This is a genomic window from Aquabacterium sp. A08 (assembly GCF_011742065.1).
The window spans coordinates 1-54,540 of sequence record NZ_JAAQQT010000707.1 but is presented as its reverse complement, the minus strand read 5'-3'; the positions used below and the strand labels follow the sequence as shown (position 1 = coordinate 54,540).

54 protein-coding genes are annotated in these 54,540 nt (G+C 68.4%); 27 read left to right on the top strand and 27 right to left on the bottom strand.

Features of this window, described 5'->3' with window-relative positions:
• Nucleotides 1-279 precede the first annotated feature (279 nt).
• The 3 genes from HA630_RS22225 to HA630_RS22215 all read left to right on the top strand — a co-directional run bounded on the left by HA630_RS22225 (nucleotide 280) and on the right by HA630_RS22215 (nucleotide 2,245).
• Nucleotides 280-669: a hypothetical protein gene (locus tag HA630_RS22225; protein WP_166837799.1), complete on the top strand. Its 390-nt coding sequence runs from the start codon at nucleotides 280-282 to the stop codon at nucleotides 667-669.
• 50 nt (nucleotides 670-719) lie between these two features.
• Nucleotides 720-1,670 (top strand): hypothetical protein, encoded by a 951-nt coding sequence (locus HA630_RS22220; protein WP_166837797.1) that lies wholly within the window; start codon nucleotides 720-722, stop codon nucleotides 1,668-1,670.
• A gap of 251 nt (nucleotides 1,671-1,921) precedes the next feature.
• Entirely contained in the window at nucleotides 1,922-2,245 is a 324-nt protein-coding gene (locus tag HA630_RS22215; protein ID WP_208300219.1) for a hypothetical protein, read from the top strand.
• A 16-nt stretch (nucleotides 2,246-2,261) separates the two neighbouring features.
• Here HA630_RS22215 and HA630_RS22210 read toward each other — a convergent pair whose 3' ends face one another.
• Nucleotides 2,262-2,891 carry an FMN-binding negative transcriptional regulator gene (locus tag HA630_RS22210; RefSeq protein ID WP_166837793.1) on the bottom strand — a complete coding sequence of 210 codons (630 nt, stop codon included), beginning with the start codon at nucleotides 2,889-2,891 and terminating at the stop codon, nucleotides 2,262-2,264.
• 19 nt (nucleotides 2,892-2,910) lie between these two features.
• Nucleotides 2,911-3,474 carry a cob(I)yrinic acid a,c-diamide adenosyltransferase gene (locus HA630_RS22205; RefSeq protein ID WP_166837791.1) on the bottom strand — a complete coding sequence of 188 codons (564 nt, stop codon included), beginning with the start codon at nucleotides 3,472-3,474 and terminating at the stop codon, nucleotides 2,911-2,913.
• A 97-nt stretch (nucleotides 3,475-3,571) separates the two neighbouring features.
• Here HA630_RS22205 and HA630_RS22200 point away from each other — a divergent pair, with 97 nt between their 5' ends.
• Both HA630_RS22200 and HA630_RS22195 read left to right on the top strand, forming a co-directional pair.
• Nucleotides 3,572-4,996, top strand: coding sequence for an FAD-binding oxidoreductase (locus HA630_RS22200; protein ID WP_166837789.1), 1,425 nt, complete (start codon nucleotides 3,572-3,574; stop codon nucleotides 4,994-4,996).
• Entirely contained in the window at nucleotides 4,993-8,355 is a 3,363-nt protein-coding gene (locus tag HA630_RS22195; protein ID WP_166837787.1) for an EAL domain-containing protein, read from the top strand. Before HA630_RS22200 ends, HA630_RS22195 begins: the two co-directional genes overlap by 4 nt.
• A 38-nt stretch (nucleotides 8,356-8,393) precedes the next feature.
• Here HA630_RS22195 and HA630_RS22190 read toward each other — a convergent pair whose 3' ends face one another.
• From HA630_RS22190 to mnmG, 8 genes are all read right to left on the bottom strand, one after another.
• On the bottom strand, nucleotides 8,394-9,149 hold the full coding sequence (locus tag HA630_RS22190) for a class I SAM-dependent methyltransferase (RefSeq protein ID WP_166837785.1): 756 nt from the start codon (nucleotides 9,147-9,149) through the stop codon (nucleotides 8,394-8,396).
• A gap of 28 nt (nucleotides 9,150-9,177) precedes the next feature.
• Nucleotides 9,178-10,161, bottom strand: coding sequence for a ParB/RepB/Spo0J family partition protein (locus HA630_RS22185; RefSeq protein WP_166837783.1), 984 nt, complete (start codon nucleotides 10,159-10,161; stop codon nucleotides 9,178-9,180).
• 26 nt (nucleotides 10,162-10,187) lie between these two features.
• Nucleotides 10,188-11,054: a hypothetical protein gene (locus tag HA630_RS22180; protein WP_166837781.1), complete on the bottom strand. Its 867-nt coding sequence runs from the start codon at nucleotides 11,052-11,054 to the stop codon at nucleotides 10,188-10,190.
• A complete protein-coding gene (locus HA630_RS22175) occupies nucleotides 11,047-11,646 on the bottom strand; it encodes an alpha/beta hydrolase (RefSeq protein WP_166837779.1) in 600 nt (199 codons plus the stop codon). The genes HA630_RS22180 and HA630_RS22175 overlap by 8 nt, the downstream gene beginning before the upstream one ends.
• The gene (locus HA630_RS22170; RefSeq protein WP_166837777.1) at nucleotides 11,646-12,416 is read right to left on the bottom strand and encodes a ParA family protein; all 771 of its coding nucleotides are present in this window, start codon (nucleotides 12,414-12,416) and stop codon (nucleotides 11,646-11,648) included. The genes HA630_RS22175 and HA630_RS22170 overlap by 1 nt, the downstream gene beginning before the upstream one ends.
• A gap of 33 nt (nucleotides 12,417-12,449) precedes the next feature.
• Nucleotides 12,450-13,064, bottom strand: coding sequence for a LysE family translocator (locus HA630_RS22165; RefSeq protein ID WP_166837776.1), 615 nt, complete (start codon nucleotides 13,062-13,064; stop codon nucleotides 12,450-12,452).
• A gap of 167 nt (nucleotides 13,065-13,231) precedes the next feature.
• The gene (gene rsmG, locus HA630_RS22160) at nucleotides 13,232-13,894 is read right to left on the bottom strand and encodes a 16S rRNA (guanine(527)-N(7))-methyltransferase RsmG (protein ID WP_166837774.1); all 663 of its coding nucleotides are present in this window, start codon (nucleotides 13,892-13,894) and stop codon (nucleotides 13,232-13,234) included.
• Nucleotides 13,891-15,897 carry a tRNA uridine-5-carboxymethylaminomethyl(34) synthesis enzyme MnmG gene (gene mnmG / locus HA630_RS22155; protein WP_166837772.1) on the bottom strand — a complete coding sequence of 669 codons (2,007 nt, stop codon included), beginning with the start codon at nucleotides 15,895-15,897 and terminating at the stop codon, nucleotides 13,891-13,893. Before mnmG ends, rsmG begins: the two co-directional genes overlap by 4 nt.
• A gap of 147 nt (nucleotides 15,898-16,044) precedes the next feature.
• Here mnmG and HA630_RS22150 point away from each other — a divergent pair, with 147 nt between their 5' ends.
• From HA630_RS22150 to HA630_RS22125, 6 genes are all read left to right on the top strand, one after another.
• Nucleotides 16,045-16,635 carry an NADPH-dependent FMN reductase gene (locus HA630_RS22150; RefSeq protein ID WP_208300218.1) on the top strand — a complete coding sequence of 197 codons (591 nt, stop codon included), beginning with the start codon at nucleotides 16,045-16,047 and terminating at the stop codon, nucleotides 16,633-16,635.
• A complete protein-coding gene (locus tag HA630_RS22145) occupies nucleotides 16,636-16,899 on the top strand; it encodes a YkgJ family cysteine cluster protein (RefSeq protein WP_166837770.1) in 264 nt (87 codons plus the stop codon). It abuts the gene before it with no gap.
• A gap of 16 nt (nucleotides 16,900-16,915) precedes the next feature.
• Entirely contained in the window at nucleotides 16,916-17,749 is an 834-nt protein-coding gene (locus tag HA630_RS22140) for a Rossmann-like domain-containing protein (protein WP_166837768.1), read from the top strand.
• 66 nt (nucleotides 17,750-17,815) lie between these two features.
• Complete coding sequence (locus tag HA630_RS22135; protein WP_166837766.1) at nucleotides 17,816-18,049, top strand: DUF2789 domain-containing protein; 234 nt, start codon at nucleotides 17,816-17,818, stop codon at nucleotides 18,047-18,049.
• A 238-nt stretch (nucleotides 18,050-18,287) separates the two neighbouring features.
• Nucleotides 18,288-18,587, top strand: a complete 300-nt coding sequence (locus HA630_RS22130; RefSeq protein ID WP_243855620.1) for a DUF485 domain-containing protein — start codon at nucleotides 18,288-18,290, stop codon at nucleotides 18,585-18,587.
• Nucleotides 18,584-20,263, top strand: a complete 1,680-nt coding sequence (locus tag HA630_RS22125) for a cation acetate symporter (protein WP_166837762.1) — start codon at nucleotides 18,584-18,586, stop codon at nucleotides 20,261-20,263. Before HA630_RS22130 ends, HA630_RS22125 begins: the two co-directional genes overlap by 4 nt.
• Nucleotides 20,264-20,349: 86 nt before the next feature.
• On the opposite strand, the gene HA630_RS22120 is transcribed toward HA630_RS22125, so the two are convergent.
• From HA630_RS22120 to HA630_RS22110, 3 genes are read right to left on the bottom strand one after another with little or no spacing between them, the layout of a single operon-like run.
• Nucleotides 20,350-20,919: a YceI family protein gene (locus HA630_RS22120; RefSeq protein WP_166837760.1), complete on the bottom strand. Its 570-nt coding sequence runs from the start codon at nucleotides 20,917-20,919 to the stop codon at nucleotides 20,350-20,352.
• A gap of 43 nt (nucleotides 20,920-20,962) precedes the next feature.
• Nucleotides 20,963-21,532: a YceI family protein gene (locus HA630_RS22115; protein WP_166837758.1), complete on the bottom strand. Its 570-nt coding sequence runs from the start codon at nucleotides 21,530-21,532 to the stop codon at nucleotides 20,963-20,965.
• A gap of 44 nt (nucleotides 21,533-21,576) precedes the next feature.
• On the bottom strand, nucleotides 21,577-22,140 hold the full coding sequence (locus HA630_RS22110; RefSeq protein WP_166837756.1) for a cytochrome b: 564 nt from the start codon (nucleotides 22,138-22,140) through the stop codon (nucleotides 21,577-21,579).
• A gap of 135 nt (nucleotides 22,141-22,275) precedes the next feature.
• Between HA630_RS22110 and HA630_RS22105 the strand changes: the two genes are divergently transcribed.
• Nucleotides 22,276-22,956, top strand: a complete 681-nt coding sequence (locus tag HA630_RS22105) for a Crp/Fnr family transcriptional regulator (RefSeq protein ID WP_166837754.1) — start codon at nucleotides 22,276-22,278, stop codon at nucleotides 22,954-22,956.
• 115 nt (nucleotides 22,957-23,071) lie between these two features.
• Nucleotides 23,072-23,263, top strand: a complete 192-nt coding sequence (locus HA630_RS22100; protein WP_166837752.1) for a DUF2892 domain-containing protein — start codon at nucleotides 23,072-23,074, stop codon at nucleotides 23,261-23,263.
• Nucleotides 23,264-23,275: 12 nt separating this feature from the next.
• On the opposite strand, the gene HA630_RS22095 is transcribed toward HA630_RS22100, so the two are convergent.
• Nucleotides 23,276-24,166, bottom strand: a complete 891-nt coding sequence (locus HA630_RS22095; RefSeq protein WP_166837750.1) for a lysophospholipid acyltransferase family protein — start codon at nucleotides 24,164-24,166, stop codon at nucleotides 23,276-23,278.
• 88 nt (nucleotides 24,167-24,254) lie between these two features.
• Between HA630_RS22095 and HA630_RS22090 the strand changes: the two genes are divergently transcribed.
• The gene (locus HA630_RS22090) at nucleotides 24,255-25,394 is read left to right on the top strand and encodes an alkene reductase (protein WP_166837748.1); all 1,140 of its coding nucleotides are present in this window, start codon (nucleotides 24,255-24,257) and stop codon (nucleotides 25,392-25,394) included.
• Here the strand turns inward: HA630_RS22090 and HA630_RS22085 are convergent.
• From HA630_RS22085 to HA630_RS22045, 9 genes are all read right to left on the bottom strand, one after another.
• Nucleotides 25,376-26,779 (bottom strand): bifunctional diguanylate cyclase/phosphodiesterase, encoded by a 1,404-nt coding sequence (locus HA630_RS22085; RefSeq protein WP_166837746.1) that lies wholly within the window; start codon nucleotides 26,777-26,779, stop codon nucleotides 25,376-25,378. The genes HA630_RS22090 and HA630_RS22085 overlap by 19 nt on opposite strands.
• Nucleotides 26,780-26,786: 7 nt before the next feature.
• Nucleotides 26,787-28,265, bottom strand: coding sequence for an aldehyde dehydrogenase (locus HA630_RS22080; protein WP_166837744.1), 1,479 nt, complete (start codon nucleotides 28,263-28,265; stop codon nucleotides 26,787-26,789).
• Nucleotides 28,266-28,367: 102 nt separating this feature from the next.
• Nucleotides 28,368-29,225, bottom strand: a complete 858-nt coding sequence (locus HA630_RS22075; protein ID WP_166837742.1) for an ABC transporter permease — start codon at nucleotides 29,223-29,225, stop codon at nucleotides 28,368-28,370.
• A 13-nt stretch (nucleotides 29,226-29,238) separates the two neighbouring features.
• Entirely contained in the window at nucleotides 29,239-30,150 is a 912-nt protein-coding gene (locus tag HA630_RS22070) for an ABC transporter permease (protein ID WP_166837740.1), read from the bottom strand.
• Between the two features lie 18 nt (nucleotides 30,151-30,168).
• Nucleotides 30,169-31,272, bottom strand: coding sequence for an ABC transporter ATP-binding protein (locus HA630_RS22065; protein ID WP_166837738.1), 1,104 nt, complete (start codon nucleotides 31,270-31,272; stop codon nucleotides 30,169-30,171).
• 95 nt (nucleotides 31,273-31,367) lie between these two features.
• A complete protein-coding gene (locus HA630_RS22060) occupies nucleotides 31,368-32,507 on the bottom strand; it encodes an extracellular solute-binding protein (protein ID WP_166837736.1) in 1,140 nt (379 codons plus the stop codon).
• A 93-nt stretch (nucleotides 32,508-32,600) separates the two neighbouring features.
• Nucleotides 32,601-34,010, bottom strand: coding sequence for an aspartate aminotransferase family protein (locus HA630_RS22055; protein ID WP_166837734.1), 1,410 nt, complete (start codon nucleotides 34,008-34,010; stop codon nucleotides 32,601-32,603).
• A 32-nt stretch (nucleotides 34,011-34,042) separates the two neighbouring features.
• Nucleotides 34,043-35,407 (bottom strand): glutamine synthetase family protein, encoded by a 1,365-nt coding sequence (locus tag HA630_RS22050; protein WP_166837732.1) that lies wholly within the window; start codon nucleotides 35,405-35,407, stop codon nucleotides 34,043-34,045.
• Nucleotides 35,408-35,473: 66 nt separating this feature from the next.
• A complete protein-coding gene (locus tag HA630_RS22045; protein ID WP_166837730.1) occupies nucleotides 35,474-36,277 on the bottom strand; it encodes a gamma-glutamyl-gamma-aminobutyrate hydrolase family protein in 804 nt (267 codons plus the stop codon).
• Between the two features lie 124 nt (nucleotides 36,278-36,401).
• Here HA630_RS22045 and HA630_RS22040 point away from each other — a divergent pair, with 124 nt between their 5' ends.
• From HA630_RS22040 to HA630_RS22015, 6 genes are all read left to right on the top strand, one after another.
• Nucleotides 36,402-37,871 carry a PLP-dependent aminotransferase family protein gene (locus HA630_RS22040; protein ID WP_166837728.1) on the top strand — a complete coding sequence of 490 codons (1,470 nt, stop codon included), beginning with the start codon at nucleotides 36,402-36,404 and terminating at the stop codon, nucleotides 37,869-37,871.
• A gap of 108 nt (nucleotides 37,872-37,979) precedes the next feature.
• Entirely contained in the window at nucleotides 37,980-38,234 is a 255-nt protein-coding gene (locus HA630_RS22035) for a hypothetical protein (RefSeq protein WP_166837726.1), read from the top strand.
• A 299-nt stretch (nucleotides 38,235-38,533) separates the two neighbouring features.
• Nucleotides 38,534-39,151 carry a hypothetical protein gene (locus HA630_RS22030; RefSeq protein ID WP_166837724.1) on the top strand — a complete coding sequence of 206 codons (618 nt, stop codon included), beginning with the start codon at nucleotides 38,534-38,536 and terminating at the stop codon, nucleotides 39,149-39,151.
• Nucleotides 39,152-39,188: 37 nt separating this feature from the next.
• Entirely contained in the window at nucleotides 39,189-40,877 is a 1,689-nt protein-coding gene (locus HA630_RS22025) for a hypothetical protein (protein WP_166837721.1), read from the top strand.
• Between the two features lie 15 nt (nucleotides 40,878-40,892).
• Nucleotides 40,893-43,076, top strand: a complete 2,184-nt coding sequence (locus tag HA630_RS22020) for a hypothetical protein (protein ID WP_166837719.1) — start codon at nucleotides 40,893-40,895, stop codon at nucleotides 43,074-43,076.
• 9 nt (nucleotides 43,077-43,085) lie between these two features.
• A complete protein-coding gene (locus tag HA630_RS22015; protein WP_166837717.1) occupies nucleotides 43,086-43,760 on the top strand; it encodes a hypothetical protein in 675 nt (224 codons plus the stop codon).
• Nucleotides 43,761-43,836: 76 nt separating this feature from the next.
• Here the strand turns inward: HA630_RS22015 and HA630_RS22010 are convergent, their stop codons facing one another.
• A complete protein-coding gene (locus HA630_RS22010; protein WP_166837715.1) occupies nucleotides 43,837-45,171 on the bottom strand; it encodes an FAD-binding oxidoreductase in 1,335 nt (444 codons plus the stop codon).
• A 103-nt stretch (nucleotides 45,172-45,274) separates the two neighbouring features.
• Entirely contained in the window at nucleotides 45,275-46,519 is a 1,245-nt protein-coding gene (locus HA630_RS22005) for a YbfB/YjiJ family MFS transporter (RefSeq protein ID WP_166834259.1), read from the bottom strand.
• Nucleotides 46,520-46,561: 42 nt separating this feature from the next.
• Here HA630_RS22005 and HA630_RS22000 point away from each other — a divergent pair, with 42 nt between their 5' ends.
• Nucleotides 46,562-47,923, top strand: a complete 1,362-nt coding sequence (locus tag HA630_RS22000) for an aspartate aminotransferase family protein (RefSeq protein WP_166834260.1) — start codon at nucleotides 46,562-46,564, stop codon at nucleotides 47,921-47,923.
• A gap of 12 nt (nucleotides 47,924-47,935) precedes the next feature.
• Here the strand turns inward: HA630_RS22000 and HA630_RS21995 are convergent, their stop codons facing one another.
• Both HA630_RS21995 and HA630_RS21990 read right to left on the bottom strand, forming a co-directional pair.
• Nucleotides 47,936-48,520 (bottom strand): hemerythrin domain-containing protein, encoded by a 585-nt coding sequence (locus HA630_RS21995; protein ID WP_166834262.1) that lies wholly within the window; start codon nucleotides 48,518-48,520, stop codon nucleotides 47,936-47,938.
• A gap of 84 nt (nucleotides 48,521-48,604) precedes the next feature.
• Nucleotides 48,605-50,917: a cation-translocating P-type ATPase gene (locus tag HA630_RS21990; protein ID WP_166834264.1), complete on the bottom strand. Its 2,313-nt coding sequence runs from the start codon at nucleotides 50,915-50,917 to the stop codon at nucleotides 48,605-48,607.
• Between the two features lie 116 nt (nucleotides 50,918-51,033).
• Here HA630_RS21990 and HA630_RS21985 point away from each other — a divergent pair, with 116 nt between their 5' ends.
• The 6 genes from HA630_RS21985 to minE all read left to right on the top strand — a co-directional run bounded on the left by HA630_RS21985 (nucleotide 51,034) and on the right by minE (nucleotide 54,540).
• A complete protein-coding gene (locus HA630_RS21985) occupies nucleotides 51,034-51,231 on the top strand; it encodes a heavy-metal-associated domain-containing protein (protein ID WP_166834266.1) in 198 nt (65 codons plus the stop codon).
• A gap of 18 nt (nucleotides 51,232-51,249) precedes the next feature.
• On the top strand, nucleotides 51,250-51,687 hold the full coding sequence (gene cueR, locus HA630_RS21980; protein WP_166834268.1) for a Cu(I)-responsive transcriptional regulator: 438 nt from the start codon (nucleotides 51,250-51,252) through the stop codon (nucleotides 51,685-51,687).
• A 104-nt stretch (nucleotides 51,688-51,791) separates the two neighbouring features.
• Complete coding sequence (locus HA630_RS21975; protein ID WP_166834271.1) at nucleotides 51,792-52,301, top strand: Spy/CpxP family protein refolding chaperone; 510 nt, start codon at nucleotides 51,792-51,794, stop codon at nucleotides 52,299-52,301.
• A gap of 401 nt (nucleotides 52,302-52,702) precedes the next feature.
• Entirely contained in the window at nucleotides 52,703-53,440 is a 738-nt protein-coding gene (gene minC / locus HA630_RS21970; RefSeq protein ID WP_166834273.1) for a septum site-determining protein MinC, read from the top strand.
• Between the two features lie 21 nt (nucleotides 53,441-53,461).
• Nucleotides 53,462-54,274: a septum site-determining protein MinD gene (minD, locus tag HA630_RS21965; protein WP_166834275.1), complete on the top strand. Its 813-nt coding sequence runs from the start codon at nucleotides 53,462-53,464 to the stop codon at nucleotides 54,272-54,274.
• 5 nt (nucleotides 54,275-54,279) lie between these two features.
• The gene (gene minE, locus HA630_RS21960) at nucleotides 54,280-54,540 is read left to right on the top strand and encodes a cell division topological specificity factor MinE (RefSeq protein ID WP_166834277.1); all 261 of its coding nucleotides are present in this window, start codon (nucleotides 54,280-54,282) and stop codon (nucleotides 54,538-54,540) included.

The window sequence follows — 54,540 nt, the reverse complement described above, 5'->3', positions numbered from 1 at the left end:
ATTTGACGGCAGACTTCCCGGTTGCTGACTTGGGCGCCGGATTGACCTCGGCCGCATTCTGGACGTTGGGCCCCCGAAACGCGGCATCCACCGGCGAAGGTTTGCGCGGTGGCCAATTCGCTGGCCGTCAAGCCCTGCCAGCGGGCGAGCGGCGTGGACTGCCGAGGCTCTGCCACCTCCCCCAAACGGGGGATGGTCAACGCCACGGAACGGGCTAAGCTGTGAGCAGCGCCCGCCCCCGCGTGGCGCGTGGTCCACCATGCTTCAAGGAGCCTGCGCATGAACACCCTGTCTGCCTGCACCCTGGCCGCCCAACGCGCGCTGGCCGTCCTGGCCCTGACCGGCGCGGCCCTGAGCGCCGCCCAAACCCCGCCCGCCGAGCCGGTGCCGGTGGAAAACGCGGCCCTGCTGGCGCTGGTCAGCGGCCAACGCCTCCACACCGACAACGTGCAGTGGGGCCCGGTGCAACTGCAGTTCCGCGAAAACGGCACGCTCTACGGCAACAACAAAGGCGGAACGGATTCGGGCAAGTGGCGGGTGGAAGGCTCCACGCTGTGCCTGGAATGGCGCCGCTGGGACTACGCCGGCTGCGGCCTGGTGCAACGGGTGGGCGACCGCTACCAGCACCTCTGGCCCAACGGCACGCTGCACTTCACCTTCCAGCCCTGAACGGTGGCTTTCAAACCCAATGCGCTGAGTTGTTTTTGCCGACGCCACCCATGACCACCTCGAGCGTCCACGCGGAACCCGCCGTGGTCCGCGCCGTGCGCGTCAGCACCTACGTGCTGCTGACGCTGGCCGCCTTGCCGGTGCTGTTCCTCCTGCCCTTCATGTTCGACGACCCGAAGATGGGGCACCCGATACCGGCACTCTTGCTGTTTGCAGCGGTACTTTCTCCGGTCGGCGCTATTGCTTTCACACGCGGGGCATATCGGCGCGCCGTTGCGTCCGAGCAATGGGGCCGTTGCCTCGCATGGTCGCTGCTCCCCCTGGTGATTCCCTTGCCCTTGTTCATGAGCATAGGCGGGTACTTCAAACTGAAGGATCACTTTGCCTATCAGCAACGGCATGTGATGCGGGACGCCGATGGCGTGGTGGCGCATCTGGCCCTGCCCCCGGGCTGTGATACCCCGAATGGTTTTTGGAATTTCGACCAAGGCCAAGAGACCGGTCTGCGTGGCGAGTGGGAACAGCTCGACGGCCAAGGGATGTTCCGCTGTTTCAACGACGCAACAACACCAAAGGCCTACTTCACGCTTCGCGTGGCCAATGCGAAGAACAAAATACCCAATCGAGGTAACCCAATCGGCTGGACAAAACAGATGTTGAGGCCTCCCATCACTCTTCCCCTGAATGGCGTGCAGGTTCACATTGATAACTACCGTTTCGTGAGCGCCAGCGAAAAGGAAAAAGGCAAACAGGGCCCCCACATCCAAGCATGGGAGTTCCTGCCCGTTGGGGGCACGACGAGCCGCGCAAAAACCTACTTCAAAGGCAACGGCGACATCCACGAAATTCACATGGAGTTGTCCCTTCACCCGCGACTGACAGGCCAACTGCGGCTGATCAACCCCAATGCCACCGTGAACACGCCAGAGGCCATGTGGCGGCACATCCAGGCGGCTACCGCGTTTGGGCAAGGCCTTCTGCAAACACGCCCGGCCCCATGAGCATCTGGCTTTCAGGCCCCGGCGAACTGGCCGACGAGAACCGGCGCTTGGCTCGCAAACTGCTGCATCTATGGGTAACTGCCCTGGCACTGGCATAGCTGGCCGAGGCACCGATCACATGGCTCAACGATTGGGCCGACTGGGACGGTCGCCATGTACCCGTCGTTCATCATCTGTACAACCGCCCCGGCGACATTGCCGCTGTGGTGGCCCGCTTTTATGCGCTCGTGTGCGGCTTGGCGCCTGTAGGGGTGGCCTACCTGTTGAGGGGAGACGACCCACTGCACCGTCTGCAAATTGGCCTGCAGCAGCGAGGGGGCTGGGCGATTGCATGGCTTTATGCGTTGGGATTGCCACTGCTGGTAGGAAGCTTGGCCTTCGTCGTCTTCGCGGCCGGTACGGAAGGGCTGACACCAACCGGTCGCTACGCGCTGCTTTACTGGGGGCTCCACTCTCACTGGGGCTTGTTCATCGTGGGGCCCCTGCTGGCGGTTTTTGGGTGCTTCTGGACCACCGTCACGACATGGCTTCTGGCCGCACCGTTCCTCGCGCTGGTCCGCTGGGGCAAGAACTGAAAGGTACCATCCCAGTTCAGCCGAGATCTGACTCCGACATCGCTGCAGCCAACCCCTCCCGCCCACGCGCCTGCAGCGCCTCCACCGCCCCCTGCCGGTCAAGCGGTGCCTTGTTCTGGCTCAGCTTGGCCTTGCCCTCCCACCGGGTCACGGCAATCTCCAGGCCCACAATGGCCTGCAGCATCGCGTCCAGGTAGTCGGGCGGGGCGTCGCCCATCTTCCAGGGTTGGGGTTCGGTGGCTTCGTGGCTGCGCGTCAGGCGTGCCACCACGCCGCGCACAAACTTTTCATCGTCGCGCACGGTGAGCCGGCCGTGGGCGTGCACCACGGCGTAGTTCCAGGTGGGCACCTGGCGGTGGGTGTCGTGCTTGCTGGGGTACCAGCTGGGCGAGATGTAACCCTCCACCCCGCGAAACACCACCAGCACGTCGGCGCCGCCCGCGCACTGCTGCCACACCGGGTTGGCCCGCGCCACGTGCGCCGTCAGCGTGCCGTGTTCGCCGCGCGTCGGGTCATATTCAAAAGGGATGTGGTTGGCGTCCAGCCCCTCGGGCCCGTGCGTCACCAGCATGCCCAGCGGGTGCTGGCGGAGGATGCGCTGCAAGGCGTCGGGCTCGGTCAGCGCAAAGTGGGCGGGGGTGTACATGCCGGTGCTCGCGGGCGGGTCAGGCGTCGCCGCGCTGCATGCGCTCGCTCTTCCAGTACACGTCGTCGCCCCCGTGCATGCGGTTCAGCACCCGCGCCAGCACGAACATCAGGTCGCTCAGGCGGTTGAGGTACTGGCGCGGCGCGTCGTTCAGCGCCTCCTCGTTGCCCAGCGCCACCACCTGGCGTTCGGCGCGGCGCGCCACGGTGCGGCAGATGTGCGCCTGCGACGCGGCGCGGGTACCCGCCGGCAGGATGAATTCCTGCAGCCGCGGCAGCTGGGCGTTGTAGTGTTCCAGCGCCTCGTCCAGCGCCAGCACCGCCTCGCCCTTGAGCAGCTCGAAACCGGGCACGCTCAGTTCGCCGCCCAGGTTGAACAGCTGGTGCTGGATCTCCACCAGCAGCGTGCGCACGTCGGCCGGCAGGTCCTCGCACAGCAGCAGCCCCAGGTGGGAGTTGAGTTCGTCCACGTCGCCCATGGCGTGCACCCGCAGGCTGTTTTTGCTGACGCGCTGGTTGTTGCCCAGGCCGGTGGTGCCGGCGTCGCCGGTGCGGGTGGCGATCTGTGTGAGTCGGTTGCCCATGTGCTTTGCGGTCTCCGGGTGAATGGGGATAATCCGGCCATTATCCCCACCCGGCCCTGGCCCCGCCACACCGGGTGTTTGCCTTTTGGAGCCCCGCATGAACGCCCCCCTGCCCGCCCACCTCCTGCCCACCGTCGCGCTGCGCGCGGTGCCGGCCGAACTGCTGCAACAGCTGCAGGCGCGCTTCGGCGGGCAGTGCTCCACCGCGCTGGCGGTGCGCGAACAGCACGGCCGCGACGAGTCCGCCTTCACCCACGTGCCGCCGCCGGCGGCCGTGGTGTTCGCCGAATCCACCCAGGACGTGGCCGACGCCGTGCAACTCTGCGCCCAACACAGGGTGCCGGTCATCCCCTTTGGCGTGGGTTCGTCGCTGGAAGGGCACCTGCTGGCGGTGCAAGGCGGCATCAGCCTGGACGTGAGCCGCATGAACCGGGTGCTGTCGGTCAACGCCGAGGACCTGACCGTGACGGTGCAACCCGGGGTGACCCGGCAGGCGGTGAACCAGGCGGTGAAAAGCGAAGGGCTGTTCTTCCCCATCGACCCCGGGGCCGACGCCTCCATCGGCGGCATGGCCGCCACCCGCGCCAGCGGCACCAACGCCGTGCGCTACGGCACCATGCGCGAAAACGTGCTGGCGCTGGAGGTGGTGACCGCCCGCGGCGAGGTGGTGCGCACCGGCAGCCGTGCCAAGAAGTCCAGCGCCGGCTACGACCTGACGCGCCTGTTCGTCGGCGCCGAAGGCACGCTGGGGGTCATCACCGAGGTCACGCTCAAGCTCTACCCCCTGCCCGAAGCCATTTCCGCGGCCACCTGCTCCTTCCCCAGCATCGAGGCCGCGGTGCGCACCACCATCGCGGTGATCCAGATGGGCGTGCCGATTGCCCGCTGCGAGCTGATCGACGCGGCCTCGGTGCGCGCGGTCAACGCGCACAGCAAGCTGAACCTGCGCGAGGAACCGATGCTGCTGATGGAGTTCCACGGCTCGCCGGCCGGGGTGCAGGAACAGGCCGAAACGGTGCAGGAGATTGCCCGCGACCACGGCGCCCAAGCGTTTGAGTGGGCCACCACCCCCGAAGAGCGCACCCGCTTGTGGACGGCGCGGCACAACGCCTTCTTCGCGGCGCTGCAGACGCGCCCGGGCTGCAAGGCCATCACCACCGACACCTGTGTGCCCATCAGCCGGCTGGCGGACTGCCTGCTGGCCTCGGTGGCCGAGGCCGAAGCGGCCGGCCTGCCCTACTTCCTGGTGGGCCACGTGGGCGACGGCAACTTCCATTTCGGCTACCTGATCGACCCCGACAGCGCCGACGAACGTGCCCTGGCCGAGCGCCTGAACCACCAGGTGGTGGCGCGCGCCCTGGCCATGCAGGGCACCTGCACCGGCGAACACGGCATTGGCCTGCACAAAATGGAATTCCTGCGCACCGAAGCCGGCGACGGCGCCATCGCGCTGATGCGCGCCGTCAAGCAGGCGCTGGACCCCGACAACATCCTGAACCCCGGCAAGATCTTTTCGCTGTGACCGCCGCCACCGGCCCGGCCCGCCCCTGGCGGCGCTGGGCACTGCACCCCCTGTCCATCGCGCTGTACTACGCCGTGTTTTCGGCGTTGTGGATCCTGCTGTCGGACCGGGCCGTGGGTTGGCTGGTGCCGGACCCGGGCCAGGCGCTGCTGCTCAACACCGTCAAGGGCTGGTTCTTCGTGGCCGTGACCTCGATGCTGCTCTATGGCCTGCTGCTGCGCTGGCAGGCCCAGCACGAGCGCCCACGCCAGCCCGACACACCCCACAGCGACCACGCCCCTCGGGTGCCCCTGCTGGCGGTGACCCTGCTTGGGCTGACCATCGTCGGGCTGACGACGCTGAGCATCGGCCAGCGCTACCGCAGCGCCAAAGACGTGGCGGCCGCGCAGCTGCAGGCCATTGCCGACGCCAAGGCCCAGCAGCTCTGGGACTGGCACCAGGAACGGCTGGACAACGCCCGCCTGCTGCAACACGACCAGGACCTGCGCAGTCACTGGCTGGCCTGGCAGGCCGAACGGCACCCGACACACCTGCTGCACCTGCGCGAGCGGCTGGCCCGCTTTGCCAACGGCGTGCATTTCACCCGGGCCCACCTGGTGGGGCCCCAGGGCGTGGCCGTGACCCCGCCCGAGGAAACGCCCCCCGCACCCGACCCCACCCTGGACGCCGGCGTGGCCCAGGCCCTGGCCGAGGGACGGCCCCTGCGCATCGGCCCCTGGCGCGACGGGCTGGGCGCGCTGCGCCTGGCCTTCATCGCCCCGCTGGTGACGCAGGGCCCGCACCCGGCCGCGGTGGTGCTGCACGTGGACCCGGTGGGCAGCGTGCACCACTCGCTGGACAGCTGGCCGCTGCCCGAAACCAGCGCCGAATCCTTCCTGTTCCGCCAGGACGGCGATCAGGTGCTGTTCCTCAGCCCGCTGCGCTACGAACCCGAGGCGGCGCTGCGCAAGCGGCTGCCGCTGGACGCGCCGGAGCTGCTGACCGCCCGGGTGCTGCGCGGCGCGGCGCCGCTGGGCACCGCCCTGGAGGGCAACGACTACCGCGGCGTGCCGGTGCTGGCGGTGGCCCGCCGCATCGGCGACACCGAGTGGTGGATGCTGGTCAAGCAAGACCGCGACGAGCTGATGACCGGCGCCGTCGTCAGCGGCCTGACCATGGCCCTGGCCGGCGTGCTGGGCCTGTTCGCGGTGGGCGTGGGCCTGTACCTGCACCAGCAGCGCCGCGAACTGCGCCGCTCCAGCCGCGACCTGGACGAACTGCGCCGCACCCGCCAGGCGCTGCAGGACAGCGAACAGCGCTACCGCCTGCTGGCCGACAACGCCACCGACGTGATCTGGCTCTACGACCTGCGCAGCAAGCGCTTCGAGTACGTCAGCCCGTCCGTCGAACGGCTGCGCGGCTACACCCAGGAAGAAGCCCTGGCGCAGGGGCTGGACGAGACACTCACCCCCGACTCGGCCCTGGCGGTGCGCGAACAGCTGCCCTGGCGCCTGCAGGCCTTTGCCGACGGCGACGAGCTGATGCGCACCCAGGTCAACGAGGTCGCCCAGCGCTGCCGCGACGGCCGCAGTGTGCTGACCGAGGTGGTCTCCACCCTCATCCCCGACGAGCACGGCGCGGTGGCCAAGGTGCTGGGTGTGACCCGCGACATCACCACCCGCAAGCGGCAGGAGGCGCAGATCGTCCAGCTCTCGCAGGCCACCGAGCAGAGCCCGGCCGGCGTCATCATCACCAACCTGCAGGGCCAGATCGAGTACGTCAACCGCGCCTTTGAGCGGCTGACCGGCTACACCAGCGCGGAAGCCCTGGGCCGCAACCCCAACCTGCTGCAGTCGGGCAAGACCCCGGCCGACCGCTACACCGCCATGTGGGCCGCGCTGCACGCCGGGCGCCCCTGGACGGGCGAGGTCGTCAACCGCCACAAGGACGGCCACGAGATGGTGCAAAGCGTCACCATTGCCCCGGTGCGCAACGCCCACGGCCGGGTCACGCACTACCTGTCGGTGCAGCTGGACGTGACCGCCCAGCGCGACGCCGAGGCCAAGGCGCACCGGCTGGCCTGGTTCGACCCGCTGACCGGCCTGCCCAACCGCCAGCAGCTGCTGGACACCCTGCAGCGCAGCCTGGGCGAGCCGCACCGGCAGCCGCTGCAGAGCGCGCTGCTGCTGATCAACATCGACCGCTTCAAAACCCTGAACGACGCCCTGAGCCACGCCGCCGGCGACCAGCTGCTGCAACAGATGGCCCAGCGCCTACAGGCCCTGCAACAGCCCGGAGAGCTGCTGGCGCGCCTGGGCGGTGACGAATTTGCCCTGCTGCTGCACCACGGCCCGCGCGGCGGCGGCAACGCCTCCAGCGAGGCGATGCACCGCGCCAACGCCGTGCACCTGGCCCTGGCCCAGCCGTTCGAGCGCCCGGGGGCGGCCGCGCTCAACGTGAGTGCCAGCATCGGCGTGGCGCTGCTGCCCGACGGCCCGGCCGACGAACCCAGCGCGGTGCTGCGCCGGGCCGACACCGCGCTGCACCGCGCCAAGGAAGCCGGCGGCCAGCAGACCGCCTTCTTCGACGCCGACATGGGCCAGGTGGTGAGCCAGCGCTTCGCCATCGAACAGGACCTGCGCCGGGGCCTGGACGCCGGCGAGCTGCGCCTGTACCTGCAACCCCAGGTCAACGCCGACGGCCACACCGTCAGCGCCGAGGCCCTGGTGCGCTGGCAGCACCCGGACCGGGGCCTGGTGCCGCCGGGCTTGTTCATCCCGGTGGCCGAGGAAAGCGGCCTGATCGACCAGCTCGGCACCTGGGTGCTGGGCGAGGTCTGCCAGCACCTGGGCGCGCTGCACCGCGCCGGGCTGCGTCGGCCGATCTCGGTCAACATCAGCCCGCGCCAGTTCCACGACCCGCGCTTCATCCCCGAACTGCTGGCGCTGCTGGCGCGCACCGGGGCGCAGGCGGCCGACCTGATCCTGGAAATCACCGAAGGCGTGGTGGTGCAGAAGATCGACACCGTCATCCACCGCATGGGCGAACTCAACCGCCACGGCGTGCGCTTCTCCATCGACGACTTCGGCACCGGCTACTCCTCGCTGTCCTACCTCAAAAACCTGCCGATCCACGAACTCAAGATCGACCGCAGCTTTGTGCAGGACGCCCCCAACGACCCCAGCGACGCCGCGCTGGTGGAGGCCATCCTGTCGGTGGCGCGGCACCTGCGGCTGCGGGTGGTGGCCGAAGGGGTGGAGACGCCGGAGCAGGCCGCCTTCTTCACCCGCCACCCAGGGGTGCTGATGCAGGGCTACCTGTTCGGCCGGCCGGAACCGGCGCAGGCGCTGCTGGACCGCTGGCTGACGGACCAGGCCTGAAAGCGGACCGCGGGCCGCGTGGGCAGGGCGCGCCGCGTTCAGCCCGGGCCGGGCGCGGGCGGCACCGGCCGGTAGACCCAAACGGTGCGGCCGGGCACCGCCTCCAGGCGGCCCACCGGTGGCAGCCCGGGCGCCTCGAACGCCAGGCTGACCAGCCAGGCCCCGGGCCGCATCTCGGCCAGCGCCTTGGCCTGGGCCTGGACCATGGTTTCGGGGCGCTGGAACAGGTAGACCAGGTCGTAGTCGCCCCAGTGTTGCGCCCACATGTCGCCGCGCCGCACCCGGGCGCGCCGGCAGCGCCCGCGCGCCAGCCAGGCCAGGGGCCAGCTGCGCTCGACGCCTTCGAGCCGGGCATCGGGGTAGGCGCGCTCCAGGGCCCGCAGGCCATCGCCGGCCCCGGCCCCGGCGTCGAGGATGCGCGCCATCGGCGGCAAGGGCGCCAGCGCCGCCAGGCCCTCCAGCGCATCCCAGGGGGTGGGAAACACCGGCGCGTCGCGCCAGGCGCTGGGGGGGTAGAGCAACAGAAACACCGCCGCCGGCAACAGCCAGACCCAGGGCGGCAGGCCCGACAGCCCGGCGCTGAAGCCCCACGACAGCGGGAAGCCCAGGGCCATGAGGCCCTGTCGCCAACGCGTGCCCCCCGCCCGGCTGGCCCACAGCCCCAAGGCTGCCGCCGCCAGCGCCGACGGCACTAGGCCCAGCCCCAGCACCCGCAGGGTCACGAAGGTGCCCCAGGCCCCGCCCCACACCAGCACCGCCGGCAGCGGCCAGGGCAGTTGCAAGGGGTGCGGCATGGGGTGGCGGACGCGGGGCCGGTCGGGGTCAGCCGGCGCGGCCGCGCAGCCGGTCGATCAGGCCGTTGAGCGCTTCCAGCGAGCCGAAGTGGATGGCCAGCTCGCCCACCTCCTCCACCTTGCCGTGGCGCTTGACGCGTTTTTTCACCCGCACCTCGACCTCGGCCGTGAGCAGGTCCGACAGCTCCTCCTCGACCCGGCGCACGTCGCGCGACTTCTCGGCCTTGGGCTTTTGCGGCGTCAGGGCAAATTCGGCGCCCAGTTTTTTCACCAGGCTTTCCGCCTCCCGCACCGACAGGCTCTTGGCGCTGATCTGGTGCGCCGCGGTGATCTGCGTGGCCTTGTCCAGCGGCAACAGGGCACGGGCGTGGCCCATGTCGATGTCGCCGGCCATCAGCATGGTCTGCACCGGCTCGGCCAGGTGCAACAGGCGCAGCAGGTTGCTGGCGGCGCTGCGCGAGCGCCCGACGGCCTGCGCCGCCTCTTCGTGAGTGAGCGCAAACTCCTTCACCAAACGCTGCAAACCCTGGGCTTCTTCCAGCGGGTTCAGGTCTTCGCGCTGGATGTTTTCGATCAGCGCCATGGCGGCGGCGGCCTCGTTGGGCACGTCGCGCACCAGCACCGGCACGCTGGTCAGCCCGGCCAGGCGGGCCGCCCGAAAGCGGCGTTCGCCGGCGATGATCTCGTACACCGGGCGCGCGCCGCGCGGCGCGTCGGGCAGGCCCTGGGCCGTGCGCCATTCGGCCAGACGGCGCTCGCCGTCGGCCGCGTCCAGCCGGCGCACCAGAATCGGCTGCATGATGCCCTGGCCGCGGATGCTCTCGGCCAGTTCGTACAGCGCGCCTTCGTCCATGCGGGTGCGCGGCTGGTACACGCCGGGCACCAGGTCGCCCAGGTCCAGGGTGCTGGGCACGTCGGCGCTGGCGGGGGTGGGGGTGGCGCTGTCGTCGAGCTTGGGGCCGAGCAAGGCCTCCAGGCCACGGCCCAGGCCTTTGGGTTTTTTGGTCACCATGGTGGCGGTTGTCCTGTGGGGGGTGGTCAATGGCGCGGCGGGGTCGGGCTGGCCAGCTTGGCCAGGGTCTTGACGGCAAAGCCGCCGCCGGGCACCAGGGAGTTGGCGACGTCGGCGCCCAGGTCGAGCAACATGTCGCGCGTCACCACCTGCTGCACCTTGTCGCGGAACCAGTGGCCGTTCTCCACCACTTCGCCGTTGAGGCCGTCGACCTCGATCACCCCCAGCTTGTCCGCCGTGGTCCATTTGAATTCAAAGGCGAACACCGGGCGCACGTACAGGTGGCAGCTCTCGAACACCACCTGGTCCTGGTGGATCTCCAGCGCGTTGACGGCCTCGGCCGACAGCGCGGAACGCGCCATCTGTTGCGCGGCCACCAGGGACACCCGCGGCGCCACCAGTTGGCCGGCGGCGGGGGTGAAGGCCTGGTGTTCGGTGTGCTGGTAGCGCCGCACCAGCGCCTCCAGGTCGGCCGCTTTCAGGTCGCGCTGCATCGCGTCCACCCAGCGGTCGTAGGCGATGGTGCGTTGGCAGTGCTCCAACCCGACGAACTCGATGCGCGCCTTGTCCTTGAGCCGCTGCACCTCGTAAATGCGGTTGTCGATCTGCAGGCTCTGGGCCCACGGGTTGTTCACCGGCACGGTGTAGGTGAGCTGGCAGGTGTAGTCCAGCTCGCGCCGGGCCACGATGTGCCAGAACGGCTCCCAGCGCAGTTCGTGCTGCACCAGTTGCACCGTGTCTTCGCGCGGCCGGTTCAGGGGGTTGAACTTGGCCATCATGCCGAAGGCGCTGAGTTTTTTCTTCTCGGCCTGTTCCTGCGCGGCGCGCTGGGGGTAGTTCTCCTCGAACACAAAAATGCGCGGCAGGCTGCCGTCGATTGCTGCGTCAGTCATGCGGGCTTCCTCCGGGGGGTTGAGGGGAGTGGCCGAGCCACGGCTGGATCAGGGCCAGGCCCTCGGGCCAGTCGCCCAGGCCGGACTCGGCGTTGAGGTGGCCGCGGGCGCCGGCGTCCACCCAGCGGCTGCCCCAGTCGCGGGCCAGGGCCTGGGCGCGGTCGGCGCTGCAGTACGGGTCGTTCTGGCTGCCCACCAGCACGCTGGGGAACGGCAAGGCGTCGCGCACGATGGGCGCCCAGCCGGGCAGTTGGGGGGCCAGGGCGGGCGCTTCCACGTCGCCCGGGGCCACCAGCAGGGCCCCGCGCACCTGGCCGGTGTGGCGCGAATGGCGCGCCCACGCGGCCACCAGCACGCAGCCCAGGCTGTGCGCCACCAGCACCACCGGGCCGGGGGTGTCCACCAGCACCGTGTCCAGCCGGGCCAGCCAGTCGCCGCGGCGCGGGGTCAGCCAGTCGTGCTGGTCCACCCGCTGGAAACCGTGGCGCTGCTCCCAGCGGCTTTGCCAGTGGCCGGGGCCGCTGTTCTGCCAGCCGGGCAACAGCAGCACCCGGGGGGGCGCGGGGTGGGTGGGTGTGTTGGGCACCGGCATCAGTGGGTTTGGCTGCGCTCGACCATTTCGCGGGCGAATTCCACAAAGGCCTTGCTGCCGCGCGCGGCCGGGTCGAACACCACGCCGGGCAGGCCGTAGCTGGGCGCCTCGGCCAGGCGCACGTTGCGCGGGATGACGCTGTTGAACACCTTGTCGCCGAAGTGGTCCTTGAGCTGGTCGCTGACCTGCTGTTGCAGGGTGATGCGCGGGTCGAACATGACCCGCAGCAGGCCGATGATCTTGAGGTCGCGGTTCAGGTTGGCGTGCACCTGCTTGATGGTGTTGACCAGGTCGCTCAGGCCCTCCAGCGCGAAGTACTCGCACTGCATGGGCACGACCACGCCGTGGGCGGCGCACAGGCCGTTGAGGGTGAGCATGCTCAGGCTGGGCGGGCAGTCGATCAGCACGAAATCGAAATCGGCGTCCACCGCGGCCAAAGCCTGCTTCAGGCGCTTGTCGCGCTGTTCCAGGTCCACCAGTTCCACCTCGGCGCCGGCCAGTTCGCGGTTGGCACCGAGCACATGGTAGCCGCAGCGCTCGGCCAGCACCGCCGCCTCGGCCACACTGGCCGAGCCCAGCAGCACGTCGTACACGCTCAGCGCCAGCTCGCGCTTGTTCACCCCCGAGCCCATGGTGGCGTTGCCCTGGGGGTCCAGGTCCACCATCAGCACGCGCTGCCCGACCTTGGCCAGGCCGGCGGCCAGGTTGACGGTGGTGGTGGTCTTGCCCACCCCCCCTTTTTGGTTGGCGACGCAAAAAATCTTGGCCATGGTGCAACGGTCCGGTGAGAAGGGGAAGAGCGCTCAGCGCGACAAGGCCAGCTTGAGACCGAAAGCCACCAGGCAGGCCCCGCCCAGCCGGTGGAGCCACTGCGTGGCGCGGGGGTTGGCGCGCAGCCGGTCGGCGAGCCAATGGGTCAGCCCCACCACCACCAGGCCGTAGCCCAGGGTGAGTGCGGCAATGGTCGCGGCCATGACGCCGAAGGTGAGCAGGCCCTGGTGCCGCGCCGGGTCCACGAACAGGGGGAAGAAGGCCATGTAAAACACGATGGCCTTGGGGTTGAGCAGGGTGATGGCGAGCGCCTGGCGGAAATACTGGCGGGGGCGGATGTGCAGCACGGGCGCGTCACCGGGGCGGCTGCGCAGCATCTGCCACCCCAGCCAGGCCAGGTAGGCGGCGCCCAGCCACTGCACCGCGTGAAAAGCGGCCGGGTAGGCCGCCAGCAGCGCCGCGACGCCGGCCACGGCCAACCACATCAGCACCTGGTCGCCGGCGATGACCCCCAGCGTGGCGGCCAATCCACCGCGCACGCCGCCCTTGCCGGTGGAGGAGATCAGCGCCAGGTTGCCCGGCCCGGGGATGGCCAGGAACAGGAGGATGGCGGCAACAAAGGCACCGTAATCGGCCACACCGAACATGCTGCGTACTCGCTGGAGGGAAAAATGGCGGGCGCTCGCCCCGCCGGAACGGGTCTTGAGTTTACGTGGTTTCTGCGCGCGGGCTGGCGCCCACCTTCGTCACGCCAAGGCCAACCGGTGGCTGCCAGGCGCCGAGCGCGTGCGGGCGCAGCGAGCGGCCACGGGTGTCAGTGCTCGCCTGGGCGCAACCAGAGCAAGCAGCGCTCGGCCGCCAGCCCCGGCACGGCCAAAGGTTCCACGTGAAACACCTGCACCGCGGGCGGCAGGGCCGCGACCTCGTCGTGCGGCATCTTGCCCTTCATGGCCAGCCACACGCCGCCATCGGCCAGGCTGCCGCGGGACCAGGCGGTGAAGTCCGCCAGCGACGCGAAGGCGCGCGAGGTCACCACGTCGAAGGTCTGGGTCAGGTGCTCCACGCGGGCGTGGAGGCCGTGCAGGTTGGGCAAGCGCAAGGCCGCCGCCACCTGCTGGATGAACAGGGCCTTCTTGGCCACGGTGTCCACGCAACTCACATCCACCTCAGGGCAGGCAATGGCCACGACCGCGCCGGGCAGACCGGCGCCGGAACCCACGTCCAGCAGGCGGGCGCCGGCCGCCAGACCGGCCTGGGCGAGGTGGCGGCGCAAAGGGGCGACCAGCGCCAGGCTGTCCAGCAGGTGGTGGGTCAGCATGTCCTGCGGGTTGCGCAACGCGGTCAGGTTGTACACCTTGTTCCACTTGGCGACCCAGTCCAGGTAGGCCAGCAGGGTCTGCACCTGCGCGTCGGTCAGCGCCAGGTCCAGCGCCGCCAGCCCGTCGCGCAGGCCTGCCTCCAGCGGGTGCGCGCTCATGCCGACGCCGCCGTGGACTCGCTCGGCGTGGCCGCGTCGGTCGGCACGTCGGCAAAGCCCTTGTACTTGCCGCGCTTGAGGTGAATCAACAGCAGCGAAATCGACGCCGGGGTGATGCCCGAAATCCGCGAGGCCTGGCCCAGGGTTTCGGGCTTGTGCTTTTGCAGCTTTTGGCGCGCCTCGAAACTCAGCGCCGACACCTGGGTATAGTCCAGGTCCAGCGGCAGGCGCAGGTGCTCGTAGTGGGCGGCGCGCTGCACCTCGTCGCGCTGGCGGTCGATATAGCCCGAATACTTGGCGGCAATTTCCACCTGCTCCAGCACCTCGTCGTACTGCGCGCCCAGTGTTTCACGTGAAACCGGCCGGCGCTCGGCCGGTGGCGCAAAACGGCCGCCCTCCATTGCCACCAGATTTTCGTAAGCCACGCCGGGGCGGCGCAGCAGGTCGAACAGGTTGTACTCGCGTTCGATGGCCTTGCCCAGCACCCGTTCGGCTTCCGCCGCCGACAGGGTGCGCGGGTTCACCCAGGTGGACTTGAGCCGCTCGGTTTCACGTGAAACCGCATCGCGTTTGCGGCAGAACGCGTCCCAGCGGGCGTCGTCCACCAGACCCATGCGGCGCCCGGCCTCGGTCAGGCGCAGGTCGGCGTTGTCCTCGCGCAGCTGCAGGCGGAACTCGGCGCGGCTGGTGAACATGCGGTAGGGCTCGGTCACGCCCTTGGTGATCAGGTCGTCCACCAGCACGCCCAGGTAGGCCTCGTCGCGGCGCGGCGTCCAGGGCGCTTCGCCGCGCACCTGCAAGGCCGCGTTCAGGCCGGCGAACAGGCCCTGGGCCGCGGCCTCCTCGTAACCGGTGGTGCCGTTGATCTGACCGGCAAAAAACAGGCCGTGGATCTGCTTGGTTTCGAAGTTGCTTTTCAGCTCGCGCGGGTCGAAGTAGTCGTACTCGATGGCGTAGCCCGGCCGCAGGATGTGCGCCTGTTCCAGCCCGGGAATGGAACGCACCAGCGCGTACTGGATGTCGAACGGCAGGCTGGTGGAAATGCCGTTGGGGTAGAACTCGTTCGTCGTCAGCCCCTCGGGCTCCAGGAAGATCTGGTGGCTGTCCTTGTCGGCAAAGCGGTTGATCTTGTCTTCCACGCTGGGGCAATAGCGCGGCCCCACGCCCTCGATCTTGCCGGTGAACATCGGGCTGCGGTCGAAACCGGAGCGGATGATGTCGTGCGTGCGCTCGGTGGTGTGGGTGATCCAGCACGGCAGCTGCTGCGGGTGCATGCTCGCCTGGCCCATGAAACTGAACACCGGCACCGGCCGGTCGGCGGTGTCGGAGCCGGGCATGCCGTCGCCCGGCTGTTCGGTACAGCGCGCAAAGTCGATGGTGCGACCGTCCAGCCGCGGCGGGGTGCCGGTTTTCAGGCGGCCCTGCGGCAGCTTCAACTCTTTGAGCCGGGCCGACAGGCTGACCGCCGGCGGGTCGCCGGCGCGGCCGCCGGCGTGGTTTTCCAGGCCGACGTGGATCTTGCCGTCCAGGAAGGTGCCGGCCGTCAGCACCACCGCGCGCGCGCGGAAGCGGATGCCCACCTGCGTCACCGCGCCCACCACCCGGTCGCCCTCCACCATCAGGTCGTCCACCGCCTGCTGGAACAGCGTCAGGTGGGGCTGGTTTTCCAGCATACGCCGGACGGCCGCCTTGTACAGGATGCGGTCGGCCTGGGCTCGGGTGGCGCGCACCGCCGGCCCCTTGCTGCTGTTGAGGATGCGGAACTGGATGCCGCCCTCGTCGGTGGCCAGCGCCATGGCGCCGCCCAGCGCGTCCACCTCTTTGACCAGGTGGCCCTTGCCGATGCCACCGATGGACGGGTTGCAGCTCATCTGCCCCAGGGTTTCGATGTTGTGGCTCAGCAGCAGGGTCTGGCAACCCATGCGCGCCGCGGCCAGCGCGGCCTCGGTGCCGGCGTGACCGCCGCCCACAACAATGACGTCAAATTCCTGGGGATAAAGCATGGTGGCATCCGTGCGGCGCGCGTGGCGCCCAAAAGAAGAAACCAGCACACAAGGTACTGGTAAGCCTTTGATTTTACTTGAGGCGAGGGTTTTCATCCATCCCCCGTCCGACCCACCCGCGGCCCGGGATGCGAGACAATCGCCGTCATGCAACACCCCCTGCCCCTCCTGACCTTCGCCGGCAGCACCCGCGCCGGCTCCTGGAACCGCCGCCTCGCCGCCGTGGCCGCCGACCTGGCCACCGCCGAAGGCGCCCACGTCACCCAGCTGGACCTGGCCGACTTCGACGTGCCGCTCTACAACGCCGACCTGGAGGCGCGCGGCACCCCGCGCGACGTGGTGCGCCTGAAAGAGATCTTCCACGCCCACCCGGCCTGGATCGTCTGTTCGCCCGAGTACAACGGCAGCTACACCGCCCTGCTCAAGAACACGCTGGACTGGGTGTCCAGCCCCATCAAGGGCGACCCCGATTGGGCCAGTGGCACCAAACCCTTTGCCGGCAAGGTGGTGGGGCTGCTGTCGGCCTCGCCCGGCGCGCTGGGCGGGCTGCGCAGCCTGTCGCACCTGGCGCCCCTGCTGCGGCAACTGCAGTGCTGGGTGGCACCGCAGCAGTTCGCCCTGGCCAAGGCCGGTGAAGCCTTCGATGCCAACGACCAACTCGTCGGCGACGCCGCACGCCAGGCCGTGCAGGGCGTGGTGCAACAGGTAGTCGGGGCCGCGCGCCGGCTGCACGGCTGAATGGACTGCCGCCCCGGCTGCGCCGCCTGCTGCACCGCCCCTTCCATCAGCAGCCCCCTGCCCGGCCTGCCCCACGGCAAGCCGGCGGGTCAACCCTGCCCGCACCTGGACGCAGCGCTGCGCTGCCGCCTGTTCGGCCGCCCGGAGCGGCCGCGGGTCTGCGGCTCGCTGGCGCCATCGGCCGAGATGTGCGGCCCCGACCGCGCACACGCCCTGCACTTTCTGCAACGGCTGGAGGCGGCCACCGCGCCGCGGCGCCACTAGCCCCCGGAGACCCGCCATGGACTTCGCCGACGCCTACCTGGACCAGATCGAAGCCGTGGCCGAATGGATGCGCCTGCCGCGGGTGCGGGCCTTGCACCTGCCGCCGCAGCCCCGGCACAAGGACAACCTGGGCGAATTCTGTGCGCTGGAACTGGACGACGGCAGCATCGGCCTGTCCTATGTGTTGTTCGACAACACCCTGGCCCAGCTGCGCGCCCAGCACGCCGACGCGGCCCTGGCCGGCGCCGACGCCCTGACCCTGGCGCGCCAGTACACCGGGGCCAGCGGCGCCGCCCGCACCGTTGGCTTTGCCGCGGCCAACGCCTTGAGCCACAGCCTGTGGCGACGCGCCGGCTACGTGCCGCCGAGCAGCCGCGACGCCATCGGCGGCATCGACCCGCAGCCCGGCGAACACATCGGCATGATCGGGTTGTTCCCGCCACTGGTGCAGGCCGTGACGCGCCACGGCGCGCAGCTCACCGTGGTCGAACTCAACCCCGCGTTGGCGGGCGACCACGCCGGCCACCGGGTGACGCTGGACGCCACCGCGCTGCAGGCCTGCGACAAGGTGCTGTCCACCAGCACCCTGCTGCTCAACGACACGCTGGACCGCATGCTGGCCCTGTGCCGGCGGGCGCGGCGGTTCGCCCTGATCGGGCCCAGCGCCGGCTGCCTGCCCGACGCCCTGTTTGCCCGCGGCGTGACCCACGTCGGCAGCAGCGAGGTGGTGGACCGCCCGGCGTTTCTGGACGCGCTGCGCGCCGGTGAAAAGCGCGGCGCGGCCACCCGCAAATACGGTCTGGACCCGGCGAACTACCCGGGCTTCGCCGCCCTGCTGGCCCGGCTTTGACGCGGCGCGGCCCCCGCCGCACAATGGGCCCATCGCCCCCCCCGCCAGCCCACAGGAGCCCCGGCCATGGACACGCCCCACCACCGTTTCAGCGAACTGTTTGCCCAGCTTGGCCTGCCCAGCGACCCGGCCAGCGTGGCGCACTTCCTGGCGCAGCACCGCCCCCTGCCAGGCCACGTCGCCCTGGCCGACGCCCCGTTCTGGAGCCCGGCCCAGGCCGCCTTGCTGCGCGAGGAATGGGCCGAAGACGCCGACTGGGCCGAGGTGGTGGACCAATTGAACGCCGCCTTGCGCGCCTGAGGCCACCCCCCCGCCGACACCGGTCCCCCAGCACGGGGGTGGCCGGCTTCGCACCGCCGTGCACCATCCGGCCTGAAAAGCCGCCCACCCGTCGCCCCCCACCGCCAGCCGCACCGGGCGGGCGCTTTGTTGCGCGCGCATTCAGCCCCCCGTAAGTTTTCAGCAATACAGGTGCCTAGAATGGTTTTGGATTTTTAACGCAAAACTTTTCATTATGGAAAAATCTGTTTACCAACGAATGAGGACTAACCCGAAGTTCGCCGAACTGGTGCGCCGGCGCAGCCGCTTCGCCTGGACCCTGTCGGCCGTGGTGCTGGCGCTGTTCTACGGTTTCGTGCTGGTGGTGGCGTTCGCCCCCCAACTGCTGGGCCAGCCGCTGTCGGCGGGTTCGCCGTTCACCGTGGGCCTGGTGCTCGAACTGGGCATGTTCGTCCTGTTCTGGGTGCTGACCGCCGTGTACGTGCGCCGCGCCAACACCGAATTCGACGCGCTGACGCAAGACATCGTGCGCGAAGCCCACACCGGAGCCGCCCGATGAACCGCCCCCCCCTGCGCACCGCCGCCACCCTGCTCGCCGGCCTGGCCCTGAGCGGCCTGGCCTTCGCCGGCCCCGGCATCGACGGCACCACCGAACAGCAGGCCACCAACTGGCACGCCATCGGCATGTTCTGCGCCTTCGTGGCCATGACCATGGGCATCACCTACTGGGCGGCCAGCCGCACCAAGTCGGCGTCCGACTTCTACACCGCCGGCGGCGGCATCACCGGCTTCCAGAACGGCCTGGCCATTGCCGGCGACTACATGTCGGCCGCCACCCTGCTGGGCCTGACCGCCATGGTCTTCACCACCGGCTACGACGGCTACATCTACATGATGGCCTTCTTCGCCGGCTGGCCCATCATCCTGTTCCTGATGGCCGAACGCCTGCGCAACCTGGGGCGCTTCACCTTCTCCGACATCACCGCCTACCGGCTCGACCAGGGCAAGGTGCGCACCATGGCCGCGATCTCGTCGCTGACCGTGGTCTGCTTCTACCTGATCGCGCAGATGGTGGGCGCGGGCCAGCTGATCAAGCTGCTGTTCGGGCTGGACTACAACGTCGCCATCTTCGCGGTGGGCCTGCTGATGATGGTCTATGTGACCTTCGGCGGCATGGTGGCCACCACCTGGGTGCAGATCATCAAGGCCTGCATGCTGCTGACCGGCGGCACGCTGGTGATGCTGCTGGCCATGAGCCAGTTCGACTTCTCCTTCGCCAACCTGATGGAGCGGGCCATGGCCGTGCACAAGCTGGGCGACAAGCTGATGCACCCGGGCAGCTTCCTGGCCGATCCGGTCACCGCCATCTCGCTCGGCCTGGGCCTGATGTTCGGCACCGCCGGCCTGCCGCACATCCTGATGCGCTTCTTCACCGTGACCGACGCCAAAGAGGCGCGCAAATCGGTGCTGTACGCCTCGGGCTTTGTGGCCTACTTCTTCAACGTCATCCTGCTGATGGGCCTGACTGCCATCATCATCGTCGGCCAGAACCCCGAGTTCTTTGAGGGCGGCGAACTGGGCGGCAAGCTGGTGGGCGGCGGCAACATGGTGGCAATGCACCTGTCCAAGGCCGTGGGCGGCAACATGCTGCTGGGCTTCCTGGCGGCGGTGGCGTTTGCCACCATCCTGGCGGTGGTGTCGGGCCTGGCGCTGGCCGGCGCCTCGGCCATTTCGCACGACCTGTACGCGCGCGTCATCAAGAAGGGCACCGCGTCCGAAACCGACGAGATCCGCGTCTCCAAGTACGCCACCATCGTGCTGGGCTTCATCGCCATCGGCCTGGGCATTCTGTTCGAGAAGCAGAACGTGGCCTTCATGGTCGGCCTGGCCTTCGGCATCGCGGCCGCGGCCAACTTCCCGGTACTGATCCTGTCGATGTACTGGAAGGGCCTGACCACCCGCGGCGCCCTGGCCTCGGGCTACAGCGGCCTGGTGTCGGCGGTGCTGTTCGTGCTGCTGTCCAAGTCGGTGTGGGTGGACGTGCTGGGCAACACCGCCCCGCTGTTCCCCTACACGCAGCCGGCGCTGTTCGCCATGCCCATCGCCTTCCTGATGGCGTTCGTGGTGTCGGGCCTGGACCGCAGCGCCCAGGCGAAGCGCGAAATCGCCGCCTTCGACGACCAGTACGTGCGCGCCCAGACGGGTTTTGGTGCCGCCGCCGCGTCCAACCACTGAGCCCCGCGCCCGACCCCACCCCGGTCGGAACCGGACACAAAAAACCGCCGTGCGACCCACGGCGGTTTTTTCTTGGGGCAAGCGGTTTACTGCTTGACCGCCTCGACCTGGATCACCAGGCGCACCTCTTTCGGGAAGCCATAGGCGATGCCGTAGTTCATGCCATAGGCGGTGCGGTCCACGGTGGCGGTGAAATCGCCGCCGCAGACTTCGCGCTTGAGCATCGGGTTGTCGTAGCAGTTGAACTGGCTGGCCTGGAGCGTCAGCGGGCGGGTCTGGCCCATGAAGGTGAACTGGCCCATCACCTCGGCCACCTTGTCGCCGTTGAAGACGAATTTGTCGGACACGAAGCGCGCCTTGGGGTGCTTGGCGGTGTCGAACAGGTCGGCGCTGTTGAGGTGCTTGTCGAACGCGGCGGTGCCGGTGTTGATGGACGCCACGTCGATGGTGATGTCGACCTTGCCGGTCTTGGCGGCGCGGTCGAACTGCACCGTGCCTTCCTTCTTGTCGAAGCGGCCGCGGTTGGTGGAGGTGCCGAAGTGGGGAATCTCAAACGTCACAAATGTGTGGGTCGGGTCGATCGCGTAGTCGGCGGCCTGGGCGGCACCGGCCGACAGCAGGGTGGCGGCAGCAAGCAGGGACAGGGTCTGGCGCATGAAAGGGCTCCTGGGTGTGAAAAAGGGGTTGTGAAACGGGCGATCAGAGCTGGCCCACGCCGGTGAGCGCGAGCTTGAATTTGACCTGCACCTCGTCGGCCACCATGGACGTGTCGGACCATTCGGCCTCGCCGATCCTGAAGGCCAGGCGCTTGAGCGGGAAGGCACCGGTGGCGGTGGTGACCGCGCCGTTCTGGGTCAGGGTCACCGGCACCATGACCGGGCTGCTCACGCCCTTGATGCGCAGCTGACCCGCGACCTCGAACTGGTGGGCCGACAGCTTTTTCACGGCGCTGGACTGGAAGGTGGCCTGGGGGAACTGAGCGGTGTGGAACCAGACCGGCTTGGGCAGTTCGGCGTCGGTTTCGCGCGCGCCCAGGGTAGCGCTGGTCACGTCCACGGTGAAGGCGATGCGGCTGGCCGCGGGCTGGGCCGGGTTGAAGGCGATCTGCGCGTCAAAACGGCGGAAGTGGCCCTGCACCGGCACCCCCATCTGCTTGCTGACGAAGGCAATTTCGCTTTGCGCGGGCAGCAGCAGCAGCTGCGCCCAGGCGGGCGCGGCCACCCCGGCGGCGGCCAGGGCCACGGCGGGCCAGAACAAATGAGGTTTCATGGTCAAACGGGTATCGAAAAGAAAGGGACGCGGCACGGGCGGCATCAGGCGCGGCCCAGGCCCATGCGGGCGAGCAGGCCGTCGCGGTCCACCCAGGCGTGCTTGAGCGCCCCGGCCACGTGCAGCACCACCAGCCCCGCCAAGGCGTAGGCGGCCCAGCCGTGCCAGGGTTTGAGGGCCTCGGCCAAAGCGGGTTCCGCCGCCACCAGGTCGGGCAGGGGCCACACCCCGAACAGCACCACCGGGAAACCGGCGGCCGAGCTGTAGGCCCAGCCCAACAGGGGCACCGCAAAAAACGCCAGGTACAACCCCAAGTGGGTGCCGTGGTGGGCCAGGCGTTGCCAGGCCGGCATGGCCTGGGCAATGGCCGCGGGCAGGGCCGGTGGCGGTTGCCACCAGCGCCACCCCAGGCGCAGGAAGGACAGCGCCAGCACCACCACCCCGGCCCATTTGTGCCAGTTGTACAGCTTCAGGCGTTGCGGCGAAAACGGCAGGTCCACCATGTACAGCCCCACCGCGAACAGGCCCACCAGGGCCAGCCCCAGCAACCAGTGCAGGGCCATGGCCACCGGGTGGTAGCGGGACAGCGGGGGAGCGGGCAAAGTCATGCAGGCAGTGTACGGAGCGGTCTGGCGCCACGGGGACAGCCGGGCTTGAAGAAACCATTCAATTTTTTCGAACGCAAACCGCCTCTATCGACAAGCGCCACCGGCCAGCGGCGCGACCCTGCCTACAATGGCCCCATGCACCCGCCCGAACTGGACCGCCTGCTCGACCACTACCCGGCCCTGGACGGGCAGCGCACGGCCCTGGCGGCGCTGGCCTGCCACCGGGTGGGCGGCGACACCCTGCTGTTCCGCGAACTCGACCCCTGCCAGGGCTTTCCGCTGCTGCTGGCCGGCGAGGTGCGCGTCTGCCGCGCCAGCGCCAACGGCCGCGAACTGGAGCTGTACCGGGTGCAGCCGGGCGAGATGTGCCTGGTGTCGTCGGCCAGTCTGTTTGCCGGGCAACCGCTGTCGGCACGCGGCCTGACCACCGGCCCGACCGAGCTGGTGCTGCTGCCGCCGCCGCTGTTCCGCCAGGCCCTGGGCCACGAGGGCTTCCGCGATTTCGTGCTCGGGCTGTTCGCCGCGCGCATGGCCGACCTGACCGCGCTGATCGAATCGGTCGCCTTCCAGCGGCTGGACAGCCGGCTGGCCGGCACCCTGCTGGGGCACGGCCCGCAGCTGCGCACCACCCACCAGGCGCTGGCGGACGAGCTGGGCACGGTGCGCGAGATCGTCACCCGCCTGTTGCGCCGTTTCGAGCGCGAGGGGCTGGTCACCCTGTCGCGCGAGTGCATCACCATTTGCAACGGGGCCGGGTTGCGCGCCCTGGCCAGCGGCCCGGCCGGCGACGCCACCCCGGCACGGCCGGCTGTGTGACCCCGGTCACAGAAGGCCGCGGCCGAAACGGGTTCAATGCGCCTGAGGTGACCGTGGCGCCCAGTGGGGCGCGCGGTCGTGTCCCCCGCACGGCGCACCGCGCCAGGAGTTCCCCATGATCAAAAACGTCGGCGGCATTGACCGCATCCTCCGCATCGTCGTCGGCCTGGTGCTGATTGCTCTGGCAGCCACCGGCACCGTGGGCCTGTGGGGCTACATCGGCGTGGTGCCGCTGCTGACCGGCCTGGTCGGCTGGTGCCCGCCCTACGCGCTCTTTGGCTGGAACACCTGCAAAACCAAGTCCTGAGGCCGGGCGGCCTCAGTCCCGGTAGAGCGCGGGCTCGCCGGGCGGCCGGGTCTTGAAGCGCCGGTGCAGCCAGTGGTACTGGCCGGGCATGGTGCGGATGTAGGCCTCCAGCTCGGCGTTCATGCGCTGCGCGTCGGCCGCGTCGTCGTCGCTGGGGTAGTGGGCCCACGGCGGCATCAGCTCGACCCGGTAGCCGCCGGACACCAGGCGGCACACCCACGGCACCACCGGCACGCCGGCGGCCTTTGCCAGGCGGGGCAGCGAGGTGACGGTGGCGGTGGGGACGCCAAAAAACGGCACGAACACCGAGTCGCGCGCGCCCAGGTCCATGTCGGGCAGCAGGCACAGGGCGGCGCCTTCGCGCAGGCCACGCAGCAGCGGGCGGGTGCCTTCGTGGCGCGACACCAGGCGCGGTGCGCGGAAACGCTGGCGGCCTTCGCGCACCCAGCGGTCGATGGCCGGGTTGTCCTGGGGCGCGTAAAACGTCCACCACGGTTTGTCCACCGACAGGGTCAGGCGCGCCCAGCCGGCGTCCATGCCGTAAAAGTGCGGCACGAAATGCAGCACCGCGCCGGGTTGCGACAGCACCTCCAGCGCCCCGGTCAGGGCCACGCGGCGCTCGACCAGCTCGGCCGGACCGTGCCACAGCCACACCCGGTCCACAAACGACTGGCCAAAGTGCTTGAAGGTCTCCCAGGTCCAGCGCCGCCGGGTGGCCGCGCTCTCGCCCGGGAAGCACAGGTCCAGGTTCTGCTGCACGATGCGCCGGCGCCGCGCCGCGCCCAGGTAGAGGGCCGCGCCCACCACCCAGCCCGCCGCGCGGAACAGCGGCAAGGGCAGGCGCGCCAACCGGCGCAGCCAGGGGCGGTCGGCGGGGGGGGTGGCGGGCGAGGGGGGGGGCATGGTCGGCGGCGGCAGATGCCGGATTATGCAAGAGGGCTTCGCCGAGGCGACAGACGCGGCCCGGTCGGGCGGCCTATCATCATCCGCCATGAGCACCCTTTTCGACCCCGTTCACGTGGGCGCCTGGTCGCTGCCCAACCGCAGCGTCATGGCCCCCCTCACCCGCAACCGCGCGCCGGGCCAGGTGCCCACGCCGCTGATGGCCACCTACTACGCCCAACGCGCCCACCCGCAGCACGGCGCCGGCCTGATCGTCACCGAGGCCACGCCGATCTGCCCCGAGGGCCATGGCTACGCCGACACCCCCGGCCTGCACACCGACGAACAGGTGCGCGCCTGGAAAACCGTGACCGACGCGGTGCACGCCGTGGGCGGGCACATCGTGGTGCAGCTGTGGCACGTGGGCCGGGTGTCGCACACCAGCCTGCAGCCGGACGGGCAGGCGCCGGTGGCGCCGTCGGCGGTGCGGGCCAACGCCAAAACCTACATCTTCACCGAGCAGAACGGCCAGACCGTGGGCACCTTCGTGGCAACCTCCGAGCCGCGCGCCCTGCGCCTCGACGAGCTGCCCGGCATCGTGCAGGCCTACCGCGACGCCGCGCGCCGTGCCATCGAGGCGGGCTTTGACGGCATCGAGGTCCACGGCGCCAACGGCTACCTGCTGGACCAGTTCCTGCGCCGCGGCAGCAACCACCGCACCGACGCCTACGGCGGCCCCATCGAGCACCGCGCCCGGCTGCTGCTGGAGGTGATGCGGGCGGTGTGCGACGAAATCGGCGCCGACCGGGTGGGCCTGCGCCTGTCGCCGGTGACCGCCGCCAACGACGCGCAAGACGACGACCCGCAACCGCTGTTTGAACACGTGGTGCGGCAGCTGGCGCCGCTGGGGCTGGCCTACCTGCACCTGATCGAAGGGCAGACCGGCGGCGCGCGCGACTTCCAACAAGGCCCCGCACCGTTCGACTACGCCGCGCTGCGCCAGGCCTACCGCGACGCCGGCGGCCGCGCCGCCTGGATGGTGAACAACGGCTACGACGCCGCGCTGGCCCAGCAGGCGCTGGACGGCGGCGCCGACCTGGTGGCCTTCGGCAAGGGCTTCATCGCCAACCCGGACCTGACGCGCCGGCTGCGCCAGGGCGGCCCGTTCAACGAGCCCGACCGCGCCACCTTCTACGGCGGCGGCACGCAGAGCGAGAAGGGCTACACCGACTACCCGGCGCTGGCCTGAACCGACCCAGCGTCGGCCCCGGCGCCAGCCGAGGCCGGCGGCTGGCGGCGCACAAAGGCCTCGAACGCCTCGGGCGCCAGGGGCGGCGAGAACCAATAGCCCTGGAACAGGTGGCAACCGTGGTCGCGCAGGTAGCGCCACTGGGCCTCGGTCTCCACCCCTTCGGCGATCACGCGCAGGCCCAGGCTGCGGCCCAGCGTGAGCATGGACTCGACGATGGTGGCGTCGCTGCCGTCCTCCAGCAGGTCCTGCACAAAGCTCTTGTCGATCTTCAGTTCGTGCAGCGGCAGGCGCTTGAGGTAGCTGAGCGAGGAAAACCCGGTGCCGAAGTCGTCCAGCGACAGCGTGACGCCGTGCGCCTTGAGCGCCCCCAGTTGGGCCGCGATGCTCTGCAGGTCCTGCACCAGCACGCTCTCGGTCAGTTCCAGTCGCAGCCGTTCGGGCGCCACACCATGGGTCTGCAGGGCGTGCACCACCCGGGACACGAAGTCGGCCTGGTGCAGTTGCGCCGCGCTGACGTTGACCGACAGCACCAGCGGCGCCAGCGCCGGATCGCTCGCCCAGCGCGCCAGCTGGCGGCAGGCCTCGGTCAGGACCCAGTCGCCCAAGGGCAGAATCAGCCCGGTGCGCTCGGCCAGAGGGATGAACTCGCCCGGCATGACCAGCCCGCGCGTGGGGTGGCGCCAGCGCACCAGCGCCTCGGCCCCGACCGTGCCCTGCGCCGCGTCCACCTGCGGCTGGTAATGCAGCACCATCTGGCCGCGGGCCAGCGCCTTGCGCAGTTCGATCTGCCGGGCCGTCAGCGGCGAAGCGTCGGTCTGCAGGATGTAGAGCATGACGAACAGGGTGGACACCGCCAGCACGGCGTTGATCCAGCTGCCCCACACGCGCAGCGCGTCGGGCAGCCGGTGGCCGCCCACCCAACCGGCCTGGGTGGCCGAAAACACCAGGAACAGCGCGAGGCACAGCAGCGGCGCGCCGCGCGCCAGCCAGGGCGGGTCGTGGCGGAAGGCCACCAGCGCGAACACGGCCAGCGGCAACAGGTACAGGTGCACCGAACGCGGCGCGGCCGGCGTGGGCACGTCCAGCAGCAGCGACTGCAGCGTCAGCACCGCCAACAGCACCGGCAAAATCAGCAAAGAGGCCGCGCGCAGGTGTCCGCGCAGCGCCAGGGTCACCACCGCCACGCCGGCGCTGCCGATCAGCACGTCCGACGCCACCAGCGGCCACACCCCCTGCCAGGCAAAGTAGCTGCCCCACCAGAGCGCCGCCGCCCCCATGACCGAGCCACCGGCCACCAACATGCGGCGCACGCGACGGCGGTGCAGCGCCTCCTCGGCCGACAGGTCCCAATCGGCGGCGGCGCTGGGGCGGGGCAAATTCATATTTTCATCATATCGGACTGTCGATGCGGATCCAAGTGGTTTTGGTTTCGGTGTACTTGTCGAAAGCGTGCAGCGACTTGTCGCGCCCCACCCCGCTCTGCTTGAAACCGCCGAAAGGCACGGTGATGTCGTCCTCGTCGTACTGGTTCACGTGCACCGTGCCGGCACGCAGGGCACGCGCCACGCCGTGGGCCTTGTTCAGGTCGCGCGTCCACACCGCGGCCTGCAGGCCGTAGACGCTCTGGTTGGCCTGGCGCACCACGTCGGCCACGTCGGTGAAGCTCAACACGCTCAACACCGGGCCAAAGATTTCCTCGCGCGCAATGGTCATGGTGTTGTGCACGCCGTCAAAGATGGTGGGCTGCACGTAGCAGCCGCCCGCCACGGGCTCCACCGCTTCACCCCCGGCCAGCAGCTTGGCGCCTTCGGCCTTGCCGGATTCGATGTAGCGCAGCACGGTGTTCATCTGCGTGGTGTCCACCAGCGCACCCATCACCGTGTTCTTGTCCAGCGGGTTGGCCGGCTGGTAGGCGGGCACCTTGGCCAGGGCTTTTTCCAGGAAAGCGTCCTTGATGGACGCCTCGACGAACAGGCGCGACGGCGCGTTGCAGCTTTCGCCCTGGTTGAAGAAAATGCTGCCGATGGCGGCGTCCACCGCGCGGTCCAGGTCGGGGCAGTCGGCGAACACGATGTTGGGCGACTTGCCGCCCAGTTCGGTCCAGGCGCGCTTGAGGTTGCTCTGCCCGGCCATGACGTGGATCTGTTTGCCCACGCGGGTGCTGCCGGTGAAGGCGATGCAGTCCACGTCCATGTGCAGCGCCAGCGGGCTGCCGGCCTCCGGCCCAAAGCCCGGCACCACGTTGAACACCCCGGACGGGATGCCGGCTTCCAGCGCCAGTTCGGCCAAGCGCAACGCGGTGAGGGGGCTTTTTTCAGACGGCTTGAGCACCACCGAATTGCCCGCCGCCAGCGCCGGCGCGATCTTCCACGCCGCCATGATCATCGGGTAGTTCCACGGCACGATCACGCCCACCACGCCCACTGGCTCGCGGGTGATGAGGGCCAGCGCCGTGTCGGCCGTGGGCGCGATTTCGTCGTACACCTTGTCCACCGCCTCGCCGTACCAGCGGATGCAGTTGGCCGCGCTGTGCACGTCTACGCCCTTGGCGTACTTGACCGGCTTGCCCATGTCCAGGGTTTCGGTCAGCGCCAGCTCGTCGCCGTGCGCCTGGATCAGCTCCGCGAACTTGATGAGGATGCGCTTGCGCGCGGCGGGCGGTTTACCGGCCCAGCGGCGGTCCTCGAAGGCGGCACGGGCGGCCTGCACCGCGGCGTCCACGTCGGCCTCGGCGCCGCGCGCCACCTGGGTCAGCACGCGGCCATCGACCGGGGAGATGCAGTCAAACGTCTGGCCGCTGCGGGCCGCGACGCGCTGGCCGTTGATGACGGCGCGGCCGTCGAAGGTGAGGGGGGTGTGGGTGGTCATGGGCAAACTCCGGGCAAAACAGCCATTGGACCCATGGTACCGCCGAAACACGGGGGTGCAGCCAGCCACTTTGGGAACCGGGCGTGGAGCCGGCGGGGCGCCTCAGCCCCCCAGCGACTTCAACTCCTGCCGCGCCGCCGCGGCCATTTCCCGCTCGCGCTGGCGGGTGCTGCGCGCCACCCACACCGCGTAGCCGACGATGACCACGGTGACGGTGACGATGAGCAGGGTGGCCGCCGCGTAGATGGTGGGATTGATGCCGCGCCGCGCGTAGCCGAAGATGACCTGCGGCAGGGTGTTGACGCCCGGGCCGGAGAGGAATTCGGAGATCACCACGTCGTCGAACGACAGGGTGAAGGACAGCAGAAACGCCGCCAGGATGGCCTGGAAGATGTTGGGCAGCGTGACCAGGAAGAACACCTGGTGCGGCCGCGCGCCCAGGTCCATGGCGGCTTCCTCGATGGAACGGTCCATCTCCATCAGCCGGCTTTGCACCACCACCATGGCGTAGGCCATGCCCAGCAGCGTGTGGCCCAGGATGATGGTGAGCATGCCGCGCTGCGGCCAACCGAACAGGTTTTGCGCCCCCACCATCAGCAGCAGCAACGACAGGCCAATGATCACCTCGGGCATGACCAGCGGCGCGTTCACCATGCCGGAAAACACGGTGCGCCCGATGAAGCGCCGGTAACGCACCAGCACAAACGCGGCAAAGGTGCCCAGCACCGCCGACAGCACCCCGGTCACCGCCGCCACCTGGATGGACAGCCAGAAGCCTTCGACGATCTTGGTGTCGCGCATCAGCGCCTCGTACCAGCGCAGCGAGAAGCCGGTGAAGTTCGCGTCCTGCCGCGTGCTGTTGAACGAGAACAGGATCATGAAGCACAGCGGCAGGTACAGGAACAGGAACACCAGCCCCATCCACAGCTTGCCGAAATGCTTTTCCAGCAGGGTTTTCATCGCATCGGTTCCTTCAGGCGCGGCCTTCGGCCTGTTTGCCACTGTAGTGGTAGTAGAACGACAGCGGCACCACGATCAGCGCGATCATCACCACCGCCAGCGCGGTGGCGCGCGGCCAGTTGTTGCTGGTGAACATTTCGTCCCACACCACGCGGCCGATCATCAGGTTCTCGGGCCCGCCCAGCAGCGACGGGATGACGAATTCGCCCAGCGACGGGATGAACACCAGCATGAAGCCGGCGATGATGCCGGCCTTGGACAGCGGCACCGTGATGAGCCAGAACGCCTGGAACGGCGAGGCGCCCAGGTCGTAAGCGGCTTCCAGCAGGCGGAAGTCCATTTTCACCAGGTTGGCGTACAGCGGCAGCACCATGAAGGGCAGGTAGACATAGGTCATGCCCACCAGCATGGACACGTTGGTGTAGAGCATCTGCACCGGCTCGTCCACCACGCCCAGCGCCATCAGCAGCTGGTTGAGCACGCCCTGGTCGGCCAGGATGCCCTTCCACGCGTACACCCGCAACAGGAAGGAGGTCCAGAACGGCAGCATCACCATCAACAGCAGCGCCGGACGCACGCTGGCCGGCGAGCGGGCGATGAAATAGGCGAACGGGTAGCCCAGCCCCAGGCACAGCAGCGCGGTGCACAGCGCGTACCAGATGGAGCGCAGGTAGGCGTCCACGTACAGCGTCTGGAACAGCACGCCGCCCTCGCTGCGGAAAATGGTCCAGTAGTTCTCGTACTTCAGCTTGAGGATGCCGGTGTCCGGGTCCCACAGCGGCTTGAAGGGGTGTATGTCGTTGCCCATGTCCACGAAGCTGATGTACAGCAGGATCAGGAAGGGCAGGAAGAAAAAGACGAACAGCCAGGCGTAGGGCACCCCGATGACGAAGCGCTTGCCGGGCATGGAAAAGGGAGCGGCCATGGTGCGGGTCCCCCGGGTTCAGTCGCGCAGGACGATGCCGGCCTTGTCGTGCCACCAGAAGAAGACGTTGTCCTCCCAGGTGATGTCCGACAGGTCGTGGCGCGAGGTGTTGGCCTCGGTGATCTTCACCTTGGTGCCGTCGCTGGCGACCACGATGTAGGTGTTGTAGGAGCCGAAGTAGGCGATTTCCTTGACGCGACCCGCGAACAGGTTGTGGGTCACACCGGCCGGACGCTCTTTGGCGATTTCGATTTTCTCGGGCCGCACGGCCAGCGCCACGGGCATGTTCAACGCGCCGCTGACGCCATGGCCCACGTGCATTTCGCCCAGCGCGGTGGTGACGGCGCAGTGGTCGGGCTCGTCGGTGCTGAGCTGGCCCTGGAACAGGTTGACGTTGCCGATGAAGTCGGCCACGAAACGGTTGGCCGGGTGTTCGTACACCTCCTCCGGGCTGCCCACCTGCAGCACACGGCCCTTGCTCATGACGGCGATGCGGCTGGCCATGGTCATGGCCTCTTCCTGGTCGTGGGTCACCATCACCACCGTCACGCCCACTTTTTCGATGATGTTGACCAGCTCGAACTGGGTCTGCTCGCGCAGTTTTTTGTCCAGCGCGCCCAGCGGTTCGTCCAGCAGCAGCAGCTTGGGCCGCTTGGCCAGGCTGCGCGCCAGCGCCACCCGCTGTTGCTGCCCACCCGAAAGCTGGTGCGGCTTGCGCCTGGCGTAGGGGCCCAGTTGCACCAGGTCCAGCATCTCGCCCACGCGTTGCTGCACCTCGGCCTTGGGGCAACCTTCGCGCTTGAGGCCGAAGGCGATGTTCTCCCAGATGTCCAGGTGCGGGAACAGCGCGTAGGACTGGAACATCATGTTGATGGGGCGCTCGTAGGGCGGCAGCGTGGCCACGTCCTGACAGCCGAGCAGGATGCGCCCGGAGGTGGGCTTCTCGAACCCCGCCAGCATGCGCAGCAAGGTGGACTTGCCACAGCCCGAACTGCCCAGCAGGGCAAAAATCTCGCCACGCCCGATGGACAGCGACACCTCGTCCACGGCCAGCGCCTCGTCAAAGCGTTTGACCAGCTTTTCCGTGACCAGGTAGCCCTCTTTCGCGCCCGCATCCGCCATCGTCGGTCCTTGTGATTGTGTTCAGGTCAAAAAACAGGGGCTGTTCATACGCTTGGTACAAACAGCCCCTGGGGTTGGATCAAGCCGGCTGGGACTTACTTGCCTTGCTTGAACGCGTTGTAGGCGGTGGCCAGGGCCTCGCGGGCTTCGTTGGTGAAGCTGCTGGGCGGGATCATCTTGCCCATGTACTCGCTCTCGACAAAGATGGTCTTGTTGCCGGCGATGTCGGGGTTGACCTTGTCCATGCCGGCCTTGTTGCCGGTGGGGTAGCTCATCTCGTTGGCCATGGCCGCCGCGTTTTCGGCGCGCAGGTAGAAGTCGATGAAGGCGTGGGCGTTGTTCGGGTGCTTGGCGTCCTTGGCGATGCCGATGGCGTCGATGAAGATCAGCGCGCCGGTGCTGGGCAGCAAGGCCTCGATCACGTCCTTGGAGCCGTTTTCCTTGGCGCGCTCGGCCGCGATGTTGATGTCACCCGACCAGCCGATAGCGACGCAGGCCTTGCCGCCGGCGATGTCGTCGATCATGGTGGAGCTGAACAGACGGATGTCCTTGCGCACCTTGGCCAGCATCTCGTTGGCGGCGGCGTAGTCGGCCGGGTCGTTGGAGTAAGCGTCCTTGCCGATGTAGTGCAGCGCCACCGGCAGGATTTCGGTGGGCGAGTCCAGGTAGGCGATGCCGCAGGACTTGAGCTTGCTGGTGTACTCGGGCTTGAACACCAGGTCCCAGGCGTTGTCGGGCATGGGCATGCCGCCCAACGCCTTGTCCACCTTGGTCTTGTTGATGCCCACGGTGGTGAAGCCCCAGGCCCACGGCACCAGGTGGGCGTTGCCCGGGTCGGCGGTGACCATGGTCTTCATGAACTCGGGGTCCAGGTTGGCCAGGTTGGGGATCTTGGCCTTGTCCAGCGCTTGCAGCAGGCCGCCTTCGATCTGCGGCTTGGCGAACACGGTGCCGGGCACCACGATGTCGTAACCCGAGTTGCCGGCCACCAGCTTGGCGTGCAGGGCCTCGTTGGTCTCAAAGGTGTCGTAGTTGACCTTGATGCCGGTTTCCTGCTCGAAGGCGGCGATCATGCCTTCGGGGATGTAGTCGGGCCAGTTGTAGATGTTGAGGACTTTTTCCTCGGCGGGTGCGGCCGGCGCGGCTTCGGGGGCCGCGGCGACAGGCTCATCTTTCTTGCCGCAGGCGGCGAGGAACACGGCCGACAAGGCCAGGGCCAACAGTTTTTTGTTCATGAAGGGCGCTCCAAAAAGGTTCATGCTTCCAGCGAAGAAGCGGACATTGCCACTTAGCAATATCCGCACCCAAGGCCATTCTAGTCAGGAAAATCACAGGATTCCGCGGGCCTGCAACTCGGCCAGCGTCAAATCCAGGGCCAACCGGATCAGTCCCATCATCTCGTCCACCTGGGCCCGGGTCATGCACAGCGGTGGTGCCACGATCATGCGGTCGCCCACGGCACGCATCACCAGCCCGTTGTTGAAGCAGTGGGCGCGGCAGACCATGCCCACCGCCAGGTCTTCGGGGAAATGGCGGCGGCTGGCCTTGTCCTGCACCAGCACCAGGCCGGCCACCAGGCCGCAGGTTTCGGCGTCGCCCACCAGCGGATGGGCTTTCAGTTCGGCGAAACGCTGGGCCAGGTAGGGGCCGATGTCGTGGCGCACGTGGCCGGGCAGGTCCTCGCGCTGCATCAGGTCCAGGTTGGCCAGCGCCACCGCACAGGCCACCGGGTGGCCGCTGTAGGTGTAGCCGTGGTTGAACTCGCCGCCCTGCTCGATCAGCACCTGGGCCACGCGGTCGCCCACCAGCACACCGCCCAGCGGGATGTAGCCGCTGGTGACGGCCTTGGCAAAGGTCACCAGGTCGGGCCGGATGCCGAATTTTTCGTAGGCGAACCAGTGGCCCAGGCGACCGAAGGCGCAAATCACCTCGTCGGCAATCAGCAGGATGCCGTACTTATCGACGATGCGCTGGATCTCGGGCCAGTAGGTGTCGGGCGGGATGATGACGCCGCCGGCGCCCTGCACCGGCTCGGCGATGAAGGCGGCCACCTTGTCCGGCCCGATTTCCAGGATTTTTTCTTCCAGCCAGCGGGCGGCGCGCAGGCCGAATTCGGCCGGGCTTTCACCCGGTTCGGCCAGTTCGTACCAGTAGGGCTGCTGGATGTGGGTGATGTTGGGGATGGGCAGGTCGCCCTGGGCGTGCATGCCGCTCATGCCGCCGAGCGAGGCGCCGGCCATGGTGCTGCCGTGGTAGGCGTTGAGCCGGCTGATGATGACCTTGCGCTGCGGCTGGCCCAGCAGGTCCCAGTAGCGGCGCACCATGCGCACGTTGGTGTCGTTGCTTTCGCTGCCGCTGGAACTGAAGAACACGTGCTGGAAGCGGCGGCCGTCCACCGCCGGGGCCAGTTCGGCCAGCCGGGCGGCCAGGCGCACCGCCGGTTCGTTGGTGGTGTTGAAGAAGCTGTTGTAGAACGGCAGCTTGAGCATCTGCGCGTGGGCGGCGTCGGCCAGCTCGCGCCGGCCGTAACCGGCGTTGACGCACCACAGGCCGCTCATGGCGTCGAGGATTTGCTTGCCCTCGCTGTCCCAGACGTAAATGCCGTCGGCGTGGGTGATGACGCGCGCGCCTTTGGCCGCCAGCCCTTTGTGGTCGGTGAAGGGGTGCAGGAAGTGGGCGCTGTCCAGCGCCTGCAGTTCGGCGGTGTTCAGGGTCTGGGGGGCGGTGGCGGCGTTCATGGGCGGGGTTCCTCGGGCAAAACGGCGGGACGTCAGACGTGCAGCAGCAGGTGCTCGCGTTCCCAGGGCGAGATCACTTTCATGAACTCCTCGAACTCGAGTTCCTTGATCTCGGTGTAAATGGTGACGAAACCCTCGCCCAGCACCTCGTGCAGGTCGGTTTCGCGGCGCAGCCAGTCCAGCGCCTCGCCCAGGCTGCGCGGCAGGCTGTAGGGCGCCAGGTAGGCGTCGCCCTTCATCTCGGCCTTGGGCTGGATCTTGTTCTTCATGCCCAGGTAGCCGCAGGCCAGCGTCATGGCCATGGCGACGTAGGGATTGGCGTCGGCGCCGATGACGCGGTTTTCCACCCGGCGCGCGGCCGGACTGGCGATGGGCGAGCGGATGCCCACCGTGCGGTTGTCGTGCCCCCACTCGATGTTGATGGGCGCGGCGGTGTGGCGGCTCAGGCGGCGGTAGCTGTTGACGTAGGGCGCCACCAGCGCCATGGCCGCCGGCACGTAGCGCTGCAGGCCGCCGATGTAGTGGTGGAAAGCGTCGGAGGCGCTGCCATCGGGGTTGCTGAAGATGTTGCGGCCGGTGGCCTGGTCCACGATGCTCTGGTGGATGTGCATGGCGCTGCCCGGCTCGCCCGCGATGGGCTTGGCCATGAAGGTGGCGTACATGTCGTGGCGCAGCGCAGCCTCGCGCACGGTGCGTTTGAAGAAGAACACCTCGTCGGCCAGGCCCAGCGGGTGGGCGTGGAAGAAGTTGATCTCCATCTGTCCGGCGCCGACCTCGTGGATCAGGGTGTCCACGTTCAGGCCCATCTTGTCGCAGTAATCGTAGATTTCCTCGAACAGCGGGTCGAACTCGTTGACCGCGTCGATGCTGTAGGCCTGGCGCGAGGTTTCGGCACGGCCGCTGCGGCCGATGGGCGGCTTGAGCGGGGTGTTGCTGTCGGTGTTGCGCGCGGTGAGGTAAAACTCCAGTTCGGGCGCCACCACCGGGTCCCAGCCCTCGGCGGCGTAGAGGTCGCAAATGCGGCGCAGCACGCTGCGCGGCGCAAACGGCACCAGCTTGCCTTCGTGGTCAAAGCAGTCGTGGATGACCTGGGCGGTGGGGTCGGTGGCCCAGGGCACGATGCGCACCGTGGTCGGGTCCGGGCGCAGCTGCATGTCGCGGTCGGTCGGGTCGATCACGTCGTAGTAGGGGCCGCTGGCCGGGAATTCGCCGGTCACGCCCATGGCCACGATGGCCTGCGGCAAGCGCATGCCGCGGTCTTCGGTGAATTTCTCGCGCGGCAAAATTTTGCCGCGGGCCACGCCGGTGAGGTCGGGCACGAGGCATTCGACCTCGGTGACGCGCCGCTGGTTGAGCCAGTGTTCCAGTTCGTTGAAGGTGTGGGGGGTGGTGCTCATGTGTCGCCTTGTGGGGAATCCCTGACAGGTAGATGGGGTCTATCCTGCCACCATGGAGTCGGGGCTTCAAGGCTTGTCGGGAGCGGTGGCGAAACCGCGGGCATCGCGCAGGCGGGTGTGGTGACGCTGGCGCACGGCGTCGCCAAAGGCCTGGAAGATGGCTTGGTAGAACGGCGTGTCCGTGCAGCGCCACTCGGGGTGCCACTGCACGGCGCAGGCGAAGGTGCGGGCCCCTTCGACCTCGAAGGCCTCGACCAGCCCGTCGGGCGCGTGGGCCAGGGCGCGCAGGCCCGGCGCCAGGCGCGCCACGCCCTGCCCGTGCAGCGAGTTGACCGTGGCGCGCAGGCCCCCGGCCCAGCGTTCCATGGCGCTGCCGGGCACGATGTCGATCGGGTGGCTGGGCGCGTACTGCTGGTCGGGCGTGCCGGGGGGCTCGCGGTGGTCCATCAGGCCGGGCACGGCGTGCACCGCCTGGTGCAGGCTGCCGCCCAGGGCGACGTTGATTTCCTGGAAGCCCCGGCAGATGCCCAGCAGCGGCACGCCTTGCGCCACGCAGGCGCGCACCAGCGCGAGGGTGAGCGAATCGCGCTCCGGGTCCAGCGGCAGGGTGGGGTTGTGCACCGCTTCGTCGAAGTGCGAGGGGTGGACGTTGGACGGCGAGCCGGTGAGCATGACGCCATCGACCAGCGCCAGCAGCTGCGGCACCTGGGCCGCGTCGGCCAGCGGGAACATGAGCGGCTGGGCCTGGGCACCGACCTTGACCGCCCGGGCGTACTTGTCGCCCAGCAGCAGGTAGGGCATCTGGTGACCGTGGTCACCGAGCAGGCGGTGGTCGGCGGGCAGCCAGACCATGCACGGGGGGGAAGGCATTGCAAACTCCATCGGTGGGAACCATTCTGCGGGGCAAATTGGTTCAAAATGGGGGCCATTTGGGGCCGGCGGACGGAACCACTTCGTGCCCACCGCCGCCGCCACCGCACGCAGGAACCGCGCCATGCTGTCCGAACACCTGTTGGCCGAAATGGGCCGACTCACCGCCCAGGGCGACCTGCCGCTGCACCGCCAGCTGTACGAGGCGCTGCGCCGCGCCCTGCTCGACGGCAAGCTGGGCGCCGGCGACCGGCTGCCGTCCAGCCGCGACCTGGCGCAGGACCTGGGCCTGTCGCGCAACACGGTGGTGGCGGCACTGGGGCAGCTGACGGTGGAAGGCTACCTGGTGAGCCACGTGGGCAGCGGCACCTTCGTGCACGAACAGGCCCCGGCCCGGGCCCCGCGCGCGCGGCCCACGGCGGCGGTCCCGCCGGCCCGCCTGTCGGCACGGGGCGAGGCGCTGGCGCACCGGCACCGGGCCTGCGACCTGGAGATCCAGCCCTTCACGCCCGGCGCGGCCGATTTCGGGGCCTTCCCCCTCGCCCTGTGGCAGCGGCTGCAGAACAAGCACTGGCGCAGCGCCCAGCCCGACATGCTGGACTACAACGACTCCGGCGGCTACGGCCCGCTGCGCCGCGCGGTGGCCGACTACCTGCGCGTGTTCCGCAGCGTGCGGCTGGACGCCGACCAGGTGCTGATCACCAGCGGCACGCAGCAGTCGCTGGAGCTGTGTGCCCACCTGCTGGCGGACCACGGCGACACCGTCTGGCTGGAGGACCCGGCCTACTGGGGGGCGGTCAAGGCCTTCACCGCCACTGGGCTGGCCATCCACCCGGTGCCGGTGGACGACGAGGGCATCGCCCCCCGCCCGGCCGACGAAGCCCGGCCACCGCGGCTGATGTACGTGACGCCGTCGCACCAGTACCCGACCGGGGCGGTGATGTCGCTGGCGCGGCGCCAGCAGCTGCTGGCCTGTGCCGCGCGCTGCAATGCCTGGGTGCTGGAAGACGACTACGACAGCGAATTCCGCTTCAGCGGGCCACCGATCTCGTCGCTGGAGGGGCTGGACACCGAGGGCCGGGTGCTCTACATGGGCACCTTTTCCAAAATGCTCTACCCCGGCCTGAAGCTGGGTTACCTGGTGGTGCCCAAGGCGCTGGTGGCGGCCTTCAAGGGGGCGCACTACGACCTGAACCGCCCGGGCCAGATGCCGCTGCAGGCGGCGCTGGCCGAGTTCATCGAGATGGGGCACTTTGCCAGCACCCTGCGCCGCGCCCGACAGACCTACGCCGAACGGCGCCAGCGCCTGGTGGACGCACTGACGCCGGTGCTGGCCAGCGGGCGCGGGCGCATCCACGGCGCGGCACAGGGCCTGCACCTGTGCCTGCGCCTGCCCGCCACGGTGGACGACCGGGCCCTGGCCCAACAGGCGGCCCAGGCCGGCATGACGGTGCGGCCACTGTCGGCCTACTGCCTGCAACGGCAGGACCTGCGTGGGCTGGCGATCGGCTACGGCTACGCCACGCCGGCGCTGATCGACCGACTGGCCCCGCAACTGGCCGAGGTAGTGGTGCGGGCCGTACCGGGGGCCTGAAGCCGGGGTGGGTTGAATGGACCCTGTTTTCTTAGGGTTTGCCATAGGTTTCGAGGAGTTTCGATACCCGCCTTCCGCATCCGGCACGCCGATCTGCGCCAGAAAATCATGTCGGTCGAGGCCATCGCCGCGCTGATCCACCACGGGGAGCACGTGGGTGTGAGCGACTTCACCGGCGCCGACTACCCCAACCTGTCCGGCCGCAACACCCGCTTCACCCCGCCGGACGAAACCCCCAACCGCATTGCCGCGCAAATCCTGGACTTTTTGGGCCACGAGGTGAAAAAAGGTCGTCAGCCGCCCGAGCTGCCGCCGGTGCGATCGGGCGTTGTCAACATCACCAACGCAGCGCTGTCGGGCTGAACCAGAGCACCTTCGAGCGTGTGACCGGCTATACCGACGTGCGGCAGGATGACTGAACAGGGCCTGGGCGGCCTGCACACCCCGCACCTGCTGAACGAGTCCCTTAGCTGGCGCATCCGCTTTGAGCGCGAAGGAAGCATGGTGGTCGGCTGACACACCACCGACCGCCCACTGGTCCAGGGCGATATCCCGAACGCCGCGCTTCGGTAAGCGGCAATGCCTTGCCACGCTCAAAAATTCGCGGAATATCCCACATTTGGCAGCCAAATTACAAATTCAAACGCTTGTAATTTCGCTTTATGGTGTATAAAATTTCACTAAAACACTATGGGAGTTTCAGAATTTTTATTTCATCTTCGTTTTTCAATGGCGGCTTGAAGATCGCAGCTCATCTGCTGGTGGCCGGTGCTTGTTCCATCGCCCTCACTGGCTGCGATCAGGCACGCACCCAACTGGCCGAATTCATTGCTCCGCAAACGCCTGAACGGGCGTTGCAAGAGACGAGTCGGCTCATCAAAGAAGGCCAGTACGCGCAAGCCAAAGACTTGGCCGTGTCCCGCGCCCAGGAACCCAACGCTCCGCTGAAGGGCGAATTCGCTTACGCGGCTGCTCGGGCCTTGGCGTTGAGCGGCGACACACAGGTCGCGCTGGACCAGCTCGCCGTTGCCGTGTCGCTCCTGAACTTGTCCCCAGAAGTGCCCATGAGCGAACCAGCCTTCGAAAGCTTGCGCACCCAACTGCGCTTTTTGCAGATCGTCACCCAGATCGGGGTGGCCCCTACCTCGACGGATGAGAACACGCACACGCCCTCCGCCCAAATCGGTATCGAAGCAACCGCTGGCGACACACAGATCCGCATGGACGCAAAAGGAATCGAGGCTCGCGCCGGCGACGTGTCAGTGAAGCTGCCGAATTGACGCCTACCCCTTGTACACCCCCTTTCTGGATTAATCGATGAAAAAATCCCTCTTGGCCATTGCCTGCTGCCTCGCCCTCGGCCTCTCCGTTCAAAACGCTGCCCAAGCCCAAACGGTTTCAGCCAGTGCGCAGACCAAAATCACCGTCACCAAAGGGGCCAGCCCGGCCGCCCTGCGCCGCCAGCTGAAGGAACAACTGGAAGTGCGGGCTGTGAAAAACCTCTTAGAGGCGGCTTTCGCTGTGCGCATGACCCCTCAGGTGGAAGCCAAGCTGCCGGAGCTGGTGGAGTTGCTAGGTGACGCCATCCAGATCTCCATGGACCCGCCGGACGGAGAGGTGCTCACGGGCAAAGCCACTATCAGTGTGCCCTCGGCCAAACTCAAGGAGTACCTGACCAACAAAGGCATAGGCGCGGGCGACATCGCCGCAAAATCGGCCAAGATTTTGGTCTCGATCGACGAATTCATCGGCGTGGCCACCACGAACGATGCCACCAAGGCCGTCGAAACCGAGGTGAACTACTCCCACGACAAGAGCTCGTTCTCGGACACCAGCTCCAAAGCCTCGGGTAGCAAGAGCCAGTCCGCATCATCGGCCAGCTCCTCCAAAACCGACGTGAGCTACGCCAACCGCGAAGCCGTGGCCGTTTCGGGCAGCAAATCCTCCGCCGTCTCGGCCCGCCAAGACACTGCCGTGGCCGGTCGTCGCGACAGTGCCGCTGCGTACGAGAACGCTTACGGCAGTGCTGCTGGCGCCTCGTCGTCCCAGTACGCCGGGGCACAAAGCTCGCAGTACGCCGCAGCACAAAAGTCGCAATACGCTGGGGCCGCCTCGTCTTCGACCGCCTACGCCGACAAGAGCCAGGCCGCCAGCGCCAAGAGCTCGGCGTCCGCCTCGTCTTACAGCGGCGAACAGAAGAACATCCAGCAGCAAAACGACAAGGTCAGTTACTCCGTCCGAACGCGCATGCCGGAGTTCAACAACGCCAAGGCCTTGGGCGCCCAAGACCGTGTGCTGACCTCGCGCCTATCGGGTGAGTTCCAGAACAACGGTCTGCGCCTTGTGGCCGAAAACGATCTGCGCGCCGAGGGCGGCCGGATTCTCCCGATGTTCGAAATCACCAACAACGGCCGCATTAACCAGTTCGTCGAGCTGATCCAGAAAAAAGGCATTGAAGCCGACGTGTGGGCCACCGGGCAAGCCAACTACACCATCGTGGGCACCACGGCGACGGGCACGCAATGCAACGGCAACTTGGCCGTGCAGGGCCGCTTCATCGAAAGCAACGAAATCTTTTTCGAGGACTCTCTACAAGCCGCGGCATCCGGCAATGGCGACCAGGATTGCCGAGGCCGTCTGGGGATCGCGTTGGCATCGTCACTGGCGAAAGTGCTGGGCGAACGGGCCACCAAAGAGCTCAACGCCCGCAGCTCGCGCGGCAACGTGTACACGCTCTACCTTTACAGCGCCAACCAATTGCGCCGGCAAGACCGCCGGGCCTTTCAGAACCTGCTCGAATCCGTGGACGGCCTGCAAGCCAGCGAACCCAACACGCAAGAGCGTTACATGGCCGTCAACGTGCAGTACGCGGGCCGTTTGAAAGACACGATCGACCGCATGCTCGACAAACTGCCTTGGGAAAATGCCGAAGTGGTGGGCCCAAAGGGCAACAAAATCTGCATCGGCATTGAGGGTTTCGGTGCCTGCCCCACGGAACTTCGTTGACCACGGAGAGCTGGCGTGAAACGCATTTTGCTGAGCTCGCTGGCACTGGCCAGCACCCAACTGGCTTGGGCCGCGGCCGAGTTCCAGTACTACGTGTTCCCGGTTCAAAGCATCACGGGACTGAGTCAGTCGGCCACGGCTGCCACCGGTAGCGGGCCGAAGTACGGCGGCATGATCAACGAAAAGTATGCCGATTTGCTGTTCGACGCTCCCGTACAGCAATCGCTGCTGAACGGTTTTCGGGAAGAAGTGCGCAAGCGCTTTCCACAGGCGGTGGTGGGGGCTAACCAGATCGCCAGTGTGCGCTCGGGCAAATACGCGTACCTGCCGTACGACAACGCGCAGTGCAACCCCAGCTTCACGGTGAACTACAAGGACGCCTTTGCTGTGGCCATGGGGGTGAGTCGCTTCTCGGCGTACATCAACAAGTTCGGCGACTACGTTGACGCGTTGATTCCTATCACCTACACGCTGCGGTTCGTCAAGCTCAACGGCGCCGACGTGGCGTTCTCGCGCAGCGAAACCATCTACACCCGCTACAGCACCACGGCCAGAGAGTTTTTCGCCCCCAACGGGCAAGACATCGCCCCCGCTGTGATCGATAAACTCAAAAGTGCCATTCAGATCGATGGCACGGCCATGACCGCCCGGTTGTTGGACACTGCGGCCAAGGGCTTCTCGCCCAAGCAGACGGAAATCGGGGTAACAGGGCGGGATGGGGACTTCATCGTTTTCAGTCACGGCAGCGAAGTCGGGTTTGCCTCGAACCAAGAGTTCGAAGCGTACGACGATAAAGGCCGCGAGTTGGCCTACACCGTGGTGTACGCCACCCACGGCCTGGCGGTGGCGGTGGCGAGCGACTATGAGGGCGACATCAAGCGCCTGAGCAACGGCGTTCGCACCGGTGACAACCTGTCTTTCCGTTTCACAAAACAAGGTCAGGACGACGTCAAACCCACGCTGTTCGTGTCGCAGTACCAACCCATCGCAGACACGAAATTGACCGAGTACCAGGTGATAAACAACGCGCTGACGGCAATCGCCACCGACGACATCGGCTTCACCGCACCCTTTAACATCGTCAAACACGACGCAGATTTCTCCCGATTGAAGGAGCAGATCCGCTCGGAAGCCAACTGCGAAAGTACGATCTACCGGACCGCGCGCGGCTTTGCCGACAACACCACAATCCAGCGCCCGCAGCCCGATTTCTACCTCAAGCTAGACAGTTTCAGCTCACCTGCCGTCACCTCCTGGGGCACGGGCCGCGTGAATTCGAACACCGTGTTCTCCAACGCTGTGACGCTCTCTGTCATGGACCGAAATGGGGTGATTACCCAATCCTTCCTGGGAAATTCGCCCTACACCTTGGTACGGAACGCAGGCAAGGGGCTATCGCAAGAAGAAGCAGGCGAAGTCAATTTAAAGAATGCAGCCATGGCGGGTATGCAAAGCATGATCACCCGCTTCAACAGCACTGCGAAAACCGTGGCCATCCGGTCGGTCAGCAACGGAGTGGCCACGCTGGCGCAGCCCCTGCACGTGAACGTCCTCAAACAAGCGCGACTGGTTCGACCGCTCAAAGCGAACGGCAAGCAGATCGCCATGCCCCTACCGGGTAACGTGGCCCAGTTTGTGGTGCCTTCGGAGAACGGGGACCGGATCGAGGTCAAAGGAGATGTCAAACCATCGGACGTGCTCGTCATCAGCGGCACTGACGTTTCCCAACAGGGCTTGGCTCGGTGCGACGCTCGCCGGAGTCGATTTTTGACGGAGAACCTGAACCACCCGTCGAACGGGGACGGGGCCGTGGCGGCCTACTTGCTGCACCGGGTCAAGGGCTACAACCTGCTGGAGGTCGACCAAGCCTACCTCCGCTCGGTTGAACGCTCTTTGCAGGAAGGCTTTTTCAGCAGTACGCAAGTGGCACCGACCGTGACCCCCACCAGTTGCTACGTCGTGCTCGAACAGCAGCAAATTACCAGCAACCAATGCACGGGCGAGTTGTGCTCGGGAACCGCCGTCGTCGGTTCGGGCATCCGCATTTACACAGGCGAGACCAAGGTCGTCGAGTCTATCCACGGCGCTCGTTTCGAATTCAAGGACATCCCTCCCGATGCCCTATCCCCATTCGTGGGTGTGAAGGCCTACGAAAACCACATGGGTGCCCTGCCCATTCACTCAACCAAACTGAACTAAGGACCAATAATGAAACGCGAATTCCTGACCCTGGCATTGTCCCTGGGTGTGCTCGGCACGGCACATGCTCAATTCGGAGGCCTAGGTGGCCTGATGGGTGGCAGCAAAAACAGCGGTGGTGGCGACGTCAGTGCTCTTGTGGACGAGTTCAATCGCGACAGCAGCTTGATACAGGCAGCCGTAGCCAATTCCTTGACCCAAATTATCGCCGCCTTAGGCGACAAGGAGCAGATCGCCGTCGTGAAAGCCAAGAACGACAGCCTGAGCAAGACCACTGACGCCAAGGAAATCGGCAGCATCCAGGGCTCTGTGATCAAAGAGCAATCGGCTGTGGCTCAGCAACTGCTTGATTCGGCGAGCGCCAAAGAAAAGATGGAAAAAATGGCCCCTGAGATGCAGAAAAAGGTCAGCCTGTCCATTTTGAACGTTGGTATCGCGGGCTTGAAAGTTCCGTCGATGCTGGACAAGGGCAAAAAAGCCATGGAAGGCGTGGGCAACAACCCGATGATGATTTCCAAAATCGTCCCGATCAAGGACGGCGTGGCCTTGTTCTCTGACACGCTGCCGAAGATGACTCAGATTGCCAGCGTCGGTTTCAAACTGATGAAAGACGTGAAAGTAGACGCGGGCACTCCCACAGCTGGGGCGAAAATGGAACCGGTTAGCGTGAGCTTCCCCGAGTAAGACCTTAGCCTTCGAACGAAAAGCCCCACGGTTTGACGAAGCCGTGGGTTTTTTTGTGTGCACAGGCGATTTTGGTTCAGCCCAGCACGTCTTTGAAGCGGTGCCACAGCATGCCCAGCGCCAACACCGGCGTGCGCAGCCGGGGCCCGCCGGGAAAGGGCCGGTGCCGCAGGCGGGCGAACACGTCGAAACGTTCGGCCTGGCCCTGGATGGCCTCGGCCACCAACTGGCCCGCCAGCCCGGTCAGGGCCACGCCGTGGCCGCTGAAACCCTGCAGGTAGTACATGTGCGGTCCGACGCGGCCAAAGTCCGGCGCGCGGTTCATGCTGATGTCCACAAACCCGCCCCACACGAACTCCACCGGCACCGCGGCCAGTTCCGGGAAGATGGCCACCATGCGCTGGCGCATGACCTGCGCCAGGCGCGGCGGCGTGCGGGTGGTGTAGCTGACGCGGCCACCGAACAGCAGCCGGTGGTCGGCGCTGAAACGGAAGTAGTCGAGCACGAAGTTGTTGTCGCACACCGCGGCGTTGCGGGCGATGAGCCGCTGGCAGAGTTCGGGCGCCAGCGGTGCCGTGCCGATGATGTAGGTGCCCACCGGCATGGTGCGCGGGTGGATCTGGGGCAGCACGCCGGGCCCGTGTTCGGGCAAGCTGCAGTTGCCGGCCACCACGGCGTAACGGGCGCGCACCGTGCCCTGCGGCGTGTGCGCCACCACCCCCGCACCGGTCTGTGCCAGGGCGCGCACCGGGGTGTGCTCGTGCAGGATCACGCCCAGGCCCTGGGCCGCCCGCGCCAGCCCCAGCCCGTACTTGAGCGGGTGCAGGTGGCCCGACAGGCGCTCGTAGCCGGCCGCATGGTAGCGCGCGGAGCCGATGTGGCGCTGCACCTCGGCGCCGGTGGCCAGCTCGCACGCCAGGCCGTAGTCCCGCGCCTGGGCTTCCAGGTCGGCCAGCAGCGCGCGCGCCTTGCCGGGCGAGTCGGCCACGTACAGGTAGCCCTTGACCGCGTCGCAAGCAATGCCGAAACGGTCGATGCGCCGGTCGATCAGGTCCAGCGCCTGCAGCGACAGGTCCCACGCGCGGCGGGCGTCGGCGCGGCCCAGTTGCTGCTCGAACGGCCCCTGGCCCGAGGCGTAACCGACGATGGCCTGGCCCCCGTTGCGGCCGCTGGCGCCGCTGCAGACGCGGTCTGCCTCCAGCAGCAGCACCCGGAACCCCCGGTCGGCCAGCTCGAGCGCGGCGCTCAGGCCGGCAAAACCGCCACCCACCACCAGCACGTCGGCCTGGGCATCGCCCTGCAGCGGCGGCTGCGCCGCGCCGCGCGCGACACTGGCTTCGTAGTAGCTGTGCCGGTTGAGCTGGGTGTCGGACCGCAGCAACGATGGAACGGACAGGGGGGCGATCGGCATGGGGGTCCACCGGATGAATGGCCCTGTAAGTTAACCTTGGATCACCGCATCGCCGGTGCCATTTGGTCGCCGTCGGGCCCGGCCAATCGCAGCAGAGGGCCGTTCAAACCAGCGCCTTCTGGCGCCAGGCCAGCGCCGCCCCCAGCCACAGCGCCACGGCCGAAAACACCAGGCCACGCGCCAGGCCGCCCGGCCCGTCGGCAATGAAGCCGACCACCGTGGGCCCGACGATCTGCCCGGCCGCGAACACGGTGGTGAAGGCGCTGATGCCTGCGGCCCAGCGCACCGGCGGCAGGTTGTGCCGCACCAGCGCCGTGGTGGACGCCACGACCGACAGGAACACGCCGCCGAACAGTGCGCCCGAAGCCAGCAGCACCGGCCAGGCCGAGGTCAGCGCCGGCAGCACCGTGGCCAGCCCGAGCAGGGCGTTGAGCCGCGCCAGGGGTTGGCCGTTTTTGTAGCGGTCCAGCAGGCCGGCCCAGATGCGCGACGACGCCACCACCGCCAGCCCCAGCAGGCTGTAGAAAAAAGTGACGGCGCCGCTGCCGTGCCCCTGGTCGCGCAGCAGCGCGATGACGAAGGTCATGTAACCGATGTAGCCCACCCCGAACAGGGTGTAGCCCGCCAGCGCCGGGGTGAAGCGCCACAGCGACACCGGGGCCGGCGCGGCGGGGGCAGAGGCGGCCGTGGCGGTGCTGGCACTGGCCCCGCGGTCGTGCCGGCGCAGGGCACCCGCCACCCAGGCCAGCGCCCCGGTGGCCAGCGCGCACAGGCCGGCCAGGGCCCACCAGGCCCAGGCCCAGGCGTGCGGCCGATCGGCCAGTGCCTGCAGCACCCAGGGCACGGTCACGGCCGAAGCCACGATGCCCCAGCCGGTGCCGCCGTAGTACAGCCCCAGCAACAACCCGCTGCGCAGCGGCCAATGCGCGCCCAGCCGCGCCGCCAGCAAGCCCCCGGCGATGAACACCCAGGCACTGGCCAGACCGGCCAGCAGCCGTTGCGCCAGCAAGGGCGCCGCGTCCACAAAAAAGCCGCTGCCGGCCATGAACCCGCTGGCCAGCGCCGCGCCCCACAGCAACAGCCGTTCGGGCCCCAAGCGCCGCATCAGCCACGGCGTGGCCAGGGCGCCCAGCAGGTAACCCAGGGCGTTGAAGGTGTTCATGGCGCCGGCCAGGGTGTAGCTCCAGCCCAGGTCGGCGCGCATGGGCGGCAACAGCAGGCCGTAGGCAAAACGCGTCACTCCCAGCGACACGGCCGCCCCCAGCGACAGCACCAAGGCCAGCCGCCAGGCCAACCCCGGCAATTCGGTGGAAGGCCCCCCAGCGGACCCATCAAACGGTGTAGACATGGTTCCGCATTCTGCGCCCGCCCCGCCGTAAGCTGTGGCCCCATGAGCGACACCCCCGTGATGCCTCCCCGGCTGGCGCCGCTGTTCGCGGCCGAACGCCAGCGTTTCATCGATGCCCACCCGCGCTCGCTGGCCCTGTCGCAGCGGGCACAGGCGCACTTCCTGTTCGGCGTGCCACTGCACTGGATGCGCGACTGGCCCAGCCCCGCCACCCTGTTCGTGCGCCAGGCGCAGGGCGTGACCCTGGAATGCGCCGACGGCCTGCGCCACACCGACTTCTGCCTGGGCGACACCGGCGCCATGTTCGGCCACAGCCCGCCCCCGGTGGCCGAAGCCATTGCCCACCAGGCCGCGCGCGGCCTGACCTGCATGCTGCCCAGCACCGAGGCGGCAGACGTGGGCGAACGGCTGGCGCAACGCTTCGGCCTGCCCTGCTGGCAGCTGGCCCTGACGGCCAGCGACGCCAACCGCTTCGTGCTGCGCTGGGCGCGCGCCGTGACGCGGCGGCCCCAGGTGCTGGTGTTCGACGGCTGCTACCACGGCGCGGTGGACGACACCCTGGTGGACCGCGACCCCGCGACCGGCCAGACCGTGCCGCGCCCGTCGGTGCTGGGGCAGGTGCACAACCACGCGGCCCACACCCGGGTGGTGCCGTTCAACGACCTGGCCGCGCTGGAGGCAGCGCTGGCGCCTGGCGACGTGGCCGCGCTGCTGGCCGAACCGGCGCTGACCAACTTCGGGCTGGTGCCGCCCGCACCCGGCTTCTGGGCCGCGGCCCAGGCCCTGTGCCAACGCCACGGCACCCTGCTGGTGCTGGACGAAACCCACACCCTGTCCTGCGGCCCCGGCGGCCACGCGCGCCAGCACGGCCTGCGGCCCGACGTGCTGGTGGTGGGCAAGGCGGTGGCCGGCGGCCTGCCCTGCGCGGTGTACGGCTTCACCGGGGCACTGGCCGAGCGCATGCGCGCCGCCAAGGACGGTGCGCCCGAAGGCCACAGCGGCATCGGCACCACCCTGAGCGCCAACCCGCTGACCCTGGCCGCCCTGCACGCCGCCCTGAACCACCTGCACACCGAAGCGGCCTACGCCCCCATGCTGGCGCGGGCCGAACAACTGGAGCAGGGGCTGCTGCGGCGCATCCAGGCGGCGGGCCGGCCCTGGACCGTCACCCGCCTGGGCGCCCGACTGGAACTGCAGTTCATGCCCCACACGCCACGCCACGCGCAGGACGTGCGCGACCTCGGCCAGCCGGCGCTGGAGGCCTGCACCCACCTGTTCATGCTGAACCGGGGGGTGTTGCTCACCCCCTTCCACAGCATGATGTTGTGCGCCCCGGCCACCACCGCAGGCCAGGTGGCGCAGCTGCTGCAGGCCTTCGACGAACTGCTGGCCACCCTGCCCTGAGGCGGCCTCGGCTCAGCCACCCAGGCCGATGGGCGCCGGGGCGTCGTGCAGGATGCGCTGGAACAGCCGCTCGTACAGGGGCGCCGGCGCGTGCTGGCGCGTCAACGGATCCTGGTTGGCGGCAAACGCTTCGTCCAGCGCGGCCCAGTCGGCCGCACCCAGGCAGCGCTCGGCCACCGGCAGGATCTCGGTTTCCTCGGTGCGCATGTGCTCCAGGTAAAAACCGACGTAGCGGTCCAGCGCCTGCACAAACGACTGGCGCCTGGCCGCGCCCAGGAACTTCCACGCCAGCAGCTGGTGCTGCAGGGCCCGCACCGCCACTTCGCCCTGGATGTGGTCCTGCTCCAGCCGCTCGATGGCGGCCATGGCCTCGGGCGCCGCCCGCGCCACGCGCGGGAACAGCAGGTTCGACTCCTTGGGGTGGTGCAGCCGCTCCGGGAATTCGTCGATGTAGAACAGCATGGCCTGCACCGTGTCGAAAAACCGTTCGTCCGGCTCGACCGGGGCTTGCCGCACCAGCTGTTGCAGGGAGCGCAGCATGGCGGCCAGCGCCATGTGTTCGTCGCGGATGGTGCGCAGGGATGCGGGGATGGCCATGGGGAATCCTCCTTCAATTCTGGAAGCATGGCAGCCCGCGGGCGGAGCGGTGTTGACGCAGGTCAAGGCGGCCGGGCGCGCGCTTCAGCGTGGCGGGACCGACCCTTGCCCCGGTCGCCAGCGCTGCAACAGCAGGGCGTTGGTGACCACGCTCACCGAACTCAGCGCCATGGCCGCGCCGGCCACCACCGGGTTCAGGTAGCCCAGCGCCGCCAACGGGATGCCGGCCACGTTGTAGGCAAAGGCCCAGAACAGGTTCTGCCGGATCTTGCCCACGGTGCGGCGCGAAATGTCCAGCGCGGCGGCGACCAGGCGCGGGTCGCCCCGCATCAGGGTGATGCCGGCCGCGTGCATGGCCACGTCGGAGCCGCCGCGGGCGTGGCCCATGGCCAGGCCCACGTCGGCGGCGGCCAGCGCCGGGGCGTCGTTCACGCCGTCGCCCACCATGGCCACGCGGTGGCCGCCGGCTTTGAGTCCGGCCACATGCGCGGCCTTGTCGCCGGGCAACACCTCGGCCAGCACCTCGCCGGCCTCGGGCCGCAGGCCCAGGCGGCGGGCCATGGCCTCGGCGGCGCCGCGGTTGTCGCCGGAAATCATCACCAGCCGCAGGCCGCGCGCGCGCAGGCCGGCCACGGCCTCGGCGGCACCGGGTTTGGCCTCGTCGGCAAAGGCCAGCAGCGCCAGCGGGCGGACCGGGCCCACGCCGTCCGCCGTGTCCTGGCCCGCCCCCACGGCCAGTGCCGACACGGTCGCGCCCTCGGCCTGCAGGTCGCGGGCGGCGTCGGCCAGCGGCCCCAGCGCCACCCCCAGTTCGTCCATCCAGCGCAGGCTGCCCAGGTACAGGGCGGCACCCTGCACCCGCCCGCGCGTGCCGCGGCCGGGCACCGCCTGCACGTCTTCGGCGGTCTGGGCGTCGGTGGACGCGTGGGCTGCGGCCTGCACCACGGCCCGGGCCAGCGGGTGTTCGCTCTGCGCCTGCAGCGCGGCGGCGGCCTGCAGCGCGCCGGCGTCGTCCACCCCGTCGGCGGGCACCAGCCGCAGCAGGCGCGGCTCGCCCACGGTCAGGGTGCCGGTCTTGTCGAAGGCCACCGTGTCCACCCGGTGCGCCAGCTCCAGGGCTTCGGCGTCTTTGATGAGGATGCCGTGCCGCGCCGCCACCCCGGTGCCGGCCATGATGGCCGCGGGCGTGGCCAGGCCCAGCGCGCAGGGGCAGGCGATGACCAGCACCGCCACCGCGTGCAGCAAGGCGTCTTCCACCGGTGCACCCTGCCAGCCCCACCAGCCCAGGAAGGTCAGACCCGCCAGCGCCAGCACCGTGGGCACGAACACCGCGGCCACTCGGTCCACCAGCCGCTGCACCGGGGCCTTGGCGGCCTGGGCGTCCTGCACCAGGGCAATGATGCGCTGCAGCACGCTCTGCGCGCCCACCGCCGTCACCCGCACCTGCACCGCGCCGTCGCCGTTGAGGCTGCCGCCGGTCACGGCGTCGCCGGCCTGCTTGGGCACCGGCATCGGCTCGCCGGTCAGCATGGACTCGTCCACCTGCGTCTGGCCCTGGTGCACCGTGCCGTCGGCCGGCAGGCGTTCGCCCGGGCGCACCAGCACCAGGTCGCCGGGCAGCAGTTCGGCCACGGGCACGTCCTGCAGCGCTTCGCGTTTCACGCCGTCGGGCAGCAGGTGCGCCATTTCGGGCCGCAGCGCGTGCAGTGCGCGGATGGCCTCGGTGGTCCGGTGCTTGGCGCGGGCCTCCAGCCACTTGCCCAGCAGCACCAGGGTGATGACCACGGCCGAGGCCTCGTAATACAGGTGCACCATGGCGCCGGTTTCGGCGCGCCACCAGAGCCAGGTGCTCATGCCCCAGGCCGCGCTGGTGCCGATGGCCACCAGCAGTTCCATGTTGCCGCTCAGCGCCTTCAGCGCGTGCCAGCCGGCGCGGTAAAAACGCGCGCCCAACACAAACTGCACCGGCGTGGCCAGCAGGAACTGGATCCACGCGGGCAGCATCCAGTGCTGGCCGAACAGGTCGCCCACCATGGGACCGGCCAAGGGCAGCGACAGCAGCACGCCCAGCCACACCGGCCAGGCGTCGCGCGGCACCCCGAGCCAGGTCGGCGCGGTGGCATCGGACGGTGACGCCAGTGGCCGGGGCTCGTAGCCGGCGTCGCGCACCGCGCGCTGGATGCGCGCGGTCATGACGCTGGCCTCGGCGTCGGCCTGGGGGGTATCGCGCCAGCGCACCCGCGCCGATTCGGTGGCCAGGTTGACCGCCGCGTCCTGCACGCCGGGCAACTTTTTCAGCGCCCGTTCGACGCGCGAGACACAGGAGGCACAGGTCATGCCGCCGATGCCGAGGTCCAGTTCGCACAGCTCGGGGGCGGGGGCGGGGGCGGTGTTCATGCGCGCAGTATGAACCTTGCCACCGTGTCAGCGTCAAGCGGTCGGGCAGGTCTTGACCTTTCCACCGTGTCAAGGTTCATACTTGTGTCCGTTGTCCCCCCCTTTCAGGAGCCCCCATGAACCAGACCTTCACCGTGACCGGCATGACCTGCGGCCATTGCGAAAAAGCCGTGACCCAGGCCATTCGGGCCGTGGACCCGCAGGCCCAGGTACGCATCGACCGCGCCCAGAACCGGGTGGAGGTGGACAGCACCCAGCCGCGCGCAGCCCTGGCCCAGGCCATCGCCGAAGAAGGCTACGCGGTCGCCGCCTGACGGCCTGAACCGCCGCCCATGGCTTCGCCACCCGACACCACCGCCCGGCCACCCGGCGGCTGGCCGGTCCACATCGGCCAGGCCGCGGCCCGCTCGGGCGTGTCGGCCAAAATGGTGCGGCACTACGAAACGCTGGGGTTGCTGGCGCCGGTGGCCCGCACCGACAGCGGCTACCGCCTCTACACCGAGGCCGACGTGCACACGCTGCGCTTCATCAAACGCGCCCGCGACCTGGGTTTTTCCATGGCCGACATCGGCGAACTGGTGGGGCTGTGGCACGACCAGGGGCGCAGCAGCGCCCAGGTCCGGCAGATCGCACAGCGGCAACTGCAGGCGCTGGAGGAGCGCATCGCGCAGCTGCAGGCCATGGCGCGCAGCCTGCAAGGGCTGACCGCGTGCTGCCACGGGGACGACCGGCCGGACTGCCCGATCCTGGACGACCTGGCCGGGCTTTGACCCCGCTTGACGCTTCTTTACACCGGCGTCACATCGCAGCGGTGGCCACGACACACGCGCGGCCGACACTGGCCTCACCGCAACCCCCAAAGAAAGGCCCGCCCATGACACCCCTCACCCAACGCCTGCTCATCGCCGCCGCCACCGCTGGCGTGCTGGCCACCACCGCCAGCGCCTGGGCCTTTGGCGGCGGCCGGGGCCACTGCGACAGCGCGCCAGACGCTCCGCGCGCCGAACGCCTGCAAGAACGCCATGCACCACGCCTGGCCGAACACGAAGCCCGCCTGAAAGACGCGTTGAAGCTGACGCCGGCCCAGGCCGGCGCGTGGCAGGCCTTCAGCACCGCCATGCAAGCGCCCAAGACAAGCAAGCAAAGGCTGAACCGCGCCGAGTGGGCCACGCTGACCACGCCCCAGCGCATGGAAAAGATGCAGGCCCTGCGCGCCGAACGCGACGCCCGCCTGAACGAACGCCTCGAAGCCGTCAAAACGTTCTACGCCACGCTCAGCCCCGAGCAGCAACAAACCTTTGACGCCCAGCACCAGCGCCTGGGCCGCCACGGGGGCCCGGGCCGCGAACGGCCAGGCCACCCGCACCCGCCACGGCACGGTTGACCGGCCCTGCCGGCGGGCACTCCGGCCCCCACCGCCACCCACCAGCCCCCGGGCTGGTTTTTTTTCGTCCGCACAACCCTGTGGACAAAAAAAGAACAAGCGGCCAGTTGTCCACAGCCTTGGGAAAAATCGAAAAGTTGTGCCCAACCACGCGCCGCGTTCCCAGGGTCGGGTCCACACCTTAGTCCGGTGTTCAAGTCCATGATTTGCCAACGCTTTTGGCCCTTGTGCACAGCCGGGGCCCGGCTCTACTACTACGACTATTTTGAAAATTAAGAACAAAGACAGGTAGTTGGACAAGCTTTTGGCGCCCGCGAGGCACCCGGGCAGGCCCACCGGGGCTCGCGCCCCAAAACCCGCGGGCCGGCTGTTAAGATTTGGTTTTTTCAGGCCCACACCGCATGAACTCCCCCGCCGCCGGCGCCCGGTCTTTCGAGATCAAGAGCGCACAACTGCCTTTGGTGGCACTGCTGCTGCGCTCGGCAGACCCGGCGACGCTGGACCAGGACCTGACCGAACGCTTTGGCGCCCACCCGGACTTTTTCGACCAAGACCCTTTGCTGGTGGACATGACCGGGCTGCAAGACCCGATCAGTCCGCTGGAAATGCAGGCCCTGCTGGGCGTGCTGCGCCGCTTTCGGCTGCAACCCGTGGCCTACCGCGGCGGCAGCGCCGACCACCAGGGCGCCGCCGCCCAGGCCGGCCTGGTGCGGGCGGACGAAGCCAGCTGGGTGCGGGCCCAGCCCCACCCCACCGAGGCAGCGCCCGCGGCCGAACCCCCATCCCCGGTCGCGTTGGCGGCCCTGGTGGTGGACCGCCCGCTGCGCTCCGGCCAGCAGGTCTACGCCCGCGGGCGCGACCTGGTGGTGCTGGCCATGGTCAACCCCGGGGCCGAGGTGATCGCCGACGGCCACATCCACGTGTACGCGCCGCTGCGCGGCAAGGCGATCGCCGGCGCCCGGGGCAACGCCGACGCCCGCATCTTTGCCCAGACGCTGGAGGCCGAACTCGTCTCCATCGCCGGGGTGTACCGCACCAGCGACGTGGCTTTGCCCGACAATGTGCGCGGCAAACCGGCCCAGGTGCGCCTGCACAGCGGCCCCGACGGCGACAAGCTGTTGCTCGAACCCCTACTCTGACGCTTGGAAAGAACCCCCAATATGGCCAAAATCGTTGTCGTGACCTCCGGCAAGGGCGGTGTGGGCAAAACCACCACCAGCGCCAGCTTTGCCACCGGTCTGGCGCTCAAAGGTTTCAAGACCGTCGTCATCGACTTCGACGTCGGCCTGCGCAACCTCGACCTGATCATGGGCTGCGAACGCCGCGTGGTGTACGACTTCATCAACGTCATCCACCACGAAGCCAACCTGAACCAGGCGCTGATCAAGGACAAGCAGTGCGACAACCTGTTCGTGCTGGCCGCCAGCCAGACGCGCGACAAGGATGCGCTGACGCAGGACGGCGTGGAGCGCGTGCTCAACGACCTGGCGGGCATGGGCTTTGATTACATCGTTTGCGACTCGCCGGCCGGTATCGAAACCGGGGCCCTGATGGCCATGCACTTTGCCGACGAAGCCCTGGTGGTGACCAACCCCGAGGTCTCCAGCGTGCGCGACAGCGACCGCATCCTGGGCATGCTGGGCAGCAAGACGAAGCGCGCCATCGAAGGCCAGGCGCCGATCAAGGAACACCTGCTCATCACCCGCTACAACCCGAGCCGGGTGCAGGACGGCCAGATGCTGTCGCTGGAGGACATCCAGGACATCCTGCGCATCCCGCTGATCGGTGTGATCCCGGAAAGCGAAAGCGTGCTGCAGGCGTCCAACCAGGGCGTGCCGGCGGTGCACCTGCAGGGCAGCGACGTGTCCGAGGCCTACAAGGACGTGATCGAACGTTTCCTGGGCAACGACCGCCCGCTGCGCTTCATCGACGCCGAGAAGCCCGGCTTCTTCAAACGCCTGTTCGGGAGGTGAGCGGCATGTCTTTCCTGTCTTTCCTGCTGGGCGAAAAAAAGAAGTCGGCCAGTGTGGCCAAGGAACGCCTGCAGATCATCCTGGCGCACGAACGCAGCGGCCGCAACGCCGCCGAGCCCGACTACCTGCCCGACCTGCAACGCGAGCTGATGGCGGTGATCAGCAAGTACGTGCGCATCAACCCGGACGACATCAAGGTCCAGCTCGAACGCCAGGACAACCTGGAAGTGCTGGAAGTGAAAATCGAGTTGCCGGACGCCCGCTGA

Excerpts from the sequence above, each read along its gene's own strand:
- HA630_RS22035 (WP_166837726.1), top strand. The coding sequence starts at position 37,980 with ATGTCGGTCGAGGCCATCGCCGCGCTGATCCACCACGGGGAGCACGTG.
- HA630_RS22185 (WP_166837783.1), bottom strand. The coding sequence starts at position 10,161 with ATGGTGACCAAAAAACCCAAAGGCCTGGGCCGTGGCCTGGAGGCCTTG.
- HA630_RS22140 (WP_166837768.1), top strand. The coding sequence starts at position 16,916 with ATGGACTTCGCCGACGCCTACCTGGACCAGATCGAAGCCGTGGCCGAA.
- HA630_RS22120 (WP_166837760.1), bottom strand. The coding sequence starts at position 20,919 with ATGCGCCAGACCCTGTCCCTGCTTGCTGCCGCCACCCTGCTGTCGGCC.
- HA630_RS22080 (WP_166837744.1), bottom strand. The coding sequence starts at position 28,265 with ATGACCACCCACACCCCCCTCACCTTCGACGGCCGCGCCGTCATCAAC.
- HA630_RS22105 (WP_166837754.1), top strand. The coding sequence starts at position 22,276 with ATGCACCCGCCCGAACTGGACCGCCTGCTCGACCACTACCCGGCCCTG.
- HA630_RS22225 (WP_166837799.1), top strand. The coding sequence starts at position 280 with ATGAACACCCTGTCTGCCTGCACCCTGGCCGCCCAACGCGCGCTGGCC.
- HA630_RS22135 (WP_166837766.1), top strand. The coding sequence starts at position 17,816 with ATGGACACGCCCCACCACCGTTTCAGCGAACTGTTTGCCCAGCTTGGC.
- minE (WP_166834277.1), top strand. The coding sequence starts at position 54,280 with ATGTCTTTCCTGTCTTTCCTGCTGGGCGAAAAAAAGAAGTCGGCCAGT.
- HA630_RS22075 (WP_166837742.1), bottom strand. The coding sequence starts at position 29,225 with ATGAAAACCCTGCTGGAAAAGCATTTCGGCAAGCTGTGGATGGGGCTG.
- HA630_RS22170 (WP_166837777.1), bottom strand. The coding sequence starts at position 12,416 with ATGGCCAAGATTTTTTGCGTCGCCAACCAAAAAGGGGGGGTGGGCAAG.
- HA630_RS22040 (WP_166837728.1), top strand. The coding sequence starts at position 36,402 with ATGCTGTCCGAACACCTGTTGGCCGAAATGGGCCGACTCACCGCCCAG.
- HA630_RS22025 (WP_166837721.1), top strand. The coding sequence starts at position 39,189 with ATGAAAAAATCCCTCTTGGCCATTGCCTGCTGCCTCGCCCTCGGCCTC.
- HA630_RS22165 (WP_166837776.1), bottom strand. The coding sequence starts at position 13,064 with ATGTTCGGTGTGGCCGATTACGGTGCCTTTGTTGCCGCCATCCTCCTG.
- HA630_RS22090 (WP_166837748.1), top strand. The coding sequence starts at position 24,255 with ATGAGCACCCTTTTCGACCCCGTTCACGTGGGCGCCTGGTCGCTGCCC.
- HA630_RS22180 (WP_166837781.1), bottom strand. The coding sequence starts at position 11,054 with ATGACTGACGCAGCAATCGACGGCAGCCTGCCGCGCATTTTTGTGTTC.
- rsmG (WP_166837774.1), bottom strand. The coding sequence starts at position 13,894 with ATGAGCGCGCACCCGCTGGAGGCAGGCCTGCGCGACGGGCTGGCGGCG.
- HA630_RS22085 (WP_166837746.1), bottom strand. The coding sequence starts at position 26,779 with ATGAATTTGCCCCGCCCCAGCGCCGCCGCCGATTGGGACCTGTCGGCC.
- HA630_RS22010 (WP_166837715.1), bottom strand. The coding sequence starts at position 45,171 with ATGCCGATCGCCCCCCTGTCCGTTCCATCGTTGCTGCGGTCCGACACC.
- HA630_RS22190 (WP_166837785.1), bottom strand. The coding sequence starts at position 9,149 with ATGCCGCACCCCTTGCAACTGCCCTGGCCGCTGCCGGCGGTGCTGGTG.
- HA630_RS22015 (WP_166837717.1), top strand. The coding sequence starts at position 43,086 with ATGAAACGCGAATTCCTGACCCTGGCATTGTCCCTGGGTGTGCTCGGC.
- HA630_RS21995 (WP_166834262.1), bottom strand. The coding sequence starts at position 48,520 with ATGGCCATCCCCGCATCCCTGCGCACCATCCGCGACGAACACATGGCG.
- HA630_RS22110 (WP_166837756.1), bottom strand. The coding sequence starts at position 22,140 with ATGACTTTGCCCGCTCCCCCGCTGTCCCGCTACCACCCGGTGGCCATG.
- HA630_RS22045 (WP_166837730.1), bottom strand. The coding sequence starts at position 36,277 with ATGCCTTCCCCCCCGTGCATGGTCTGGCTGCCCGCCGACCACCGCCTG.
- HA630_RS22095 (WP_166837750.1), bottom strand. The coding sequence starts at position 24,166 with ATGCCCCCCCCCTCGCCCGCCACCCCCCCCGCCGACCGCCCCTGGCTG.
- HA630_RS22065 (WP_166837738.1), bottom strand. The coding sequence starts at position 31,272 with ATGGCGGATGCGGGCGCGAAAGAGGGCTACCTGGTCACGGAAAAGCTG.
- HA630_RS21990 (WP_166834264.1), bottom strand. The coding sequence starts at position 50,917 with ATGAACACCGCCCCCGCCCCCGCCCCCGAGCTGTGCGAACTGGACCTC.
- HA630_RS22125 (WP_166837762.1), top strand. The coding sequence starts at position 18,584 with ATGAACCGCCCCCCCCTGCGCACCGCCGCCACCCTGCTCGCCGGCCTG.
- HA630_RS22005 (WP_166834259.1), bottom strand. The coding sequence starts at position 46,519 with ATGTCTACACCGTTTGATGGGTCCGCTGGGGGGCCTTCCACCGAATTG.
- minC (WP_166834273.1), top strand. The coding sequence starts at position 52,703 with ATGAACTCCCCCGCCGCCGGCGCCCGGTCTTTCGAGATCAAGAGCGCA.
- cueR (WP_166834268.1), top strand. The coding sequence starts at position 51,250 with ATGGCTTCGCCACCCGACACCACCGCCCGGCCACCCGGCGGCTGGCCG.
- HA630_RS22145 (WP_166837770.1), top strand. The coding sequence starts at position 16,636 with ATGGACTGCCGCCCCGGCTGCGCCGCCTGCTGCACCGCCCCTTCCATC.
- HA630_RS21975 (WP_166834271.1), top strand. The coding sequence starts at position 51,792 with ATGACACCCCTCACCCAACGCCTGCTCATCGCCGCCGCCACCGCTGGC.
- HA630_RS22100 (WP_166837752.1), top strand. The coding sequence starts at position 23,072 with ATGATCAAAAACGTCGGCGGCATTGACCGCATCCTCCGCATCGTCGTC.
- HA630_RS22200 (WP_166837789.1), top strand. The coding sequence starts at position 3,572 with ATGAACGCCCCCCTGCCCGCCCACCTCCTGCCCACCGTCGCGCTGCGC.
- HA630_RS22060 (WP_166837736.1), bottom strand. The coding sequence starts at position 32,507 with ATGAACAAAAAACTGTTGGCCCTGGCCTTGTCGGCCGTGTTCCTCGCC.
- HA630_RS22150 (WP_208300218.1), top strand. The coding sequence starts at position 16,045 with ATGCAACACCCCCTGCCCCTCCTGACCTTCGCCGGCAGCACCCGCGCC.
- mnmG (WP_166837772.1), bottom strand. The coding sequence starts at position 15,897 with ATGCTTTATCCCCAGGAATTTGACGTCATTGTTGTGGGCGGCGGTCAC.
- HA630_RS22205 (WP_166837791.1), bottom strand. The coding sequence starts at position 3,474 with ATGGGCAACCGACTCACACAGATCGCCACCCGCACCGGCGACGCCGGC.
- HA630_RS22030 (WP_166837724.1), top strand. The coding sequence starts at position 38,534 with ATGGTGTATAAAATTTCACTAAAACACTATGGGAGTTTCAGAATTTTT.
- HA630_RS22220 (WP_166837797.1), top strand. The coding sequence starts at position 720 with ATGACCACCTCGAGCGTCCACGCGGAACCCGCCGTGGTCCGCGCCGTG.
- HA630_RS22130 (WP_243855620.1), top strand. The coding sequence starts at position 18,288 with ATGAGGACTAACCCGAAGTTCGCCGAACTGGTGCGCCGGCGCAGCCGC.
- minD (WP_166834275.1), top strand. The coding sequence starts at position 53,462 with ATGGCCAAAATCGTTGTCGTGACCTCCGGCAAGGGCGGTGTGGGCAAA.
- HA630_RS22050 (WP_166837732.1), bottom strand. The coding sequence starts at position 35,407 with ATGAGCACCACCCCCCACACCTTCAACGAACTGGAACACTGGCTCAAC.
- HA630_RS22175 (WP_166837779.1), bottom strand. The coding sequence starts at position 11,646 with ATGCCGGTGCCCAACACACCCACCCACCCCGCGCCCCCCCGGGTGCTG.
- HA630_RS22210 (WP_166837793.1), bottom strand. The coding sequence starts at position 2,891 with ATGTACACCCCCGCCCACTTTGCGCTGACCGAGCCCGACGCCTTGCAG.
- HA630_RS22000 (WP_166834260.1), top strand. The coding sequence starts at position 46,562 with ATGAGCGACACCCCCGTGATGCCTCCCCGGCTGGCGCCGCTGTTCGCG.
- HA630_RS22070 (WP_166837740.1), bottom strand. The coding sequence starts at position 30,150 with ATGGCCGCTCCCTTTTCCATGCCCGGCAAGCGCTTCGTCATCGGGGTG.
- HA630_RS22055 (WP_166837734.1), bottom strand. The coding sequence starts at position 34,010 with ATGAACGCCGCCACCGCCCCCCAGACCCTGAACACCGCCGAACTGCAG.
- HA630_RS21985 (WP_166834266.1), top strand. The coding sequence starts at position 51,034 with ATGAACCAGACCTTCACCGTGACCGGCATGACCTGCGGCCATTGCGAA.
- HA630_RS22115 (WP_166837758.1), bottom strand. The coding sequence starts at position 21,532 with ATGAAACCTCATTTGTTCTGGCCCGCCGTGGCCCTGGCCGCCGCCGGG.